The organism is Cellulosilyticum sp. (genome assembly GCF_982396655.1).
The window spans coordinates 57,672-115,342 of record NZ_CEVXFV010000005.1 but is presented as its reverse complement, the minus strand read 5'-3'; the positions used below and the strand labels follow the sequence as shown (position 1 = coordinate 115,342).

The 57,671-nt window shown below is 35.1% G+C and carries 65 protein-coding genes, 1 tRNA gene and 2 pseudogenes (2 of these 68 cut by a window edge); 7 read left to right on the top strand and 61 right to left on the bottom strand.

From position 1 onward, the window contains the following. On the bottom strand, positions 1-1,937 hold the 5' portion of the coding sequence (locus tag AC1VAQ_RS03865; protein ID WP_302598524.1) for an alpha-glucuronidase family glycosyl hydrolase. 91 nt of this gene lie to the left of the window's left edge; the window shows 1,937 of its 2,028 coding nt (coding positions 1-1,937); its start codon is at positions 1,935-1,937; its stop codon lies beyond the left edge, outside the window. A gap of 178 nt (positions 1,938-2,115) precedes the next feature. Between AC1VAQ_RS03865 and AC1VAQ_RS03860 the strand changes: the two genes are divergently transcribed. Then, on the top strand, positions 2,116-2,913 hold the full coding sequence (locus tag AC1VAQ_RS03860) for a helix-turn-helix domain-containing protein (protein ID WP_479903498.1): 798 nt from the start codon (positions 2,116-2,118) through the stop codon (positions 2,911-2,913). 51 nt (positions 2,914-2,964) lie between these two features. On the opposite strand, the gene AC1VAQ_RS03855 is transcribed toward AC1VAQ_RS03860, so the two are convergent. The 13 genes from AC1VAQ_RS03855 to AC1VAQ_RS03795 form a co-directional block, all read right to left on the bottom strand. Then, the gene (locus AC1VAQ_RS03855) at positions 2,965-4,134 is read right to left on the bottom strand and encodes an aminotransferase class I/II-fold pyridoxal phosphate-dependent enzyme (RefSeq protein ID WP_302598522.1); all 1,170 of its coding nucleotides are present in this window, start codon (positions 4,132-4,134) and stop codon (positions 2,965-2,967) included. After that, a complete protein-coding gene (locus AC1VAQ_RS03850) occupies positions 4,131-4,616 on the bottom strand; it encodes an Lrp/AsnC family transcriptional regulator (RefSeq protein WP_302598520.1) in 486 nt (161 codons plus the stop codon). Before AC1VAQ_RS03850 ends, AC1VAQ_RS03855 begins: the two co-directional genes overlap by 4 nt. A gap of 240 nt (positions 4,617-4,856) precedes the next feature. After that, complete coding sequence (spoVAE, locus tag AC1VAQ_RS03845) at positions 4,857-5,225, bottom strand: stage V sporulation protein AE (RefSeq protein ID WP_330697578.1); 369 nt, start codon at positions 5,223-5,225, stop codon at positions 4,857-4,859. A gap of 13 nt (positions 5,226-5,238) precedes the next feature. Next, positions 5,239-6,246 carry a stage V sporulation protein AD gene (gene spoVAD / locus AC1VAQ_RS03840; RefSeq protein ID WP_302598518.1) on the bottom strand — a complete coding sequence of 336 codons (1,008 nt, stop codon included), beginning with the start codon at positions 6,244-6,246 and terminating at the stop codon, positions 5,239-5,241. Between the two features lie 10 nt (positions 6,247-6,256). After that, positions 6,257-6,703, bottom strand: a complete 447-nt coding sequence (spoVAC, locus tag AC1VAQ_RS03835; RefSeq protein WP_302598517.1) for a stage V sporulation protein AC — start codon at positions 6,701-6,703, stop codon at positions 6,257-6,259. 13 nt (positions 6,704-6,716) lie between these two features. Next, positions 6,717-7,157: a stage V sporulation protein AB gene (locus AC1VAQ_RS03830; protein ID WP_302598515.1), complete on the bottom strand. Its 441-nt coding sequence runs from the start codon at positions 7,155-7,157 to the stop codon at positions 6,717-6,719. Then, entirely contained in the window at positions 7,157-7,792 is a 636-nt protein-coding gene (locus AC1VAQ_RS03825; protein ID WP_302598514.1) for a stage V sporulation protein AA, read from the bottom strand. Before AC1VAQ_RS03825 ends, AC1VAQ_RS03830 begins: the two co-directional genes overlap by 1 nt. Further along, on the bottom strand, positions 7,752-7,925 hold the full coding sequence (locus AC1VAQ_RS03820; RefSeq protein ID WP_302598513.1) for a hypothetical protein: 174 nt from the start codon (positions 7,923-7,925) through the stop codon (positions 7,752-7,754). Before AC1VAQ_RS03820 ends, AC1VAQ_RS03825 begins: the two co-directional genes overlap by 41 nt. Before the next feature lie 296 nt (positions 7,926-8,221). Next, positions 8,222-9,673 (bottom strand): coproporphyrinogen dehydrogenase HemZ, encoded by a 1,452-nt coding sequence (gene hemZ / locus AC1VAQ_RS03815; RefSeq protein ID WP_302598512.1) that lies wholly within the window; start codon positions 9,671-9,673, stop codon positions 8,222-8,224. Between the two features lie 27 nt (positions 9,674-9,700). Continuing rightward, positions 9,701-10,339: an MBL fold metallo-hydrolase gene (locus AC1VAQ_RS03810; RefSeq protein WP_302598511.1), complete on the bottom strand. Its 639-nt coding sequence runs from the start codon at positions 10,337-10,339 to the stop codon at positions 9,701-9,703. A gap of 156 nt (positions 10,340-10,495) precedes the next feature. Further along, positions 10,496-10,945 carry a D-aminoacyl-tRNA deacylase gene (gene dtd / locus AC1VAQ_RS03805; protein ID WP_302598509.1) on the bottom strand — a complete coding sequence of 150 codons (450 nt, stop codon included), beginning with the start codon at positions 10,943-10,945 and terminating at the stop codon, positions 10,496-10,498. A gap of 16 nt (positions 10,946-10,961) precedes the next feature. After that, positions 10,962-13,193 (bottom strand): RelA/SpoT family protein, encoded by a 2,232-nt coding sequence (locus tag AC1VAQ_RS03800; RefSeq protein ID WP_302598508.1) that lies wholly within the window; start codon positions 13,191-13,193, stop codon positions 10,962-10,964. Between the two features lie 425 nt (positions 13,194-13,618). Continuing rightward, positions 13,619-14,131: an adenine phosphoribosyltransferase gene (locus AC1VAQ_RS03795; protein WP_302598506.1), complete on the bottom strand. Its 513-nt coding sequence runs from the start codon at positions 14,129-14,131 to the stop codon at positions 13,619-13,621. Positions 14,132-14,462: 331 nt separating this feature from the next. Here AC1VAQ_RS03795 and AC1VAQ_RS03790 point away from each other — a divergent pair, with 331 nt between their 5' ends. Next, entirely contained in the window at positions 14,463-14,834 is a 372-nt protein-coding gene (locus tag AC1VAQ_RS03790; protein WP_302598503.1) for a CvfD/Ygs/GSP13 family RNA-binding post-transcriptional regulator, read from the top strand. 130 nt (positions 14,835-14,964) lie between these two features. Here AC1VAQ_RS03790 and AC1VAQ_RS03785 read toward each other — a convergent pair whose 3' ends face one another. Beyond that, positions 14,965-15,693, bottom strand: a complete 729-nt coding sequence (locus AC1VAQ_RS03785) for a tRNA threonylcarbamoyladenosine dehydratase (protein ID WP_302598501.1) — start codon at positions 15,691-15,693, stop codon at positions 14,965-14,967. Positions 15,694-16,135: 442 nt separating this feature from the next. Here AC1VAQ_RS03785 and AC1VAQ_RS03780 point away from each other — a divergent pair, with 442 nt between their 5' ends. Beyond that, positions 16,136-17,149, top strand: coding sequence for a patatin-like phospholipase family protein (locus AC1VAQ_RS03780; RefSeq protein ID WP_303243870.1), 1,014 nt, complete (start codon positions 16,136-16,138; stop codon positions 17,147-17,149). A gap of 182 nt (positions 17,150-17,331) precedes the next feature. Here AC1VAQ_RS03780 and AC1VAQ_RS03775 read toward each other — a convergent pair whose 3' ends face one another. Continuing rightward, complete coding sequence (locus tag AC1VAQ_RS03775; protein WP_479903497.1) at positions 17,332-20,343, bottom strand: S8 family serine peptidase; 3,012 nt, start codon at positions 20,341-20,343, stop codon at positions 17,332-17,334. 307 nt (positions 20,344-20,650) lie between these two features. Between AC1VAQ_RS03775 and AC1VAQ_RS03770 the strand changes: the two genes are divergently transcribed. Together AC1VAQ_RS03770 and AC1VAQ_RS03765 are read left to right on the top strand one after the other, a co-directional pair. After that, entirely contained in the window at positions 20,651-20,857 is a 207-nt protein-coding gene (locus AC1VAQ_RS03770; RefSeq protein ID WP_302598498.1) for a DUF1858 domain-containing protein, read from the top strand. 204 nt (positions 20,858-21,061) lie between these two features. Next, positions 21,062-21,988 (top strand): ArsR/SmtB family transcription factor, encoded by a 927-nt coding sequence (locus AC1VAQ_RS03765; RefSeq protein ID WP_302598496.1) that lies wholly within the window; start codon positions 21,062-21,064, stop codon positions 21,986-21,988. A 47-nt stretch (positions 21,989-22,035) separates the two neighbouring features. Here AC1VAQ_RS03765 and AC1VAQ_RS03760 read toward each other — a convergent pair whose 3' ends face one another. The 7 genes from AC1VAQ_RS03760 to AC1VAQ_RS03730 all read right to left on the bottom strand — a co-directional run bounded on the left by AC1VAQ_RS03760 (position 22,036) and on the right by AC1VAQ_RS03730 (position 27,599). Further along, on the bottom strand, positions 22,036-22,575 hold the full coding sequence (locus AC1VAQ_RS03760) for a prolyl-tRNA synthetase associated domain-containing protein (RefSeq protein ID WP_302598495.1): 540 nt from the start codon (positions 22,573-22,575) through the stop codon (positions 22,036-22,038). 130 nt (positions 22,576-22,705) lie between these two features. Next, a tRNA-Lys gene (locus AC1VAQ_RS03755) sits at positions 22,706-22,778 on the bottom strand. Between the two features lie 209 nt (positions 22,779-22,987). Then, positions 22,988-23,905 carry a protein translocase subunit SecF gene (secF, locus tag AC1VAQ_RS03750; RefSeq protein ID WP_302598494.1) on the bottom strand — a complete coding sequence of 306 codons (918 nt, stop codon included), beginning with the start codon at positions 23,903-23,905 and terminating at the stop codon, positions 22,988-22,990. Between the two features lie 2 nt (positions 23,906-23,907). Next, on the bottom strand, positions 23,908-25,407 hold the full coding sequence (secD, locus tag AC1VAQ_RS03745) for a protein translocase subunit SecD (RefSeq protein ID WP_479903496.1): 1,500 nt from the start codon (positions 25,405-25,407) through the stop codon (positions 23,908-23,910). 110 nt (positions 25,408-25,517) lie between these two features. After that, positions 25,518-26,867 carry a thioether cross-link-forming SCIFF peptide maturase gene (scfB, locus tag AC1VAQ_RS03740; protein WP_479903495.1) on the bottom strand — a complete coding sequence of 450 codons (1,350 nt, stop codon included), beginning with the start codon at positions 26,865-26,867 and terminating at the stop codon, positions 25,518-25,520. 79 nt (positions 26,868-26,946) lie between these two features. After that, entirely contained in the window at positions 26,947-27,084 is a 138-nt protein-coding gene (gene scfA / locus AC1VAQ_RS03735) for a six-cysteine ranthipeptide SCIFF (protein ID WP_013657560.1), read from the bottom strand. Positions 27,085-27,194: 110 nt separating this feature from the next. Further along, on the bottom strand, positions 27,195-27,599 hold the full coding sequence (locus tag AC1VAQ_RS03730) for a TIGR04086 family membrane protein (RefSeq protein ID WP_479903494.1): 405 nt from the start codon (positions 27,597-27,599) through the stop codon (positions 27,195-27,197). 91 nt (positions 27,600-27,690) lie between these two features. On the opposite strand from AC1VAQ_RS03730, the gene AC1VAQ_RS03725 reads away from it, so the two are divergent. Continuing rightward, positions 27,691-28,551 (top strand): PHP domain-containing protein, encoded by an 861-nt coding sequence (locus AC1VAQ_RS03725; protein WP_479903493.1) that lies wholly within the window; start codon positions 27,691-27,693, stop codon positions 28,549-28,551. Between the two features lie 33 nt (positions 28,552-28,584). Here AC1VAQ_RS03725 and AC1VAQ_RS03720 read toward each other — a convergent pair whose 3' ends face one another. Continuing rightward, positions 28,585-28,950, bottom strand: a complete 366-nt coding sequence (locus tag AC1VAQ_RS03720; protein WP_302598488.1) for a hypothetical protein — start codon at positions 28,948-28,950, stop codon at positions 28,585-28,587. Positions 28,951-29,250: 300 nt separating this feature from the next. On the opposite strand from AC1VAQ_RS03720, the gene AC1VAQ_RS03715 reads away from it, so the two are divergent. After that, positions 29,251-30,807 (top strand): ABC-F family ATP-binding cassette domain-containing protein, encoded by a 1,557-nt coding sequence (locus AC1VAQ_RS03715; protein ID WP_302598487.1) that lies wholly within the window; start codon positions 29,251-29,253, stop codon positions 30,805-30,807. A gap of 403 nt (positions 30,808-31,210) precedes the next feature. Here AC1VAQ_RS03715 and AC1VAQ_RS03710 read toward each other — a convergent pair whose 3' ends face one another. The 37 genes and pseudogenes from AC1VAQ_RS03710 to AC1VAQ_RS03530 all read right to left on the bottom strand — a co-directional run. Next, on the bottom strand, positions 31,211-31,750 hold the full coding sequence (locus AC1VAQ_RS03710; RefSeq protein WP_479903492.1) for a GNAT family N-acetyltransferase: 540 nt from the start codon (positions 31,748-31,750) through the stop codon (positions 31,211-31,213). Next, entirely contained in the window at positions 31,716-32,321 is a 606-nt protein-coding gene (locus AC1VAQ_RS03705) for a GNAT family N-acetyltransferase (RefSeq protein ID WP_479903491.1), read from the bottom strand. Before AC1VAQ_RS03705 ends, AC1VAQ_RS03710 begins: the two co-directional genes overlap by 35 nt. A gap of 29 nt (positions 32,322-32,350) precedes the next feature. Then, the gene (locus AC1VAQ_RS03700; RefSeq protein WP_479903490.1) at positions 32,351-32,821 is read right to left on the bottom strand and encodes a GNAT family N-acetyltransferase; all 471 of its coding nucleotides are present in this window, start codon (positions 32,819-32,821) and stop codon (positions 32,351-32,353) included. A gap of 18 nt (positions 32,822-32,839) precedes the next feature. Further along, positions 32,840-33,706 carry an AAA family ATPase gene (locus AC1VAQ_RS03695; protein ID WP_479903489.1) on the bottom strand — a complete coding sequence of 289 codons (867 nt, stop codon included), beginning with the start codon at positions 33,704-33,706 and terminating at the stop codon, positions 32,840-32,842. 23 nt (positions 33,707-33,729) lie between these two features. Beyond that, positions 33,730-34,425, bottom strand: a complete 696-nt coding sequence (locus AC1VAQ_RS03690; protein WP_479903488.1) for an alpha/beta hydrolase — start codon at positions 34,423-34,425, stop codon at positions 33,730-33,732. Between the two features lie 10 nt (positions 34,426-34,435). Then, positions 34,436-35,224, bottom strand: a complete 789-nt coding sequence (locus AC1VAQ_RS03685; protein ID WP_479903487.1) for an alpha/beta hydrolase — start codon at positions 35,222-35,224, stop codon at positions 34,436-34,438. A gap of 24 nt (positions 35,225-35,248) precedes the next feature. Next, a complete protein-coding gene (locus AC1VAQ_RS03680; protein WP_479903486.1) occupies positions 35,249-35,449 on the bottom strand; it encodes a hypothetical protein in 201 nt (66 codons plus the stop codon). Positions 35,450-35,499: 50 nt separating this feature from the next. Beyond that, a complete protein-coding gene (locus tag AC1VAQ_RS03675) occupies positions 35,500-35,925 on the bottom strand; it encodes a VOC family protein (protein WP_479903485.1) in 426 nt (141 codons plus the stop codon). A 16-nt stretch (positions 35,926-35,941) separates the two neighbouring features. Beyond that, positions 35,942-36,622 (bottom strand): CatB-related O-acetyltransferase, encoded by a 681-nt coding sequence (locus tag AC1VAQ_RS03670; RefSeq protein WP_479903484.1) that lies wholly within the window; start codon positions 36,620-36,622, stop codon positions 35,942-35,944. An 11-nt stretch (positions 36,623-36,633) separates the two neighbouring features. Next, positions 36,634-37,407: a GNAT family N-acetyltransferase gene (locus AC1VAQ_RS03665; RefSeq protein WP_479903483.1), complete on the bottom strand. Its 774-nt coding sequence runs from the start codon at positions 37,405-37,407 to the stop codon at positions 36,634-36,636. A 25-nt stretch (positions 37,408-37,432) separates the two neighbouring features. After that, positions 37,433-37,897 carry a hypothetical protein gene (locus AC1VAQ_RS03660; protein WP_479903482.1) on the bottom strand — a complete coding sequence of 155 codons (465 nt, stop codon included), beginning with the start codon at positions 37,895-37,897 and terminating at the stop codon, positions 37,433-37,435. Between the two features lie 89 nt (positions 37,898-37,986). Next, positions 37,987-38,232 (bottom strand): hypothetical protein, encoded by a 246-nt coding sequence (locus AC1VAQ_RS03655; protein WP_479903481.1) that lies wholly within the window; start codon positions 38,230-38,232, stop codon positions 37,987-37,989. 107 nt (positions 38,233-38,339) lie between these two features. Beyond that, a complete protein-coding gene (locus AC1VAQ_RS03650) occupies positions 38,340-38,717 on the bottom strand; it encodes a hypothetical protein (protein WP_479903480.1) in 378 nt (125 codons plus the stop codon). Between the two features lie 121 nt (positions 38,718-38,838). After that, positions 38,839-39,765 (bottom strand): hypothetical protein, encoded by a 927-nt coding sequence (locus AC1VAQ_RS03645; RefSeq protein WP_479903479.1) that lies wholly within the window; start codon positions 39,763-39,765, stop codon positions 38,839-38,841. 44 nt (positions 39,766-39,809) lie between these two features. Beyond that, on the bottom strand, positions 39,810-40,532 hold the full coding sequence (locus AC1VAQ_RS03640; RefSeq protein ID WP_479903478.1) for an MBL fold metallo-hydrolase: 723 nt from the start codon (positions 40,530-40,532) through the stop codon (positions 39,810-39,812). Between the two features lie 70 nt (positions 40,533-40,602). Then, complete coding sequence (locus AC1VAQ_RS03635) at positions 40,603-41,421, bottom strand: class I SAM-dependent methyltransferase (protein WP_479903477.1); 819 nt, start codon at positions 41,419-41,421, stop codon at positions 40,603-40,605. A gap of 15 nt (positions 41,422-41,436) precedes the next feature. After that, positions 41,437-41,751 (bottom strand): DUF3784 domain-containing protein, encoded by a 315-nt coding sequence (locus AC1VAQ_RS03630; protein WP_479903476.1) that lies wholly within the window; start codon positions 41,749-41,751, stop codon positions 41,437-41,439. Positions 41,752-41,910: 159 nt separating this feature from the next. Beyond that, positions 41,911-42,663: a class I SAM-dependent methyltransferase gene (locus tag AC1VAQ_RS03625; protein WP_479903475.1), complete on the bottom strand. Its 753-nt coding sequence runs from the start codon at positions 42,661-42,663 to the stop codon at positions 41,911-41,913. 61 nt (positions 42,664-42,724) lie between these two features. After that, entirely contained in the window at positions 42,725-43,234 is a 510-nt protein-coding gene (locus AC1VAQ_RS03620) for a hypothetical protein (RefSeq protein WP_479903474.1), read from the bottom strand. Then, positions 43,216-43,446 (bottom strand): annotated as a pseudogene (locus AC1VAQ_RS03615) (hypothetical protein); the annotation flags it as partial. The gene AC1VAQ_RS03620 and the pseudogene AC1VAQ_RS03615, both read right to left, overlap by 19 nt. A gap of 46 nt (positions 43,447-43,492) precedes the next feature. Then, the gene (locus AC1VAQ_RS03610; RefSeq protein ID WP_479903473.1) at positions 43,493-43,999 is read right to left on the bottom strand and encodes a DUF3795 domain-containing protein; all 507 of its coding nucleotides are present in this window, start codon (positions 43,997-43,999) and stop codon (positions 43,493-43,495) included. 18 nt (positions 44,000-44,017) lie between these two features. Further along, complete coding sequence (locus AC1VAQ_RS03605; RefSeq protein ID WP_479903472.1) at positions 44,018-44,464, bottom strand: HIT family protein; 447 nt, start codon at positions 44,462-44,464, stop codon at positions 44,018-44,020. A 1-nt stretch (position 44,465) separates the two neighbouring features. After that, positions 44,466-45,184: pseudogene (locus AC1VAQ_RS03600) on the bottom strand (DUF5131 family protein). 197 nt (positions 45,185-45,381) lie between these two features. After that, on the bottom strand, positions 45,382-45,798 hold the full coding sequence (locus AC1VAQ_RS03595) for a hypothetical protein (RefSeq protein ID WP_479903471.1): 417 nt from the start codon (positions 45,796-45,798) through the stop codon (positions 45,382-45,384). 26 nt (positions 45,799-45,824) lie between these two features. Continuing rightward, entirely contained in the window at positions 45,825-46,187 is a 363-nt protein-coding gene (locus tag AC1VAQ_RS03590; RefSeq protein WP_479903470.1) for a hypothetical protein, read from the bottom strand. 100 nt (positions 46,188-46,287) lie between these two features. Next, the gene (locus tag AC1VAQ_RS03585; RefSeq protein ID WP_479903469.1) at positions 46,288-46,848 is read right to left on the bottom strand and encodes a GNAT family N-acetyltransferase; all 561 of its coding nucleotides are present in this window, start codon (positions 46,846-46,848) and stop codon (positions 46,288-46,290) included. A gap of 134 nt (positions 46,849-46,982) precedes the next feature. Beyond that, complete coding sequence (locus tag AC1VAQ_RS03580) at positions 46,983-48,176, bottom strand: DUF2812 domain-containing protein (protein ID WP_479903468.1); 1,194 nt, start codon at positions 48,174-48,176, stop codon at positions 46,983-46,985. Between the two features lie 59 nt (positions 48,177-48,235). Beyond that, on the bottom strand, positions 48,236-48,937 hold the full coding sequence (locus AC1VAQ_RS03575; RefSeq protein WP_479903467.1) for a flavodoxin family protein: 702 nt from the start codon (positions 48,935-48,937) through the stop codon (positions 48,236-48,238). Between the two features lie 369 nt (positions 48,938-49,306). Further along, on the bottom strand, positions 49,307-51,160 hold the full coding sequence (locus AC1VAQ_RS03570) for an ABC transporter ATP-binding protein (protein WP_479903466.1): 1,854 nt from the start codon (positions 51,158-51,160) through the stop codon (positions 49,307-49,309). Further along, positions 51,153-52,889: an ABC transporter ATP-binding protein gene (locus AC1VAQ_RS03565; RefSeq protein WP_479903465.1), complete on the bottom strand. Its 1,737-nt coding sequence runs from the start codon at positions 52,887-52,889 to the stop codon at positions 51,153-51,155. The genes AC1VAQ_RS03570 and AC1VAQ_RS03565 overlap by 8 nt, the downstream gene beginning before the upstream one ends. Positions 52,890-52,910: 21 nt before the next feature. Beyond that, positions 52,911-53,525: a TetR/AcrR family transcriptional regulator gene (locus AC1VAQ_RS03560; protein ID WP_302600181.1), complete on the bottom strand. Its 615-nt coding sequence runs from the start codon at positions 53,523-53,525 to the stop codon at positions 52,911-52,913. Positions 53,526-53,743: 218 nt separating this feature from the next. Further along, entirely contained in the window at positions 53,744-53,866 is a 123-nt protein-coding gene (locus AC1VAQ_RS03555; RefSeq protein WP_479903464.1) for a hypothetical protein, read from the bottom strand. A 65-nt stretch (positions 53,867-53,931) separates the two neighbouring features. Then, positions 53,932-54,441, bottom strand: coding sequence for a GNAT family N-acetyltransferase (locus AC1VAQ_RS03550; RefSeq protein ID WP_302597904.1), 510 nt, complete (start codon positions 54,439-54,441; stop codon positions 53,932-53,934). 79 nt (positions 54,442-54,520) lie between these two features. Further along, a complete protein-coding gene (gene yidA / locus AC1VAQ_RS03545; protein ID WP_479903463.1) occupies positions 54,521-55,327 on the bottom strand; it encodes a sugar-phosphatase in 807 nt (268 codons plus the stop codon). A gap of 71 nt (positions 55,328-55,398) precedes the next feature. Then, a complete protein-coding gene (locus AC1VAQ_RS03540) occupies positions 55,399-55,923 on the bottom strand; it encodes a hypothetical protein (protein ID WP_302597902.1) in 525 nt (174 codons plus the stop codon). 174 nt (positions 55,924-56,097) lie between these two features. Further along, complete coding sequence (locus tag AC1VAQ_RS03535) at positions 56,098-56,607, bottom strand: MogA/MoaB family molybdenum cofactor biosynthesis protein (RefSeq protein ID WP_302597901.1); 510 nt, start codon at positions 56,605-56,607, stop codon at positions 56,098-56,100. Positions 56,608-56,764: 157 nt separating this feature from the next. After that, positions 56,765-57,671, bottom strand: the final stretch of a protein-coding gene (locus AC1VAQ_RS03530; protein WP_302597900.1) for a glycoside hydrolase family 94 protein. The gene runs 1,529 nt beyond the window's last position; 907 of the gene's 2,436 nt are visible here — the last part of the coding sequence; its start codon lies off the right edge, out of view — the gene reads right to left on this strand; it ends in the stop codon at positions 56,765-56,767.

Below are 57,671 nucleotides of genomic sequence, written 5' to 3'. Positions count from 1 at the left end.
TGTAGCTGGACCTCTAGTCCTTCTTTTACTTTGTTATAAAAGTGATTTTCAACGTGCCCCTCTAGTTGCTGCCATAGCCAAGTAAACTTTTCAACACTTGCTACCCCTTCAAAATGTACATCATAAATATATTGCAAAAGTGTTCGACCATCTTTCAGCTTTTCTTCGTAACCTACATGGTGGAAAAATAGCAGTAATGCTTCTGGGCACATCTCCCTATTATTATAAAGGCTTCTATTAGGCTCAAAGTATTGATTAACATATCCTGTTCCTGTTTCACTTGTGCGATCTACACCGATTCCTTTATAATCTGCATAATGATAAGTTCCCCAAGGCGAATATTCATATCCTTCTATATTAGGCCCATAATGATGCCCTACATTCACCATCCAGCCAATCCCTAAGGGTACTGTATAGTCTTCATAAGCTTTTCTAGATTGAAGTAATATTGTTTTCACATGTTCCTTTATGGCTTTGTCTGTTCCTAGCGTTAGTGTAACCCATTCTTCAGCTATTTCTTCTGTGCTTATCTGATTATTCCAACATAATCTTCCAAAGCCATATAAATTGGCTGCTGCTAATGGATTACCTGTCCAATCCACACTCTCACCAATATTTGAAACGCCAGCTATTCCGCCATGTATGTTGTCATATGTTTTACCACTTACAATATCTCTAATATAAGTTCCTTTTCCCTTGGCATATGTATCAAAATCCAGATACTCTCGCCACATAGTAGGTAAAAAGCAAATATGCTTCTGCTGACCTGTATATTCTTGTGTAATCTGAAATTCCATCATTTGATTTGTTTTTGTTAATGCACCAAATAATGGTGAAAGTGGCTCTCGAATTTGAAAATCCATTGGACCATTTTTAATCTGCAAAATAACATTTTCTTCAAACAACCCATCTAATCCTATGAAATGATCATAAGCAGCTCTTGCTCTATCCGTCTTTCTATCTCGCCAGTCCACATGACAGTTATAAACAAAACAACGCCAAATCACAATTCCATCATAAGGTTTTAATGCCTTAGCCAACATGTTTGCACCTTCTGCATGTGTACGGTTATAGGTAAAAGGACCAGGTCTATTTTCTGAATCTGCCTTAACTAAAAAACCGCCAAAGTTAGGAATCTTTTCGCAGATCCTTTTTGCCACCCCTCCCCAGAATTCCTGTACGTCATGGTCAGCTGGATCCGCTGTATGCAATCCCCCAAGTTCTATAGGTGCAGCAAAATTAATGCTTAGAAATAACTTAATACCATAGTCTGCAAACACTTCTGCCAATCGTGATATACCCTCTAGATATTCACCCTCTATGAATTTAGTCTCACGCTCATGTACATTTACATTATTAACACTCACACTATTGATACCAACAGAAGCCAATAACCTAGCATAATCTCTGCTTCGTCTTAGATCCTTTATAAAATCATTGTCCTTATAAAAGATAGACCTTCCTGCATAGCCTCTTTCAATGCTTCCATCTACATTATCCCAATGATTTATCATACGCAGTTCATTTGAAGGGCTTTCCTTAATACTGAGATTTTGTAAAGATTGATGCTGTTTTATAGAAAAAATCAATTTAAAGACGCCATATAAAATCCCCTTTGCATCACTCCCTACAATCTGCAATTTTTCTGGAGATGCCTGTAATAAATAACCTTCTTTTTCTAAAGTATTTTGATTCAGTCTTATTTCAATAAAGGGGATCTTAGGCATCTCTTCTGCTATTTGCATCTCTAAATTCATATAACGCTTCATAAATTGCTTTAGTTCTTGCAGTGCGGTATGTACCACTTTATCCTTTAATAAGGTGGAATCTTCCACATAAATCTTTTCGCCATATTGCCATTCAAATGCTCCTTTAGGCATTTCATAATCTAACCAAGCTGCATACATTTTTTCTTTACTCATCTCAGCATATGTCATCTTTATCTCCTCCTATTTTTAAACCACCCATATTTTATTAAATATTATTTTATTTTTATTTGTTTTTTAATTATTGTAATTTTATAATGTATTTAATGGAATCACAATGTACAAAACATATAGTATTTGTACTTTTTTATAAAGAAACACTCTATATTCTTACCCTAAGGAGCTTAAGATGAATCCAACAACACAAAATTATGACTACATGTTCGTTGAACTATGTTACTGTATCTTTCGTCAATGCACACCTGAATGGCGCATTGAGGACAGCCTTACAAATTTTATTGACATTACCTACATTTGCAGTGGTGAAGCTTACTACAATATCAATGGCATAGATTATCATGTCAAAAGTGGTGATTTACTTTGTATCCCTAAAAACAGCCGCCGCTTTGCTACTACTAATCCCCAAAACCCTATGTGCTGTTATCCCGTTAACTTTAAACTACATGATTTTAATGGTGACGAGATTACACTTCCGTTTCCGCTAATCTCCCATCTTGGGACAATAGAGTCAATATTACACCTTTACAAAGAACTTAACGTCGCCTGGACTGAACAAAAACCTGGTTATCGTTTGTATGCACATTCAATATTTACTCGGATTTTGCACAAACTACTTTGTTTACTTTATTATCACAATGATCAAACCTTTATTGATCCTCGCATCCAAAAAATCCAAGCTTATATTTCTAGACACTATACAGAAAAACTTACTGTCGATCACTTAGCTGCACTTATTGGACTTAATCCAGTATATTTTGGTATTTTATTTAAAGAAAATATGGGATGCTCTGTAAAAAAATATATTAATCAAATCAAAATCAACCATGCTGAGAATTTACTTTTAAGTGGTGAATTTACAATCACTGATGTTGCCCTAGCTTGTGGCTTTGAAGATGTTTATTACTTTAGTAAACTTTTCAAATCTCTCAAAGGTTATCCACCTTCTCACACTCGTAATCTCTTTTAAGAATATAAATAAAAAAATCATCTAAGCTCCATGCCTAGATGATTTTTTTATTTATATTCTTTTTTTAACAAATCTTGCAATTCGTGTTAAAGCTTCACGAAGTTCTTCAATTGAATATGCATATGAACATCTTATAAATCCTTCCCCAGATGTACCAAAAGCGCTACCTGGTACTACAGCTACCTTCTCTTCTTTTAAAAGTTGTGTACAGAACTGTTCACTTGTAAGCCCTGTTTTTTGAATACTAGGGAATACATAAAAAGCCCCTTCTGGTTCGAAGCAATCAAGACCCATTTTAGCAAAGTGTTCAAGCATGAAACGTCTTCTTTGGTCATAAGACTGTCGCATTTCCTTTACATCTTCATCTCCATTTTTCATCGCTTCAATAGCTGCATATTGACTTGTTGTTGGTGCACACATGATTGCAAACTGATGCATTTTCGTCATAAGCCCAATCAGTGGTTCCGGTCCTAAAGCATATCCTAAACGCCATCCTGTCATAGCAAAGGCTTTTGAAAAGCCGCTAAGAACGATAGTTCTTTCATACATCCCCGGAATACTTGCAATAGAAACATGTTCCTTACCATATGTTAGCTCAGCATAAATTTCATCTGAAATTGTAATGATATTTGTTTCCTTAAGTACAGCTGCAATTTTCTCTAAATCTTCTTTCTCCATAATTGCCCCTGTTGGATTATTTGGGTAAGGCAGAATAAGCACTTTTGTTTTTGGTGTTATGTACGTGTTTAACTCCTCTGGCGTAAGTCTAAATTTATTTTCAGCTTTTGTTGGAATAGCTATCGGTGTTGCACCAGTAAAAATAACGCATGGTGCATAAGCTACATAACAAGGTTCTGGTATAAGTACCTCATCCCCCGGTTCAAGCAATATACGAAGTGCAAGGTCAATCCCTTCACTTCCTCCAACTGTTACTAAACTTTGTTTTACTGGACTATATGTTAAATTAAAGCGTCTTTTCATATACGCACAAATTTCTTTTCTAAGTTCAAGAAGTCCTGCATTAGCAGTATATATTGTTTTTCCTTTTTCTAAGGTATAAATAGCTTCTTCTCGAATGTGCCAAGGTGTATCAAAATCTGGTTCTCCTACACCTAGAGATATAGCATCTCCCATCTCATTTGCAATATCAAAAAACTTTCTAATACCAGAAGGTGGTACTTCTTGAATTCTCTTAACCATTATTTCTTCATAATTTATCATGGTGACACAATCATCCTTTCATCTTTTTTACCATTTTCAAAAATAACGCCATAATCTTTATATTTTTTAAGCACAAAGTGTGTAGATGTACTTAACACGGATTCAAGCGGTGCTAATTTTTGACCTACGAAAAGTGCTACTTGCTTCATTGTTTTTCCTTCAATAATTACGGTAAAATCAAATCCACCAGACATTAAATATACAGCCTTTACTTCCTTAAATTTGTAAATACGTTCTGCCACCTTATCAAAGCCTTCACCACGTTGTGGCGTAACTTTTACTTCAATAAGAGCTGTTACCACGTCATTTTCTTCTAAATGATCCCAGTTGATTAACGTATTATACCCACAAATAACTTGTGCATCTTCTAATTCCTTAATGGCGGCTCGTACATCCTCGGCATTTAATCCAAGCATAACGGCAATTTCTTCCGCGGTATATTTACTGTTTTTCTCTAAGATTTCTAAAATTTGTTTTTTCATAGTAACATCTCCTTCTAACTCATATAGTTTATATTATAATAACTTTAATAGTGATATGCTACTAAAAATTGATTTTTTTAATTATTTTTCCTTTATTTTTTTATATTTTAATAAAACTAAACCAATAATAAACTGCATAAATCTAATCTTTTAAATATAAAAGGAAGGTTGTACAACCTTAAATTTCCTTTGTACAAACCTTCTGTCTATATTGAAACATTCTATTATAGATTTTAATTTTTAAGACTTACTTTTAGGATTTGAGCTCAGTGCCGCTAAATAGCCAAATACAATAGCAGCGGTAATACCTGCTGCCGTATTGCGAATTCCACCCGAGAAGGCGCCCATTAAACCATTGCCGCCGACTTCATCCATAGCTCCCTTCGCTAAAGAATATCCAAATCCTGAAATAGGTACTGTTGCCCCAGCTCCTGCAAATTCTACAATAGGCTTATAAACACCAATTGCAGTTAAAAATGCTCCTGCTAATAAAAAGAGTACCATAATCTGTCCCGTTGTAAGCTTCGTTCGATCTAAGATTATTTGACCTATCACACAAATAAGCCCACCAACCACAAAGCATTTCACATATTCCATAAATATTTCCATTCTTTGTTTCCTCCTACTTCATCTCAATACATACAGCATGTGCAATGCCTGGAATTGTATTACCTTGCTGACTACTACCCGTACTCATAAGGGCGCCTGTTGGCACGAGCAAAATTTTCTTCAGTTTCTTCTTAAGCATTTGTTTGTAGAGATAGCCTGTAAACACAGCTGCACTGCATCCACAGCCACTTCCACCTGCATTCGTTTCTTGCTTCTCATCATCAAAAATCATCTTACCGCAGTCATTAAGGACATGACTTAAATCTACTCCTGATTTCTTTGCAAGTTCATTAGCAATGTCAACCCCCCAGTTTCCTAAATCTCCTGTATAAATCGCATCAAAGTCACTTGGTTTCTGGTTTGTATCCTCTAAGTGAGTAAGTATAGTATCTACAGCCGCTGGTGCCATAGCTGCTCCCATATTAAAGGTATCTGTAATACCTAAATCTACGATTTTGCCTGTTGTAATACCTGTAACACATGGTCCTTCACCTGATCTTGATAGTAATACAAAGCCGCTTCCTGTTACTGTCCAGTGTTGTGCCATTGTGCGCTGCCCCGCATACTCAAGTGGAAAACGAAATTGTTTTTCCGCTGCGCAATAGTGACTACTTGTACCTGCAATGACGATGTCTGCCATCCCTCCTGCAATCATCATACTTGCCAAACTCATAGATTCGCCCATAGTTGAGCAAGCCCCATAAAGCCCAAAGAAAGGAATATTAAAATCCTTTAATCCAAATGTACTTGCTACGACTTGATTTTGTAAATCTCCTGCAAATATATACTGAATATCACTTGGTAATTTACGTGCTCTGTCCAATAAGCCTTGTACCGTTTGTTGAATCATTCTTGCTTCTGCTTTTTCCCAGGAATCTTCACCTAAAAGTTCATCTGGCATTTTATTGTCAAAATACTGCCCAAGTGGTCCTTGCTGTTCTTTAGGCCCTGCACTAGAATAAGCATTGATAATAACCGGAGGCTCTTTAAATAAAATTGTTTGCTTTCCTATACGTCCCATTTTCTTTCTCCTATTTTATAAAGTAATATATAATACCAATAACAACACTGGCAATCGTTCCATAAATAATAACAGGTCCTGCGATGGTAAATAGTTTTGCACCCATACCATAGATAAAACCTTCTTTTTTATATTCCATCGCTGATGCTACCATGGAATTTGCAAATCCTGTAATGGGTATAAGTGCTCCTGCTCCTGCAAACTTTCCAATATTGTCATATACATTAAATGCAGTTAAAATTGCACTAATTAAAATAAGTGTAACTGTTCCTAGTGTGGAAGATTCCTCAAAAGAAAGTCCTAAATACATATAAAGATTAATTAATGCTTGTCCTATGCTACAAATAATTCCGCCTACCAAAAAAGCCTTAACTGAATTGCTCCACACTTTATTTTTAGGCGTATTTTGATCAACTATATTTTGATATTCATCCTTAAATTGATTCATATTTGCCATAACTTCTACTCCTCTAATCTATAAGTTCTACAACTATAGGATATAAATAATAATATAATGCACCTACTAACTTACCTGCTGCGAAAGCATATACTATAAGGGAAATACCCTTCTTGATTTTAATACGCCTATCCAAAATAGGCATTACATCTAATACCTCTGCTAATGCTATAATTAAAACACCCACAAAATTTCCAAATGCAAAACTAAAAATTACAATGAATAGAGATGGTATTTTTATAATAACTGGCCACATCGTTAAAATTGCACCACTTATACTTCCTACTGCAATAGCATTTTCGTATAACTTCGCATGATGCTTTGTTTTTGTGCGGTAACTCATAAGAGGTACAACACCAATAACACTAATGAATGCTACAAGACCACCTGCCAACATACTACCTGCACCAAAGCCAACTAAAATTCTTGGAATAATCGTTAATGTTTCCCTCATTAAGGCTCTCCTCTTCGCTTATCTGTCAGGCTATCAATCTCACTATCTTCCGCATCCTTTTCATACATGGCAATTTCTACTTGCATTGGCGTAGGATCTTCTGTAATCTTACGTTTACCAAAGTGATTAAAGAAAAAGAGGACACCTGTTGCCAATCCTATTGCATAAGGAATCGTAATAAGATTAGGTGTATCGACCTCTCTACCTGTAAAGATACGATTAATAATGATAAATGTCTTCCCTAAAGATGTATCTGTATTATATGTCATAATTGCTACAGTGGCCCCTGCAAATATTATGATTGCTACTGCAATTGCTTTAATCCATTCTAGTATTGAATTTTGCTTACTTATTTTAGGATGATATTCAATCACAACATCTGGATCTCCCACACTTTGTACATCTGCATTGGGATACTGACTCCAAATCTTATTTACAATATCAATAATAGTAATAACAAATTTTCCTTTTTTATGCGTCTCCGGAATTGCATAAATCTGCATATTATCTACAACACCCTTTACTGTAGGTGGTGCGGCTATATCTGCAATATCACCTATTTTCACCTGCTTTTTAGCTTCAATGGTGGTACGCTTATAAGCTCTTACATACACAGTATGTTTTTGCATATCCATAACTGTTTCCCCTCTCAACAAATACACCATTCTTATACTCATTCTTATGACTCATTCCTAAGCAGACATATGTGAGACATCCACTTATAAGTGCTAAGCCTATAAGTGTTATGATAAACACCTTTTTCTTCATCATCATACCTCCCAAATATATTTTATTAATTATTTATAGTTTTACCCTTTATTTCTGAATTATTCCTATTAAACCCACCTCATCACACTTGCCTTCCCCTAACCCCTCTCATTCCTCAAAATAAAGCAGCTAACACTACGTTATCAGCTCACATTCTAAGTTTGGATATATGTGTGCTAAAAATCCAACTTTTCTATGCTACAAAAAAGGGAATGGTTATCATCTTATCTGATGACAACGCATTCCCTCAAAAATCATTTTCTAAAGATGCTTATCTGCTCACTTTACTTTTTAACTTATATATTATTTTCTTGATTATAAAATCCTACACGTTTACGTTCAATCATCTCATCAATACGATTAATATAATCTTCTAAACTTTTTACATTTGCTACACGTTCAATACGTGCAAGATCGCTATAAACAAGTTTTGTAATCGCACCTGCACCAAGCGCAATGATGCTTTGCTTTTCTTCCATAATTTCAATATTATACACACATTCAGTACCTGGTACGGCATAGCCTACATTTTCAAAGTTCCCAAGCATATTTTTTTGACGATACATATAATAGGGTTCAAGTCCTAACTGTGCCATTTTTTCTTCACATAAGCTTAACATCTCCTGAATAACTTCACCTTGGGTTAAAACAATATTGCCTTCCCCTTCTCGTAGTTCTTCTTTTAACCTAGACGCACGTTTAATTGCCATAGTATGCACTGTAATATTTTCTGGACCTAGCTTTCCAAGTTCTTCTAAAGTATATGCTACATCTTCTACCGTTTCTCCTGGAAGGCCTAATATCATATCCATATTAATCTCAGTATGTCCAAGTTCTCTAGCCTCATGGAATACACGCTTAATATCTTCTGTACTATGCGCTCTTCCAATTGCATCTAATGTTTTTTGACGCATACTTTGTGGATTAATAGAAATACGTCCTACACCTTGTTCTTTCATAATACGCAATTTATCTTTTGTAATTGTATCCGGTCTACCTGCTTCAATAGTATATTCATCAATTTGCGATAAATCAAAGCTTTTTGCCACATGCTCTAAAAGACGTTCTAGCTGCACTTCATTTAAACTTGTAGGTGTACCTCCACCAATATAAAGACTGCGGATCTTAGCATCTTTCTTCATATTAGCAACTGCTGTGATTTCTTTACAAAGTGCCTCTAAATACGCATCTACTAAATTACCCTTTGTTTTTAAAGAGTATGCTGTAAATGAGCAGTAAACACAGCGTGTTGGACAAAATGGAATCCCTATATATAAGCTAATTTCATCTGGTTTATTCTTTGCTAAAATTTCACGTTCTGCTTTAGCAACCTTAATCATCATCTCACATTTACTTGGGCTTACAAAATATTCTTCTTGCATATGTTTTGCAATTTCTGCATCACTAAGATGATGTTTAAACTGTTCATGTACAAGTTTGGTAGGTCTAATACCTGTTAAACTCCCCCATGGCATTTTTCTACCTGATACTTCACTTAAAACAGTATATACTGCTTTTTTAAGTGCTTGCTTCATCTGTTTCTTGTTTTTAAGCGCATCATCACTTATAGGCATTTCAAAAGTCGCTTCTGTAATCACCTGAGTTCCCTCTAGTAACTTAGCTGATGCTAATGGTGATTCAAAAGTTACTTCTAAAACATAATCTTTAGTAATATACGGTTCAAATAAGTTAATGACATTGGTAATTTCATATTCTGCTGAATGTCCTATACATTTTAATTCAATCACTTTTTCACTCTCTTTTTCTATCGTATTTTAAAATTCATAGTTAAAATAAGGGTTTGTAGCTTTTTCAATTTTAACAGTTGTTGTATCCCCATGACCCGGGCAAATTAAAGTTTCCTCTGGTAATGTAAAGATTTTCTCACGAATCCCTTGAAGTAATAGTGCGCCATTGCCACCTAAATTGTCACTTCTCCCTACTGCACCTTGGAAAATAATATCCCCCACAAAAGCAACTTCTTCTTTTTCTGCATAATAAGCTACGCCATCTAATGTATGTCCTGGTACATAAATAACACGAAGTTTCATCTCGGGATTTGCCTCAAGTACAATCTCATCACCTTCATTTACATACGCATCTGCTTCTAATGTAAATGGATGCATGTAGAGACCAGATAGGTTCCAATTAGCATCCTCAAGATATTTTTTCCCTTCTGTATGAATAACAACTGGTACATTCAATGCATTCTTTAAAAAAGTAACAGCCGATACATGATCAAAATGCCCATGTGTAAGCAAAATCTTTTCAATCACAATGCCTTCTTGCTGAATATATTTTAAAATGCGTTCGCCTTCTGCACCTGGGTCAATTATAAAGCCATGCTTTGTTGTATCATCTATAAAAAAGTATGTGTGTTCTTGTAACATACCCACTGTCATATTTGCAATCATTCTAAGTCCTCCATTCGTCTTATAATATCAATTTATTATACTATGCGTTTTTGTTTTTTTCTACATAAACTCCCTAGTCTTATTTTTTACAAAAAGAAAGATGCTTAAACTAAAAATGATGATTCACCTTTAATCTAGCATCTTTCTTCTATAAATTTATATAATCTTACTACTATCTAACAACAAAGTTACTGGCCCATCATTTAAAAGACTTACTTTCATATCAGCCTGAAACTGTCCAGTTTCAAAAGGTACTTCCATGCTTTCTAGCTTTTCAATAAAGCGATTATACTTTTTCTCTGCCTCACTGACGCTTCCTGATGCAACAAAGCTAGGTCGCATACCTTTTGTACAGTTACCATACAAAGTGAAGTTTGGTACGATTAGTATTTTACCGCCAATATCCTTTACAGATAAGTTCATCTTACCTTCTGCATCACTAAATATGCGTAGTCCTGTCACTTTATTAATGATATAGTCCATATCTTTTTCTGTATCATCCGCTTTAATGCCTACAAGCACCAAAAGCCCCTCTTCAATCTTTCCAATGCATCGCTCTTCTACAACCACTGATGCACTAGAAACACGCTGTACTACTGCACGCATGATTTTCCCTCCACTTTTAAGAAGACACACGCATAATTTCAAGTACATCACGTACTTGTAATATTTTACGTGTAAGTTCTTCTAGTTGGTAAATATCTGAAATCTCTATTTTTACATTAAATATTGCATTACTCTTTGTTGTTTTTGCATTAAATGATTTAACAGGTAGCTTCATATCTGTTAAAATCTTAGATACATCAACAATGATACCCATGCGATCAAGACAAGTAATTTGGATTTCTGTTACATACGTACGTTTTTCCACTGCTTGTTTTTCTTCAAGCCAACTTGCCTCAATAAGGCGTTCTTTTTCATCCGCTGGCATATTGATAATATTTGTACAATCCTTGCGGTGAATAGATACACCACGTCCTCTCGTAATATAACCAATAATATCATCACCTGGAAGTGGCCCACAGCACTTAGAAAATCTAACTGCAATATCCCCTACTCCTTTTACAATAATACCACTAGAGTGTTTTTTATTACGAGGTACACTGGTTTCTCCTTCAGCATTATAGTTTGGTATCGCTTGCTGAGGCGTTGGTAATTCCTTCTTCACCTTTAACGTTTCATCAATAAGCTTTTGAATGATTTGACGTTCTTTCATATTGCCATAGCCAATAGCTGCACAAATCGCATCCCATGACTTCATACCATATCTACGATAAATCGTTTCTACAACAGCATGATCTGTTAAATAAGAAAGATTGTAGCCACGTTGTTTGGCAGCAATTTCAAGAAGTTCTTTACCTTTAACAATATCTTCATCTTTGTATTGTTTACGGAACCACTGATTAATCTTTGTACGCGCCTGTGTACTTTTAACAATATTAAGCCAATCACGACTTGGGCCTTTTGCATTTTGAGCCGTTAAAATTTCAATACGGTCACCATTTTTAATAACATAATCAAAGGTAACGATTTTACCATTTACTTTGGCGCCAATCATATGATCACCTACACCACTATGAATGCTGTAAGCAAAGTCAATAGGTGTTGAACCTGTTGGCAGTGTTTTAAGCTCACCTTTTGGTGTAAATACATAAACTTGATCTGTATAAATATCAAGGTCACCTTTGAGTGCATTCATAAACTCACGGTTATCGCTCATATCACGTTGCCATTCAAGAATCTCACGAAGCCATGTAAGCTTTTCCTCTGATTTATCACGAATTGTGCCATCTGTGCGGCCCTCTTTATACTTCCAGTGCGCTGCAATACCATATTCTGCTGTACGATGCATTTCCTCTGTACGGATTTGCATTTCAAAAGGTGTACCTTCTGCCCCCATCAGTGTGGTGTGTAATGAACGATACATATTTGGTTTAGGCATTGCAATATAATCTTTAAATCTTCCTGGAATAGGTGTATACATCTCATGAATAACACCAAGTACGCCATAACAGTCCTTAACTGATTTTACAATTGCGCGTACTGCAAACAAGTCATAGATTTGATCAAGTGTCTTATGCTTATTAACAATCTTCTTATAAATACTAAAGAAGTGTTTTGGTCTTCCTTCAATGACCGCATCAATGCCAGCTTCCGCAACTTTGGCTTTGATTTGGCTTACAATCTCTTCAATATAAGCAATACGTTCCATACGTTTACTTGCAATCTGACGTGCTAAATCATAATAAACCTCTGGTTCAATATAGCGAAGTGATAAATCTTCAAGTTCTGCTTTAATTTTACAAATACCAAGTCTATGTGCAATAGGTGCATAAATGTTAAGCGTTTCTTCTGCTTTTTCTTTTTGCTTAGCAGGTGTCATGAACTTAAGTGTTTGCATGTTATGAAGGCGGTCTGCAAGTTTAATAATAACCACGCGAATATCTTGTGCCATAGCAAGGAACATTTTACGATAGTTCTCTGCTTGCATTTCTTCTTTTTGAAGTTCTTTGTTTTGTGTTGTAAACTGCATTTTAGTAAGCTTTGTAACACCATCTACTAAAAGTGCAACTTCCTTATTAAATAAACGTTCAATATCTTCTAATGTATAGTCTGTATCCTCTACCACATCATGTAAAATCCCAGCAACAATGGATTCAATATCCAATTCTAAATCTGCTAGTGTATAGGCAACAGCCAGTGGATGAATAATATAAGGCTCCCCTGACTTTCTAAGTTGTTCACCATGTGCTTTTTTAGCAAGCTGATACGCATCTTCTACCATTTGTAAATTGTCAGAAGGGTGATACGAACGTATTCTTTTTATTAACTTTTCATAAATCTCATCCGGCATCTTAATCCCCCCTTATGTAATAGTCCAAACAATATAATTACCCGTGATCGTATCGTTTCTTTGATAACTATATTATTATTTTTTTTTAATAGTTTATATTATAGACAGTTTATCTTCAAAATTCAATGCCAATATCCATAAACTTCTGATAACCTACATGAGTTTATACAATCCATCTTTTTTCGCAATGATTTTATTCTCTTAAGTTTATATATTAATTATGCCTAATAAGTAGTAAAATATACCTTTATACAAAGAAAGTGGCCCTATGTCCACTTAAAAAAATATGACTATGCCATATTTTTAAAAAATAAGCAAAGCTAAGGCTTTGCTTATTTTTGCTCTTATATAGCTTTAATATATATTTCATATCTCTGTTATAACGTCATCATCATGTCTGAGTGATATGAAATCATATTAAAAGATTAGTATTTTAAAATTGACTCTACGTTATAACCAGAAATTAAATCTCTACCTTTTAAATCTTCAAGTTCAATAAGGAATACGATTTTTACAACTTCTCCGCCAAGTTCTTCGATAAGATCGATCATCGCTTTAGTTGTACCACCTGTTGCTAAAAGGTCATCTACGATAACAACTTTTTGTCCTTTTTGAATGGCATCAATGTGCATTTCAATTGTAGATGTACCATATTCTAAATCGTATGTTTTAGAAATACATTTATATGGTAATTTACCTGGTTTTCTAACAGGTACGAAACCTTTTTTCATTTTATAAGCTGTAGGTACACCGAAGATGAAACCTCTTGATTCTGGTCCTACTACTGTGTCAAACTCTACACCTTCTAATTTTTCACAAATTTGGTCAATAGATTCTACTAATCCTTCACCATTTTGAAGTAATGTTGTAATATCTTTAAAAAGAATTCCTTCTTTTGGGAAATTTTCTACATCACGAATAAGAGAATATAAATTCATTACATTTCCTCCTCAGTTTGTTATCATTAAATTAACTTACTCTAATAATAACTATGCTTTTTTAATCAGATTATTTTTAGCACTATTATTATTAATATTTGCCGATATTGGCATTTTTAACATATCTTTATTATCATTTTTATGGCAAACTACATTATATCATAACCCCCTAATATTAGTAAACGCCTTGATGAAGTTTTTTCTCAAAAAATGTCTTATTTTCATGGATTATTTTCTTTATATTTGGTAAAATATTTTTTTAAATAGCTATACAGTTTTGTTTTAATTATGATATAATGTAGTCGTTATTTATATTAATAGGAGTGTTGTCATGTCGGAAAAATTTCAAGTAGGCCAAATTATTGAAGGAACAGTAACGGGAGTTAAACCTTTTGGTGCCTTTGTTTCACTTGATGGAACAACTCAAGGGCTCGTTCACATATCTCATATTACTCATGGTTATTTAGCAGATATTAATGAAGCTATTAAAGTGGGCGATCAAGTTAAAGTGAAAATTCTCTCTATAGATAGTGAAAAAGGTAAAATTTCTCTTTCTATCAAAGAAACACAAGAAAAGCCTAGAAACAACTCTAGACCTCAGAAAAAAGAAGCCCCTACTGAAGATTTCGAAAGCTTAATGAAAGATTTCCTTAAGTTTTCAAATGATCGTCAAGCGGATATCAACAAGCGATTAAATCGTTAATCGTTTTTACATCACGTGTACAATAGAACCACGCTGAAAATTAGATTTACAATAAAAAGGTGTATAAGCTTTCAGGCAAAAGCTATACACCTTTTTGTCTACCCCTAAGTAAATTTTTTCACTTAGCTTGTTACATCGGCTGATAGCCAAGAAGTGAGCGTACAACTTCTCCTGCAATAATAAGCCCTGAAACAGATGTTACAAAACACATAGAACCTGGTGTTTGTCTTCTTCCCGCACCTGCACCGCCATGTTTTAAACTTTGGTCTGGTTTAATAGGTGTTTCTGTAGAGTACACTACCTTTAATTTTTTTACATTTCTTGCTTTAAGTTCTTTACGCATTACTTTAGCAAGTGGACATACTTTTGTTTTATAAATATCTGTTACAACAAGTTTAGTTGGATCTAATTTATTAGCTGCTCCCATGGCACTGATGATTGGAATATTCATTGCCTTACATCTTACGATAAGGTCAATTTTAGATGTTACCATATCAATAGCATCCACAACATAATCATACTCTGGACTTAAAAGATGTTCAGCTGTCTCGGCTGTATACATCTCTTCATATGCAATGACTTCTGCCTCTGGATTTATCTCTAAAACTCTAGCTTTCATAAGCGCTGCTTTAGATTGTCCCACTGTTTTTGATGTCGCATGAATTTGACGATTGATATTGCTTACACATACCGTATCATGATCAATTAAAACAATCTTACCTACGCCAGCTCTCGCTAAGGCTTCTACTGTATAAGAACCTACACCACCTACGCCAAATACCGCAACTGTACTTGATTTTAACTTATTAAGACCTTCTGTTCCAATAAGCATCTCTGTTCTTGAAAATGCATGTAACATTTCTTTACTCCTTTATTTCATTCATTATCTTTAATATAGACTTGTTTCGTCCTTCGTAAACTAACAAATTTTACAAATATCTTTTTTATACTATATGATTTTTAACCGGTATGCAACCTCTATTTATATAGGTAATTTGTTCCTTTATTCTAATTACTTTGTATCTTGAATATACTTTTATAGACAATCATTATAGAGAAACCAACTAAAAACTATGAATAACTCAATTTTATAAATGTGAAATCTATATAGAGAAAACAACTAAAAACTTGAAATATACATGTACATAAATTGGTTTCTCTCAATGATTTCACATGACTAAAAATCATGAATAACTAAAATTTATAAATGTGAAATCTATATCCATTTACACATATATTACATATAATATAGTACGAGCTCTTTTAATATCTAAAAACAGCTCATTAAGGAAGTGACGATTATGTCTTTATTTCGTATCTTATCCATTGACGGTGGTGGCATTCGCGGTATTATCCCTGCCACACTCCTTACTTACTTAGAATCATGTCTTCAAAAAAACAGTGGTAACAAAAATGCTAGACTTGCGGATTACTTTGATCTCATTGCAGGTACAAGTACTGGTGGTATATTAGCCGCACTTTATTTAACACCTGATGAGACGCATCAGCCACGCTACAGTGCCGCAGAAGCACTTAATTTCTACAAGGAAAATGGTAGCCTTATTTTCCACAAAAGCCTTTGGCATGTTATAAAAAGCCTTAATGGTTTTTTAGGTGCAAGATATCCAGCTACAACGCTTGACGAACTCCTTCAAAAGTTCTTTGGAAGTTTACGCCTTAGTGAACTTTTAAAGCCTTGCCTTATTCCTAGTTTTGACATCAAAAATAATAAAGCTATTTTCTTTAATCAAACAGACCCCACTCAGCAGCATAAGGAAGATTTCTTTGTGCGTCACATCGTTCGTGCTACTACTGCTGCTCCCTCGTACTTTCCTGTTGCCGAAATTACCTCTTGCGAAAACACACCTTTTACCCTTGTGGATGGCGGTGTTTTTGCCAATAACCCTACATTATGTGCCTATATAGAAGCTCATAAAGTCAATAACTCAGCTATTTCCCCTCAAGAAACACTTATACTCTCTCTAGGAACAGGTTCACCACTTAAAACTTTTAATACACGTACTTTAAGATATGGTGGTGTCAGCCAATGGGCTTTCCCACTTCTAGATATATTATTGAGTAGTAATGCTGAAATCGTCCATCATAAAATGAAAGTCTTATTTGACGAAAGAGCCGCCTCTGAAAACTATCTACGTATTCAAACTAATTTCACTAACCTTGGTTATCCTGATCTTCCTCTCGATGCAGCAAAGCCTAATGACATAAATTTACTATGTGCCCTATCTGATCAGTTAACGAACGACTACAAAGAAGACCTTGATGAATTTAGCAAAAAGCTAATTGCTAATTCTTGATATTAGTCCTTTCTCTTAATCATTTCACATACTAAAACATAATAAACAATTAAAACTTCTAGATATTAATTTTCTATGTAAAAGAGGTAGTATATAACACTATTATTAGGGTGCATACTACCTCTTTTAATATTTACTTATCCTTTACGACCTCATAAAGCTCGCACATGTTACTTCACCTATTAACGAATATACATTTTCTTTGGTTTTCGTCTTTTCTTAAGCCATAGAACAATTAGTATAATCAAAACAATAACTACAATTATAATCCCTCCCCCTATAATATAAGGCCTATAATTTGTAGTTCCTATAGTTTCAGGCAAATTTCCTTCAATAGCAATACTTTCTACACTATTCATGAAACGGTAATCTGCTGTACCACCTATACCATAAAGATTATCATTACTTGCTGCACTGGCAACTCCTTCAATGCGTTTATGCCCTAAGCGATACGAACTATTTTCCCAAGTTGCTGTATCTAACGCATATATTAGACCTGAACTTTCGAAAGAAATGCCATCTGTCATAACATAAAGTTTCTTTCCACCACCAAATACTGTATTTTGCCTATCAAGTCCTGCATATGGTAAATCCGTTCCTCGCTCTATCTGCTTACCATCATAGATTTCAGTGCTTACCACAGCACTTCCATTATCCATGCGCCCTCCTGTAATAACCATCTTATCCTCTACGACAGCCACAATAGGTGCATAACGTCCTTCATTAAGGGAGACTACCTTCTCCCATTTCTTATCCTTACTTAACTTCCAAATATCCTGACTAAGTGCCTCTTGTCCGGTATAATCTCCTCTTGGAATGCCGCCAACCATATATACCTCATTATCATAAGCCACCACTGCCGCATATTCACGTGGTTCTGGTACAACTTCATACTCTTGTTTTTCCCATACATCTTCTTTGATACTATAGACGTAATAGTCATTTTTGTTATACTTAGAATCAAATGTTACAAACAAAATCTTATCCTTTAGCCCAGCTGCTCCACTACCAGAAGCATAACTTGCAATATTATCCGTTGCTGGCAAATCTGTAAGCCGACTCCAATAATCTTCCTTGATATTATAAGCTAGCAATGCTTGGCTTGGTTCATTATCTTCTAAGGTACCACCCATAACATAAATCATATCGCCATAAGCTACTGCCACTGCATTTTTAAGGGTCAATGGCATAGGTGCATGATGTGTCCAGTTATAAGCTTTATTATTTATAATCAGAAGCTGTGTACTTGTCTCACCATCTCCACGTGTTAATGCAAACTCCCCATATCCATCAAACCCACCTGTATATTTAGCTGTAATTTCTGTATCTGTCCAAGCGGTTACTTCTAGCTGCTGACCATTCAATGTAAGTACACCTGGATTTATGCCAAAGAACTGCCCCTTAATCTTTATATTCCCATTGTCACCTTGTATCAATTCATTCATGACAGCATATGGATTTTCCACCGCACGCTTCACATTAATTCTCCCATCTGAGGCAACCATTCCTGGCATAGTATGATCAACGCCACCTACAACTCTAGCACGTATTTTCGTTGTATCTTCGTTTGGAAAAAGACGCTTAAGCATAGCTACTTCACCAGTTACTACAGGTGCTGCCGTAGATGTCCCTTGAAGATAAAAATATTTACCTGTTGTTTTACCGACTCCTACATCATCTAAATAAAGTGTGCTCCCTTCAGCTATTCCTGTACAAATTAAGCGTAATTTAGTTGTCCCAGGACTTATTTCAAAGAAATTGCTATTCCAGAAGTTAATACTTTCAATATTTAAACGCCCAATATTCATCCACATATTGTTTTGATAAGCTTCCACATAACATATAGGTGGCATGCCTTCATTCCTTATTGGACATTGACTCCAAAAGTTTAATCCTAAATATAAATTTTCTGCGGCTTCAGGAATGTCTAATGTTATCTCATTGACATATTTTATATTTGTATCCCCTTCAATATACATCTCTTCCATAGGTGAAGGGGTAAGTTGCCACGCCAGCGCATGTGTCCCTTCAAATGCCACTTGGTCAGTAATACTAATATTATTGCCCAGGAACCCTATAATGTTATCTTCAAAATTTAATAGTATCGTATTATCATTAGATAACGTCGGAATATACGCCTCGCGATTATAGCAAGAAAGCATTGATGTTCCTGGCGCTGCTACATCCACTGTATCTTTACCATAACAAGAAAAACTCGCTAGCTGATCATCTGGTGTGGAAGCTGCTACAACGATTGTATATGGTGAATTATAACCTGCTGGAAATGTTTTTTCTATGTCCAGATTAGCACCCGAATTACCAGCTGCACATACAGAAATAATTCCTTTTTCTCCAGCCGACCTAATGATATCTTCTAATGCTTTTGGGTTATCTGTATTTTCCCACGAATTACTGATGGCAACTACATTCACGCCTTGTTTTTGTGCTTCTATTATATATTCATACGCAGCAATAGCTTGACTCATCATACCATTACCCGTTTCATCCATATATTTAAGTGCCATAATCTTTGTACGACGACTTACTCCTGTAATTCCTAGCTCATTATTTGCTTTGGCTGCAATAATTCCTGCACAATGTGTTCCATGTCCTATATTATCCATAGGATCATCATTCTGATCTATAAAGTTATAGCCATGCTTTCCTGGCAATGTGGTTGTATTATCCCATATATTATCTATAAGATCTGGATGCGTGTAATCCACACCAGTATCAATAATAGCTACTACATTCTCCTCCAATTCATCTCCCTTTGCCCATAGACTTTCTATACCTATATCAACTTGTGAACTTCTTTCATAATCAATTTCCTGATTACTTAAATACCACTGATTAGGTGCATATGGATCATTAGGTAAAGCCGCTACATGACAACTACTATTGGCTTCTGCATAAATTACCCCTTCCAACTTATTAAAAGCATTAATAAGCTCCTTTGTACTACACGCCTTCGAAGTATAATGTGCTAAACTATAAATACCTTCTGTATTATTTTCAAAGGTATATGTGCCGTTACACACTGCATTTTTTAAGTGAATTTTAGGCGGCATATTTCCTAGATACTTAACAATAACATCTCCTTCTTCAACTTTTTTTATATTTCCCATAGCATATGGTGCACTTCCACCTAATACCATAAGCAAACTTAAGATCAATGCAATTTGCCTCTTCATTTAATTTCCTCCTACCTGTACAAACCTTTCCTCTGCTAGTATGAATGAAAAGACATAAAAATATTACTAATCTCAAAATTACTTTTGTAGCTATAGCTACTACATTTTGGCATTCTTCTTGTTATACTATAAATTACAGTTATAAAATATATAAAATGATTTCACATTACTAAAACTATGAGTAACCAAATTTTATAAATTTGAAATCTATATGCATTACGCGATGAATAATTTATGCTTAAATGTTAAATGAATACATTATTAAGATTTTCTCTTAATATCATTATAATTTTAAAGGAGAATACAAATGACACAAGTAACTAAAGATATGATTATTGGACAAATTATACAAATCGATAAAGGTATTGCACCAATCTTAATGCAATCAGGTATGCACTGCCTCGGTTGCCCATCTTCTCAAATGGAATCATTAGAAGATGCTTGTGCGGTACATGGTATTAATGTAGATGCACTTATTGAGCAAATTAATAATTATTTAAAATCATTAGCTTAGTTAATAAGTTACTTTTAAAAAGTGACAAGGAGGTGGCGTGAAACTATAAATAGTTTCGCATCACCTGCTTTTTCATTCCTTAACTTACCTTCCCTAACCTACTTTTTAAAGCTTTAAAATATCTATTACCAATCACTCATTTTGTTTGACTAAATTTTTTTATTTATCTATAATATTTAAATAAAACCCTTGTAGGAGGTACTCATGAAACACATCCATTCACTTGAAGAAGGTATTGATGTTTTTAAAGCCCTAGGCTCCGAAGTACGTGTTGAAATCCTAAAAATCTTACATAATAATCCAGACATTAATATGAATGAAATAGCCAGTCAATTAAATATCACAAATGGTGCTCTTACAGCACATATCAAGAAATTAGAAGATACGGGTCTCATAGCTATTTCTAATGATCTTTTCGGTCATGGCAATCAAAAAAACTATACAGTCTGCTTAGACAAACTCCTTGTTGATTTCTTTCCTGATCCTAGCCCTACTAATATTTTCGAAACTTCACTTAAAGTAGGTCAATATAGCGACTTTAATCTTGTACCTACTTGCGGCCTTGCCACAGCCGATCATCTGATTGGTGAAGTCGACGATATTCGTTACTTCGCCCATCCTCAGCATTATGAGGCTGATATTTTATGGTTTACAAAAGGCTATGTGGAATACATTATTCCTAACCTTATTCCTGCCTATCAAAAAATTGATAGCCTCTCTATTTCAGCTGAACTTTCTTCTGAAGCACCTGGTTTTAATGATGTTTGGCCCTCTGATATTTACTTTTATTTAAATGATATTTTTCTAGGCACTTGGACAAGTCCTGGCGATTTTGGCGAAGTAAAAGGACTCTTTACACCGCCTTGGTGGCCTATAGGATGGAATCAATATGGTCTTTTGAAGAATCTGCTCATTAATAAAGAGGGCACTTTCATTGATGGCCTTCGTCTCTCCAATGTCACTATTGAAACATTAAACTTAGATTATAAAAGTAAAATGAAGCTTAAACTAGCTATTCCTGATACTGCCAAACATATTGGCGGACTTACCATTTTTGGCAAAGGCTTTGGTAATTACAATCAAAATATTAATGTTCGCATGAGTTATAGCCCTATTAATCCCTTATGTTAATAAATAATAAAGAGGAGATGCTCAATACATCTCCTCTTTATTATTTTCTAATCTTCTAGGTGTACAAATATAGGCATATGATTTACCGCTTTTAAAAATCTTTCTAACACATCTCTTGTTTTAATCCTTAAACTAGAAGTATTGACACAAGGATGACATCCCATATATTCATATCTTACTAAATCTTCATCAATTAATAGCTGTACCTTATTTGATGTATCATTCATAAGCCCCATCACACTTACTGCTCCTGGGGTAATATCTAAATAAGCTTCCATCTCTTGTGCACCTGCAAATGATAGCCTGGAGCTTTTTATCTGATCAGCAACTTGTCTACTTCTAAATTTTTTATCACCCACAACCATCAGTAAATAATATTGATCTTTTTTGCTATTACATAAAAATAAATTTTTACACACAATAGCCTCTAGTGCTTCATCTACCACATTGCATTGTGCCATAGTCATCAGCGGCTCATGGTCTATCCTCTCAAATGGTATATCAAGCCTCTCTAATAAGTCATAGACTCTAATTTCCTTCTCTAAGCGTCCTATCTTATTTTGAGGTGCCCCTATCATTCGCATCATTTTCCACCTTCCTTACGATTACTTTTTAATTATTATAATCATTTTATACTTTATATCAAGTCCACACAATGCAAAAAGAGCATCAAGCTTCTAACAAGAAACTTGATGCCCTTCTATCTTATAAAATCAATGAGCCATCTGGGACTCGAACCCAGGACCCTCAGATTAAGAGACTGATGCTCTACCAACTAAGCTAATGGCCCAAATCTTATGTGTTAGAAGCTTGTTCGCCTCAACCACAAGAATAATTATACTGACTTCCCCCCTAGTTGTCAACTGAAAATATATTATTTTTTAAAATTAATTTTATGAATTTAAATATTTTAATAAAATACTATCATCTCTTAAAACGTTAGCTGACTGTTCAAGCAAAAAGGTGGTAGCACTTTCATGCCACCACCTTTTTTAATAACTATTTAGCTTCTTTCTTTTTACCTTTACCAAGACGACTTAAGTCAAACCATAATGGACTGGCAACGAAGATTGAAGAATACGTACCTGCTACAACACCTACAATAAGAGGAAGTGCAAATTCTTTTACTGAATCTGTTCCTAAAATGTAGAGTAATACAACCATTACAAGTGTTGTAATAGATGTACAGATTGAACGACCTAAAGTTTGGTTAATACTGCTATTAACAATTTCTTCTGGTACAGCTTGATGCTCTTTGTAACCTTTACGTATTTTATTCTCACGAATACGGTCAAATACGATAATTGTATCATTAATTGAGTAACCTACAATTGTAAGCATCGCTGCAATGAAAGAGTTGTTAAGTGGGATACGGAATAATGCATATACTGTTAGCATTATGAGTACGTCATGTACTAATGCCATAACAGCACTTACACCAAATTTATAATCTTTAAATCTAAATGTAATGTAAATTAAGATTAAGATTACACCTACCACAACAGCTTTAACAGCTCCCCATTTGATTTCATCACTAATAGTTGGTGAGAAGTCTTCATGAGCAAGTGGAATATCTGCTGTTAAATTATACTTTTCTTTAATAGTATTATAAAGTTCAATTCTCTTTGCATTTTCAGTTCTTTGCATTGTAATGATTACGCCCGTTTTGTCAGCAGATGTAATACGTGAATTAGCATCTCCTGTTACTTCAGTTGTAATTTTTGCAAGTTCTGTTTTGAGTTCATTTGTAAGCGGCTGCTCCATGTCAAATTGGATATATGAACCACCTGTAAATTCAATATCTTTTTCAAAGAAGCCTTTACCCTTGGCACCATTAATCCCCATTGCAAGAAGTCCTATTATAATTACTATTAATGATAATGCATAGAATTTCTTTCTATTTTCAATAAATTTCATAACTAGGCCTCCTCACTTTGTTTTTTAACTTTGGCATATAAAGATGGTTTTCTAATATCCATGCCCACGAAGCATTTTAAGATGAATCTTGTAATAACAAGCGCTGTGAACATAGAAATGATAATACCTATACCAAGTGTTGTGGCAAAGCTCTTAATAAGGCCTGTCCCAAATATATAAAGTACACCAGAAGCAATAAGTGTTGTGATGTTACCATCTAAAATCGCACTAAATGCTTTACTAAATCCAGCGTCTACTGCTGAACGTACTGTTTTACCAGAAGCCATTTCTTCTTTAATACGTACGAAAATAATAACGTTGGCATCTACTGCCATACCTACTGAAAGAAGTAAGCCTGCAATACCTGGTAATGTAAGTGTTGCATTCATAAAGCTAAGTACTAATACAACAAGTGCTATATAAAGTGTAAGGGCAATATCTGCTGCTACACCACAAAGTCTGTACATAGCAATCATAAAGATCATGATAAGGATAAGACCAATTGCACCAGCCATTAAACTTGTATTAAGGGCATCAAGTCCAAGTTTTGCTCCGATACCTGTTGATGTAACGGCATCAAGTGCAAATGGAAGAGAACCAGCATTAATCCCATCAGCTAAGTCTTTTGCTTCTTCAGCTGTAAATGTCCCACTAATCATACCTTTTCCATCACTGATAACAGCTTGAATTGTTGGATATGACAACACTGTATTATCTAACATGATAAGCATCATTTCACCTTGATGATTTGTAGTGAAATCTTTGAAGATTTCTGTACCCTCTTCATTCATCTGAACGCTTACACCATATTTATTTGTACCATTTTCAGTGTAGTATTGTGCACTGGCACTAGCAATTTTACTACCATCTAAGATTTCATTACCTTCTTGGTCTAAAAATCTAAGCATACCAGCCGCACCGATTTCATCGATTGCTTTTTGTGGATCGTCTACACCTGGAATTTCAACACGGATACGATTTGTTCCTTCGATAGATGCTTCCGCTTCTGTGTAACCTTTTGCATCTAATCTTTTTTGAATCATTAATTTTGCTGCCGCCATTTCATCTTCTGTTGGGCTGCGGTCTAATTTTGGTTCATATACGATATTAACCCCGCCTTGTAAGTCAAGGCCAAGGTGGATATGTCTATTACCAAAGACTTTTGAAATAAGGGATTCTTTTTCAGCTACCTCAGTGCTAGCTGTATCCTCAGCTGCTGCATTCTCCTCTGTGACAGCTTCAGTGCCACTAGCTGTAGCTTCTGTATCTGTTTCTTCCTTATTTTGTTCTGTCTGATCAGCTATTTGATCTTCTTGTGTATCTGCCCCAGTTTGATCATTTGTACCTTCTGCATTTTTAGTTACATTTTCAGTAACTGTTGTGCTTTCTCCTTTGCTCACAATTGTACATGCAAAGTAAGCCGTTACGCTTAAAATAGCAATGACAACTAAAGTAAGGATTAAGGCAAAAATACTTTTTGCTTTTCTCTTATTGCCTTTCATCACACTTCCTCCTTAATTCCTCTTTTGTTACACTAAATTGATTATATAATTTGTGTACATTCTAGTCAATTAAAAAGCCTCATTATGCAATATTTTGTGACATTTTTAGCTTAAGATAATTCTGCTTTAATCCCAATCGCACATTCTAAACGTTTCTTCTGAAGCTCACAGCCGATTTCATAAACATGATGAATATCACCATGGAAGTTATACGAGTTAGCTGCACAACCACCACTACAGAAGAATTTAGCCCAACAACTTCTACATTCATCTTTGCTATAAACATTACATTTCTCAAATTTTGAGCGCATTTCAGTGTTTGTAACACCTACATTTACATCACCCATTTTAAATTCTGGAATACCAACAAATTGGTGACATGGGTAAAGATCCCCTTCTGGTGTTACTGCTAAATATTCTGTTCCTGATCCACAACCTGCGAGACGTTTATGTACGCATGGACCTCCCTCTAAATCAACCATGAAGTGGAAGAAGTTAAAGCCATCACCTTGTCTTGTTTGTTTCACAATATATTTTGCAAGCTTTTCATATTCCTTGCAAAGTGTATCAATATCACCTGGTTTAATTGCATAATCCATTTCATTTGGTGCAACTACTGGTTCTACAGATACTTCTTTGAAGCCTTGAGCTGTCATATCTTTTACGTCTTCTGCAAAGTCAAGGTTATGATGTGTAAATGTCCCACGAATGTAGTATTGTTTATTACCACGTTTTTCAACTAACTTTTTGAACTTAGGTAAAATCACATCGTAGCTACCTTTACCATTTGCAGTTGGACGCATATGATCGTGAACTTCTTTACGACCATCTAAACTAAGTACAACATTGTGCATGTTTTCATTGAGATAGTCAATAATCTCATCATTTAATAATACACCATTAGTTGTCATTGTAAATCTGAAGTTTTTACCAGTCTCTTTTTCTCTTTGTCTTGCATACTCTACAGTATCTTTAACCATTTGCCAGTTCATAAGTGGCTCTCCACCAAAGAAGTCAATCTCAATATTTTTACGGTGTTTAGAGTTTTCAATGATAAAGTCGATTGCTTTTTTACCTACTTCAAGGCTCATAAGTTCACGGTGGCCGTGGTACTCTCCTTCTCCAGCGAAGCAGTATTTACATTTTAAGTTACAGTCATGTGCCACATGAAGACAAAGTGCCTTAACAACTGGTTCTCTTTTTAAGAACGCTGGTACCATTTCTTCATATTGGTCTGGTGTGTAAAGCATTTCTTCTTCTTTTAATGTTAAGAGCTCATCAATAGCTTCTTCTAAAGCAGCATGATCAAATTGGCCACTGTATTTTGTCATTACTTCATCTTTACTTAATGTTTCTAAATCTTCAACGATAGCATATGCTACGTCATCTACAAGATGGATACTTCCACTGTGGATATCCATGACAATATTTGAGTCTTCGAATCTAAACTTATGGATCATTTATTTATCCTTCCTTTTTCAAAAATAAAAGCTTTCAAAAATAAAAGCAGCGACCAAAGGCCACTGCTTCATGCAAAAATTATTTTTCGCAGGCTTGGTTTCCTACAGTACAAGATGTTTTACATGCTGATTGACAAGATGTTTGACATTCACCACATCCACCTTTTTTTGCACTGTTTGGTAAGTTTTTAGTGTTTAATGTTTTAATATGTTTCATGATGATATCTCCTTTCCAAATCACAAATCTTGTTTATTATACCATAGGTTATTACTTTTTAAAACAAAAGTTTTTACCGATGGATATAATCTTGCAAATAAATAATTTTACTACTTTTGGTAATTAACAGAAACCATTCCAGCTACACTACTACTGATTAAAACCAGAAATGCTAAAAGAAATATTACACCAGGTGCCACACTATTTAACCTGTTAATAAGCGTACCTAAGATAAGAAAAATAATAAAATAAAGTGACCCACCTATAGCACCCCATTTATATCCATTTCTCGTATCTACTGTGGCTGTATCATAACCTGCTAAAAAGGCTGATACAATAATGCCTATTATAACAATAACGCTTTCTACATTTGGTGAGGCATTGGTGTATGTAAGAATAATTGAGCCTAATAAAACAAAAATAGCCGTCACAACATAGGCCATAATATTTGCCTTTATCATGGTCATGACTGCGGCAGGCATATCCACTTCTTTTTTAGATTTACGTTGTGCCATCCTTCTCCCTCCTTCCCCCACCTAACTATTAAGATTTTATGCCTCCCCTTGAGGAAATATGATAAAATACTGTTATAAAGGAGGAAATAATATGAAGCTAATAGATTTACATGTTCATTCCAATTGTTCGGACGGCACCCTTTCTCCAGAAGAAGTCGTACTTTACGCAAAATCAAAAGGATTAAGCGCCATCGCTCTAACAGATCATGATACAGTTATGGGCATTGATTGTGCTATCCAAAAAGGATTAGAAATTGGGCTCACAGTTGTTCCAGGTATTGAATTTTCTGCAGACTATATTGGCAAGGAAGTGCATATACTCGGCTACTATATTAACTATAAACAAAAAGAACTTCTAGAAAAATTAGATAGACTTGTAGAAAGCCGTAAAAAACGTAATCTCCTCATACTAGATAAATTAGATGCACTTAATATGCCTCTTACCTTTGCAGACCTAGGAGAAGGATGGTATCCTGGCACCGTTTTAACAAGAGCACACTTTGCAGCTGCACTTTTAAGAAAAGGTTATGTTGCCACAAGAGACGAGGCTTTTGCAAAATACATCGGGGCAGATAAACCTGCTTATGTTCCTCGTGAGCACTTTACAGCTATAGAATGTATAGAAATGATTCACCAAGCTGGTGGCCTTGCTGTGCTTGCTCATCCTAAGCTCTATGGATATAGCAATAGTGAAGTAACTCAAATCCTAAAAGATTTAAAATCAAAAGGATTAGACGGCGTAGAATGTGTTTACTCAACTCACAGTAAGGATGAAGTAGCACATCTTTTACAGGTTTGCTCCAACCTTAAATTGCTCCCAACAGGAGGCAGTGATTTCCACGGCGACAATAAACCTAACTTAGATATAGGAACAGGCTATGGTAACTTACAAATTTCATTTGAGCTTCTCGAAGCCTTAAAAAAACAACTTGCCCTTATTAATCCAAAATAAAATGGAGGCACCTTTTATGAGGTTGCCTCCATTTTATAATTCTATAAGTGGCTTAAGTGCGTCTTGTCTTTTGTAGACATTACAAAGTGCATCAAAAGCAAGTGTTTTATATTTACCATTATCATTAATCCAAGTTCTTGCTTCATCCATTGCACAAACTTCATCATATACTTCTTTTGTATGATTCTCTTTTACATCACTCGCAATTTGTTTTAAAGCATTATAATCTCGGAAAATATTTATCTTAGCTTCTTGTTTTAAGGAATGGATCATCTTGTCTAAACAGTTATCTTCCATTTCATCCAATAACTCTTTGAAAGCTTTTTGACTTTCATATCTTTTTATAAACTCATTTCGAAGTCCTTCTGCTAACTGCTTATCGCGTTCTTTTCCTTTCATAGCTATTCTCTCTTTCTCTCATTTTTATAACTTAGGTTACTTATTAAGTGTACTCCATTTTGTCCAATTTTTAAATACCCTATTTCTAGTTTTTACTTTATTGGTAATTTTTTACTTCCTGAAAGGTATCTTCTCAGCATATTTGACAATGATAAACACTATACTTTTTTGTCTTTTTCTATTATTATATTAAGGTATTCGGTTTAATGCCCACTTTAACAAAATTTAAAGACGGCAAATGACAAATCACTTTGCATATGCTTTAAACTTGGGTTTGATTTTATATAAAAGGAGATTAAAATGAGCATATTAAACGTAAAAAATGTAACACATGGCTTCGGCTCACGTAGTATTTTAGAAGATGTATCATTTAGATTATTAAAAGGTGAACACGTTGCCCTCGTTGGTGCCAACGGTGAAGGTAAATCAACCTTTTTAAATATTATTACAGGTAAACTTATGCCAGATGAAGGAACTGTTCAATGGTCTAACCGTGTGACAGTAGGTTATCTTGATCAACATTCAGCACTTACTCCAGGTACAACAATTCGTGATAATTTAAGACTTGCTTTCAACCATCTTTTCGACCTTGAAAAAGAAATGATGGAAATCTACGAAAAAGTTGCTGAAGTAGATGAAGATGAAATGAACAAAATGATGGAAGATGCTGCTGAGATTCAAACTATCTTAGATCATAGTGGTTTCTATACATTAGATGCAAAAATCGAAGAAGTTGCACAAGGACTTGGTCTTGGTGATATCGGCCTTGAAAGAAAAGTAGATGAACTTAGTGGTGGTCAAAGAACTAAAGTTCTTCTTACAAAACTTTTACTTGAAAACCCTACTATCCTTATCTTGGATGAGCCGACTAACTACTTAGACGTTGAACATATTGAATGGCTTACTCGTTACTTACAAAACTACGAAAATGCCTTCATTCTCGTATCTCACGATATTCCATTCCTTAACTCAGTATGTAACCTTATTTACCACGTAGAAAATTGTCAGCTTACACGTTATGTTGGAAGCTATGATGAATTCAAACGTGTTTATGAACTCAAAAAACGTCAACAAGAACAGGCTTATGAACGTCAACAAAAAGAAATTGAGAAACTTGAAGACTTCATTGCACGTAATAAAGCGCGTGTTGCTACAACAGGAATGGCACGAAGCCGTCAAAAACAACTTGATAAAATGGAAATTATCGAGAAACAACATGAAAAGCCAAAACCAATTTTCAACTTTAAACCATACAAAGCACCTAGCCGTTTCTTAATTGAAGCTGAAGACCTTGTAATCGGTTATGATACACCACTTACTCAGCCACTCAACTTCAAATTAGAACGTAATCAAAAAGTTGCTATTTGTGGGGTAAATGGTTTAGGTAAATCAACATTACTTAAAACCTTACTGGGTGTCATTAAACCTATCTCTGGGAAAGTTATCTTCGGTGAAAACGTTAAATATGGTTACTTCGAACAAGAAGATAGCCGCGATAACAACACTGTAGCCCTTGACTATATTTGGAACCTCTATCCATCTATGGCAAACAATGAAGTACGTACAGCACTTGCAAAATGCGGTCTTACAACAGACCATATCACAAGTCCAATGAAAGTTCTCTCAGGGGGAGAAAATGCTAAAGTACGTCTTTGCAAAATTCTTATGGAAGAACACAACTTACTTGTACTTGACGAACCTACAAATCACTTAGACCCAGAAGCTAAAGATGAGCTTGAAAAAGCTATCCGCGAATTCAAAGGAACTGTAGTGATTGTATGTCACGAACCATACTTCTATGAAAGCTTTGTAACTGATGTATGGAATGTAGAGGATTGGACAACAAAAGTTATTTAATTTTAAGGCTAATTAAATAGGGCCGAAAAAAGATGGGGTGGTCGCCAGCTACTATCTCCGTATTTCTAACAACCTCTAAGCTCGTATACTAAATGAACGTCAATAACTCGCTTCGCTCAAACAATTGCCTAAAAACCATTTAGTATACTTCGCTAAGAGGTTGTACGAAATACTGCGAATGTAGCCAGCGACCACCCCATCTTTTTTCTTTTCTCTTATTTAATAGAAAGTTTCATCTGCTGATTTAGTTAACTTTTTTGCTTGTACAGATGTTACTTACTTAAGGGGACAAATGTAACTTCCGAAGTCACCCCTCTTTTTTCTTTATTCCTATTTAATAGAAAATTCCATACTCCTATTCAGTTAACTTTTTCTGCTTGTAAAATCTTTGCGTATTTCTTTTTTATTGGCGATATTTGCGGTAGTAGAAGTAACTGTCGCTTTCCATGTTGGGTTGTTTGTGGCTTATTGGGGTTCTTTTTTCAAAGAGCTCAAAGCCTGCTTTTTGTGCTACTTTGCAGGAGGCAGTATTGGCTATATCTATTGTCAGTATGAGGTAAGGCAGGTCAGAAATTGCCATGCACCAATCAAATAATGCCATTAATGCTTCTGTTGCATAGCCTTGACCTTGATAGTCTTCGTCGATGAAATAGGCCATTTCAACTTCATTTACAGTATCCTCCAATCCCATTCCTACAGCTCCAATTAATAAATCACTGTCAGGTAGTGCAATAGCGTACCTTTTATTTTCATAAACATCTGTAGAATCTTTCTGACTTTGATGCCAATCTATATACCCATGAAAAGATTCCGGTGATGGACTATTCTGAGACCAATCTTTCATAAATCTTACAACATTTTTTTGCCATACAATTTTATATAATTGAGCTTCATCCTTTCTTTCCAAATCACGAATTATAAGTCTTTGTGTTTTTATATTCATCGTATTCCCCCATCATTTTGAATTTAGAACTATACTCGTTCTTTTTTAAAGAACATATAATCAGATTACATCTAACATGTGTCATCAGATTCACTCTTCTATCTCTTAATTCTCCATCTTGCACGAAATTTAATTTGGCTAATAATTTGCCTGAAGCAGTATTTTCTTTATTGTATTTGGCTTCTAGCATATATAGTTTTTGATCATTTAACATATAATCAACAACAGCATCGACGGCTTCTAAGGCATAGCCTTTTCTTTGGTATTTTGTACCTAGCAGATATGAAATTTCTCCTATATTTAAATCCTTATAGGGTACATCTACACAAATAGATCCTATTGGCTGCTTACTTATTTTTTCTTCAATTAACCAAATAAATGCTTCATTTTTATAGGCACTTATAAAACCATCTATTAGAACTCCCATCTCCTCTTTGCTTTTCATAGGATACATGGGCAGATAACGTCCTAATTCTCTATCCCGTCCATAACCCATATAGCATTTTTCAGTATCTTGCTTTTCAAACTTTCTTAAAATCAAGCGTTTGGTCTCTATCTTTATATCTTTCATGGTCCCCCCTATTTAAAAGATATTTATTATTATAGCTGGGGTATTATCTTTTCATATTCAAAAAGATAAAAGCCGCCTTTATCTTCCTTGGGTGCTGTTTCACCTATTTTCTTATAGCCCATCTTTTCATAAAAATGATGATTTCGATAGTTTTTAAAAGGCGTATGCAGCCTCCAGCTTTTGGCCCCAGGAAATTCATTTTCTATAAAGGTGATGGCTTTTGCGCCTATCCCCATATTTTGATGGGCTTTATCGATATAGATGCCCCCTAGCCAAAAGTTTTCACCACCTAAGTCACAGCAGGTAATGCCGCCTATAATTACACCATCTAATACAATTTTGTAAGTTGGATAATGTATGATATTTTCTCTTTCCTTTTCAATATCATCATAGCCACTTGGTCCAAATCCATATTGATTGACATCATCAGAAAAGGCATCTATTTTAGCTTTCATATATTCATCAAGGTCAGTCTCTGTTGCTCTAAGAAATTCCAGCACGTTGCACCTCCTTATCATTTACTCATTTTCTTTAAACTCTTGTTCATGTTTTTTGAAGAAATCATAATAGGCACGGACGTTAGGCAGTTGTGTCCATCTTTTCATAATGACTGGCGTTTCATCTAAATCATAAATCTTGGCGCCTTTTAAAGATAAAATAAAAGGAGAATGAGTAGCGATAATAAATTGGCAGCCAAAGAATCTTGCCCCATCTTCTAAAAAGCTTAGGAATTCTTGCTGCTTTTCTGGAGATAGGCTGTTTTCTGGTTCATCCAGCAAATAAAGCCCATTATCTTTTATTTTATCTGCAAAATAAATGAAGGCGCTTTCTCCATTGGAATGCTCTCTTACATTTCCCATTAGATTGTTTCTTACATATTTTGATTGTGTTTTGCGCCTTGCCATATTGACCTTTTTAAGCTGTTCATAATCTTCTAATGAAGACATTTGAAATTTAGCATACTTGGCATCTAAGTATTCCTCAAAAAGTGCTTCTCTTTTTTCATGAATACCCTCATTAATATTTCTAAGATTAAGCATAAAATCAAAGACATCATCACTTGTAATAATGCAGCTCTCACGTGTGACAGCCTCTTTTAACTTATAGGTACATAGGTTTGTGTAATCCTCAAAAAAGTTAGTCCTGTTAAAAAGGGTATCCCGAGTTAATTGCAATTTTTCTGCTATTACATTTAATGCTGTCGTCTTTCCAGAGCCATTTCCACCATATAAAATAGTAATGGGTTCAAACGTTAAAGTGCCCACTTCATTCTTAGCTAATATTTGAAAAGGATAAAAGGAGTCATAACACGTTCTTCTTTCACCCATTAGGAAGCTATATTCTTCTTCCGCACTTGGAAACTTAAATTGTTCTAAATAAATCATTTAAACCTTCCCTACTCTCTTTACTAGGCTTGTTCCTTGATCCAACAGTTAAGTACTTCCACTTGCTCTGGTGTATGGAACCAATGTTCGCCATCTTTCATAACCTGCAGCTGAACATTATATGTACGGCAAAAGTCATCTACGATGCTTCTTTCTGTAAGGTGATCCTTATCTGCATACAAAATAGCTATTGGTGAGTTCCAATGCTTTATAGGATGGTCTTTTGCATAGGTTAAGTACCTACAAGATAATGTTTCTCCAAACGATGTTTTTATTTCTTGCTTTTCTTTTAACTCAGCTTCTGATACCGCTGCCCACCTCATCATATTTTCGATAAGATGCTTCATATCTAAAATAGGTGAAACAAAGAGACATTTTTCAAAGGTTTCTGCCTCATATGCCTGCATACTAAACCAGGCACCTATGCTGCTTGCCATAAGCCTTACGGTCTGCCATCTTTGTTTGATATAGGCCATGATGCTTTGCAGCTGCGGAACTACTATCCATGGATAAAATCCATTCTGCTCTTGTTTTCTTTCTCCATGTTCCGGCAAATCTATGCTTAAAACCTGCCAGCCCTTATCACAAGCAATGTTAGCAAAGCCTTCTGCTTCTTCCTTGCAGCCACATTTTCCATGAACATATAAGTAAATTTTATCAGAGTGATCACCCCATAAAATAGCGGGTATACCTTCTATTTTAAAAATATCTTTCTGCATAACTGCCTCCTTAATTTTCATTTCTTAAAATATCATTTATATAATCTACGATCTTCTCTGTCACTAAATAGTTCTCATGACTTACATCCTCAAATATCTCTAGGTTTGTATTGACAAAACAGTCTGCCACCTTTTGCTGCAGCTTAGCATCTAAGGTTCCATCTGCCTTTGAGCCTATTATGTATACAGGGCAATTTATAGCTTTTGCATAGCTTTTCAAGCTTATATTATTAGATAAAAATATTTTCATAGGTCCCCAGAAAATGGGTATGATTTTATTGTATAAGTCAGATAAGTCCCGGTAAGCTGATAAAAGAATAAGCTTATCACAGGTTCTAACGCTAGCTAAATATGCTGCCATCCCTGTGCCATAGCTATGTCCCATAACAATAAACTTACACTGTGGATATTCTGCCTTGGCCCAATCATAAAAATCAGCTGTACTTTGCTGCATTGTTTTTAGATTCATCTTTCCTAGGCTTGCCTGCGTCCCATAATAATCAACTGCTATAAATGGGCAGTTATATTTTCCTGCAAACTTTGCCACACTGTTATATGCAATATAATTAGAGCCTCCAAAGAATAAAATCACTTCATCAGCTTTTGCATCCAGATGATAACCATATCCTGATAACTTCTCTGTCATTTGAATAGGCTCCGGCACATAGGCAACTTCTTTCATATGTTTTGCATTTTTGTAAAATGAATAACTGATTGTCTGCATCATTAAGTTGGCTCCAAAGCCAATAATCAAAAGCCACATAACCACTTTTAAAATCATCCTGCATACTTGCACCATTTCCCCCCCCTATCTTAATGAATCTTATTTGCTATGATATCCCTTTGCATTTATAAAAGAGATTGCACAAAGTTCTTCCTTACTCAAGGTATTTGGGAATTCTAGAATCTGCTTCCTTAATTCTTCCCGCAAATGCAGCAAGGTCTCCATCATCATAGCAAATGTCTCTTTTTTCCCTATCTGCACTTGCATCATTTTATTGAGCTGCGACCATTCCTTATCCATCTGTATGCTCCCTTCATTTGACCTATCATTAACTTCATTTCCACATAAAATTAGCGTTCAGTCTGCTCAGTCATCAGTCCCCATCTGAAACCAAACTTATCTACAAAAACCACGCGGCATGAGCTATACGTCGTACGTGCTAACGGGTAGATTGTTGTACTTCCTTCTTTTAAAATATCATAGGCCTCTTGAACCTCTTCTTTAGTATTAAAGGTTACCGTAATAAAAGTGGCATAACTTGTTACAAAAGGAACATCTATATTGTCACACATCATAATCCTTTGACTGCCAATCAAAAGTTCCGCATGATAAATATAGTTTTCCTGCTCCTTTGTTAGCTGCCAATGACTGTCTTCTTTTTTGCCTTCTTTATATCTCAGTAGACATGAAACTTTTCCTTTAAAAGCCTTTTCATATAATCTAAGTGCCTCTTCACAGCGCCCTGCAAAATTTAAAGTTGGTGTTAATATTGGCATAGGCTTATACTCCTTTTTAGTTAACTTGCTGTTTAATTTCAGAAAGTTTATATACAATCTCTTGTGTTAATTCACTTTCAAATACATTAAAGTTGTCGCGTATGACCTCTATAGGAAAGTCCCACCAAGCAATTTCCAGCATTTTTTCAATAATTTCTTCAGGACATCTCATTCTTATAATTCTTCCTGGATTGCCTACTACAACGGCATAAGGTGGCACATCTTTTGTAACAACTGTTCCAGCTCCGATAATTGCACCGCTGCCTATGGTTACACCTCTTAGAATATTAACGCCTGCTCCAACCCATATATTATTTTCTAAGTTGCATTCTTCTTTTACCGATTGCCAATTGCTATTGCCGCCCATTCCCCACTTTGGATATACCAAAAAGCTATGCGTCGTCACCTTATTCATATCATGAGTATTTCCGCCAATGCTCACGTTCCATGAAATTGAATTGAATCTTCCTAGCTTAGCATTACGAATTGTAGTGTTTTGACCTGTATAACAATATCTTCCCAACTGTGAATATAAAATAGAATTGCTGCGTCCTAACTGTACCTTTCTTCCTAACTTACTATGTAAAACCTGGGTATAAGACTCTACTGCAACCTCCTCATCCAGGCTGCTTTCCATAATTTCTGCCTCCGTTGCAATCTGACAGCTTAAAGGTACTTTTGAAAATTCATCTATCATATTATCTTCTCCTAGCTTTGTTCCCCTCTAAAGCTTGCACGTCCAGCTTCTTTAGTAAATATTTTTCTAAAACCAGACTCCTCACATAATCTTTCAGAAGTCTTATGGGCTGGCCATTGATAACAGGTTGCTATGTCATGATCTCTGCAGTAATCAGTTACTACTGACATAATCGCACGTGCACAGCCTTCTTTTCTGTATGCCTTATCTACAAGGATATAATCATATCTGCATATTCCTTCAGCTATATGGCAGTACCATATTCCTACTGGCTTTCCTTCATGATAAGCTACAAATCCCCTACCATTTTCACTCATGAAAATTTGCTTTGCCACTTGAATTTCCCAAGGTTCTTCTGCTGCCAAAAATACCTCTTCAAAGCGTTTGTCCCATTCTTTTTCAAGTTTTACCTCAAAATCAGGATTTGCCACTATTTTATTTTCTGCAGTCAGTGTCATATATTCCAAAGGTCCCTCTACCCACACATTATAATTATTGCGATTAAAGATTGCTTCATTTTCCATGAAATAATGTTCATCCATAGTGGCCTGATAAATACTTGGCTGGATCCCTTTTTGTTTATAAAAACTTGTAATATCTTCTAATACTTCATCTAAATTCTCTACCTGATCTTTAAAAATCAAAGCATGATTGCTGTCATAAGATTGTTTATTATCTTCATTAAAAAATAAGATGCCATAACTTCTCTTTTCACTATTTGTAAATAATCTTGGAAACATATCTTCTTCTTTCATGATGCGTTTATATAACTCACTATTTTTCATAGGTTTCTCCCCTAAATTAGATAACTTATTCATTTATATAAAAGTTTCGGTATGAAATAATATTATGAACAATACCAAATACAACCATTACACCTGTTGCAATATAATTGTGCAGCCATATTGAGGCAAATATAAAATAAAGCACTGGGAAGACTGCTAAAGGCATTGGCACACCTAAAAATTTAGTACCTAAAAGCTTAACATCTCTGCCGCCCATATAATATCTGATCCAGACAATATGATATAGCACCAAAAATATTATGCTGATATATAAAGAAACACTTGTATAATCTACCTTTGAATTGCTTACTAAGATGCAGATTGCCATAACATAGGCAATTCGCGTACCTTGTTCTATGGCTTCTAACACAGGCATTTTTAAAGATATTGGCTCCTTAGTTTGTTTTGGCGGAAAAATAACATAAAATATATTAATTACCATGGGCAGTAAGAAAATAATTAATCCTTCCACTGAAAATCCTTTTTTCATTCCATAAGGTGAAGCCGTAATATATTGTGCTACTCTTTCTTCCCAAACGTGATGACCTTGTTCATCTATACGTTCTTTAGCCGCACGTTCTATAGCTGCTCTAGGCTCTGGGCTAAGATAAATAATAATGGGCTCAAGTTTTTGAACAGCCTGAACAAGTTCCTGGGTATATGCTGTGATGCTTGTTTCAGTACCACCTCGAAATAACAGTAATTCATTGATACTGTTTTGAAGGAGTGCACATTCAAAAATATTAATGCCTGTAGCTTCTTCTCCAAATTTCTGCCAGCGGCTTTTATGTATTTCGCAGAAGACTTCTTTGCTTCTACGTCCATCATAAATTTCCTTTTGCTCAAAATAATGAAAAAGCTGCTGGCTAAGTCCTTTAACCTTTGTAATTTCACAACATGCTCATAGGCACACCAAATGCTTTCGTAGGTCGCTATGGAATAAGCCATTCCTTAGCCTTCTCAAAATCATCAATACAGGCTGCTAAAAAAGGCAGTTTTTGCCGTTTGATATACCTTTTCATCCTTAAGTTGAGTCCTACAAGCACCACCTTGCGAAGAGGTGTCTTCAGGCTACTAAGCTGCTCCAGTATCAATTTCAGAACTGCTTCATTCACCTTGGTTTCATCAAGATTAACTGCCATAAAAGAACTAGTAAAAGGCTTTTTAATTTGAATCATATCTTCATTGAATTTTTGTAGCATGAGTTGTATTTCACTACCCATAGCATCTAAATGTTCTACCCAGATTTCTCCGCCATGAAAAGAAAGTGAGAATGACTTTTTCTTTAATCCTGCTTCACATCCTCTCATATATTCCTCCTAATTATTGATAATATTCACACATTCTAGTTCTACTCAATAATCCATCAACTCATAGCCTATTTTTCGTCTGCTTAATAAATTCCAGTCTATATCTTACAGCTATGTTTATTTAAACTTGATCGAAGTTCCTTAAAAAAAGCATTTTTTCTATAACGCCATACCCCTTCCACCAATTCTCACTTACCGCAAATTCCTTACTATACTTTTCCATATTGTCAAACCATGTCCAAGTGATTCCCCATACATCATTTTCAGGTTTTGTATCTATCAAATACTGAAGTTCTTTCTGTACAATTTCTCTATTTCCTTTATAAAATAAACTGTTAAGACTTTTTATATAACGTGATGGTCTTGCAACATAATATTGCCACTTACTCGTATCTGGTTCGATCGCCTTTTGAATTTTATGTGCTAATAAATCCATGAGTAAATCGGTATCATAAGCTGATATCTTTAAGTCTTTGATTACTTCAATCAAAGTCATATATTCCTCAAGCCCCATATCCCCATAGGCTTCATCTGACATAAAGGCTGTCATTAATTTTGCTGTAAGCTGTTCTGCCTTCTTATAGAGTTTACTTTCCTTATCGCCAAACCTTAGTATAAAGGCTACAAATCCTGCTGTTACGCCAAAGTATTCTTTTTCGTTTTCTGTTTCACTATAATTCCACCAAGGCGCATGAGGGTAGTCATCATTACTGGGTACTGTAAAGCGCCAGCCATACTCCTGCAAATCTTTTTCCGTATTTAAGTACTTCCAGATTCCTTGATACACAGGATGTCTCATATCCCAGAAATCAATAAGTCTTAGTATTTTAAGGGCATGCTGCGTTGTAATAGGTGTTGAATTTGGATTCCAATTATCCGCCTCCAGAGCATGGCCAAAACCACCATCTTCATTTTGATAACTCATCAAAGCTTCTAGTACAATTTTCTTGTCCCCATCTTCAAAAAAGTACTGCCATAAACCTAAATCAATAGGTCTTGCATTTTGATACATCCATTTTCTAACTGATTCATATAATTTTTCTCTCATTCTTATCTCCACCTATTTCATATTTTTACAAAACACTATCTAACCTATTTCAGCTTCTCTAGTTCAGCTTTTAAATAACTTAATGCCCCTTCCCTTGTATCAGGCTTATCATGACCTAATAAATAGTAATCAAAATCAAACTGTTCAATATATTGAATAAGCCTTGATAACTTTGTTTTATCATACTTGCCACCATTCTCGTAATGGTCTTCTGAATCTGCATCGCCTACTGCAAGTGCTCTTTCTTCAGGGAAATATAAAAACAAGCTATCCCTAGAATGTGTGGCATCCTGCTGCTCAATCTGACAAGTCACTCCACCTAAATCAATTGTCAGCCTATCTTCTACTTCTAGATTTGCAGTTACTACCTTTATTTCATTAAGGTCTTTATATACTTTTTGAATACATGCATTACAAAAAGCTATGTCCTCACCCGTTTTTTCACGTGCTTCCATATCCTCTATTGTCCACTTCCATGTTTTTACCTGTCTTAACTTTTGATTTGTCTTTGCAGAAGCTATTGTTTGTCCTTCTACAGCATGCAAACCAAAAGTGTGGTCCCAGTGCCAATGTGTAAGTACTGTATAACTAGGCTTAGGAAGGTCCTCTTCCTCTATTGCCTTATAAGAGGCTTCAACATGTGCTTTAGAACTTCCTGCATCAATTGCTAAACTATACTGATCCCCATAAATATAATACAAATATGGTCTGTCTGTTTCTTCTTCTCCTGACATATAATAAATACGTTTTGTAAGCCTCTTAAGCATCTATATTCCTCTTTTCTGCCAAAACTCCTTAACTTTATAAGTTTTTTATTTTCTCACATCATGCTATCATTTATTTTTTTGCAACAACTAAAAAATGTGGACTCATTCCCATTATCTCTGTCTCATGCTCTGTTAGATGAATAATATCCAGTAAACTTTTTCTAGACTGCTCACTCTCCCATTTTTCATCCAAGCAAGGTGTATACCAAATGCATCCTTCTACTGCATGTTCATTGATTATAGAAAATCCAGCTTCTTTCATTTCACCTGCCATACTTTCAGGCGTAGAAAAATAAGCTTGTGCAATCAAGTAAGGATACTCCTTAGGCCTATTATGATTTCCTGTAACGACTTCCTCTTGAAACATATTTCTAAAAGCTACCTCATCAATAAGATTATTTTTTGTACCATATGTAGAAAGTGCCCAAATCATTGAACTATACTTTGAAATACCCGCCGCAATTAACAACCCCCCATTTTCTAAAACCCTATAGGCTTCTTTTAAAGCCTGCTGCCTATCTTCTTTATTTTGCAAGTGATAAAGGGGCCCCATCATCAACACAACATCTGCACTATGACTTGGTTTATTCAAATGTCTTGCATCCCCTACCTCTGCATTAAAACTGCATTCATGCATCATATTCTGTTTAGCAAAAGCTACAGCATAGTCCGCAAGTTCTATAAGATGTACATTATTCTCCCGCCTTGCTAGCCAAGAAGCATATATTCCTATGCCGCCGCCAATATCATATATCGTATTACCGCTAGCTATATACTGGGATAAAATCTCCTTCGTTCTATAAAATTCTATTTTTCCCAATCCTTTTTCTAATCGTCCTACTTCAGCCCCAGCATTATAAAAGTTATATACCTCATTTGACTCTCCCACTAAAATCCCCTCCTATTACTTAACCTTATATTTTTCAAAACCCTTGCTTGACGTCATATGAACATTTTTGAAAAATACAATAAGCCAAATTATAAAAACTACAATGGCCATATACTGTGAAATTAAACAGGAAAGTACCGCACCCATACCCATAATAATCATCCACAATAGCATTACATTCCTCTGGTCCTTGCTCATTCTTTTCGTATCATATCGTCTCTGCTGTTCTTTAGACATGGTATTAAATCCGCTTATAAAGCTTGCGCCTTCTCCCTTAATGTTGCAAATACTAAAGTGTATACGCCAAATATAACCGTTAATGCACTGCATGCATAAAAACCAATATTCATCTAACGCTCACCTCTTGTATCACTTTATTTAAATTCATACCTTCTTCAAGGTGCCTAGGTCATTATGGAATAAGCCACTCCTTGTCCCTCTCAAAGTCATCAATACACACCACCACAAAAGGTTGCTTCTGCTGGCTAACTATTTACAATCAGACTTTCTTAACTGCCAAAATAAAAACATAGGGATTCTCTCCAGCCATTTAATCCTTATAGATTGCTCCGCTTGCTTTTGTGTAGGAAACGGTTCATTTAAATCTTCTATAGTTAACCCCGCACTTACAAATACTTTTACATAATCTTGCAGCGTTCGGTGTCGCCATATCACCTTCTTATCAATTCCCCTAGATACAGGCTTTTCCCACTCCTCGGGATAAAAATAATTTTCGACAACCACCTTTTTATCCTTATCTTCTCCTTGCCACTGAATGTGTTTTCCATTAAAGCAAGGATGTAGTACGCTTGCAAATAGTTTTCCTGAAGGCTTTAGCACTCTTACAATTTCTTTAACTGTCCCCACAAGGTCCTCACAATCCATTAACATCATTGAACAAAGCACAATATCAAAGGAATGACCTTCTATGTTATATAAATCATTGCTATTACGTATATGATGTACAATGTTTAATCCTTCTTCCTGTGCCTTTGCCTTTGCATAATTAATAAAAAACTCAGAGCAGTCAATGGCTACTACATTTGCATTTCGCCTTGCTAATTCACGTGCATAACCGCCTTCACCACAACCAAGATCTAAGATGCTTTTCCCTGAAACATCACCTAATTGTTCTAGTGTATATGGCATAATAAAATGTATTCTAAAGTCATTTGTCTGTGCCAATTCACACCATCCTTCACCCACCTGATTCCAGCTCTTTGTAGAACTATCCTCTTGCATCACTTTCCCCTCCTTATACTACTTATCTATACTGTCTATCTATCCTAACCTATCCCTCTTGTTATTTAGAATGTACATTATTGATATAGGTTATATATATATGGCAAACTCCAAATAAACTTGCAAAAACAATCAATAAATAATGCTGTAAGGTGATTCCACTTAATAAGAAAATTGCTGTAGGTATAATTGCCAACATCAATGCTGCCATCAGTGATTGACGTTTAAAATAAACTCCCCAGAAAATCCAATAGCTTAAAATAAGCACCAGATTACCAAATGTATATAGGAGCATACTATTGACTGATGAAAAGCCAAACTCTAAAATTCCAATATTAAAGACCATTAAAAACATCGTGCCATATCTGCCTACTTGCTCTAAAATGTTGATAATCTTATCGGTACATAGATTTTTGCCATCCTTATTTTTTATTGCATAAATAATATTAGGAACCATTAATAATATAATAATGAGTAAACCAAAAAGATTAATCCACTGTATATTATTAAGCGGGCTTGCTACGTAAATACTTGTAGGACCATCTGCCCCACCTATAATTGTTGTATGCATATTTCCTCCTTGTAATCTTTATACTTTTCCAAGTAACTTTGTCTATGAATCACATATGTGTGAACCTCTTCTGCATTTTTATAATCTTTATAAGCTACCTCTTTGAATCCAAGTTTCATTAGAATCTTTACTGTTGCCACATTCTCCTTATGTGCCGTTGCAATATATTGCTCATGTATCAAATGCTTAAATAAATAATCCATCACCACCCTAGCTGCCTCAAATCCCTATCATTTGCCCCTAACATCATATAACCTTTTATACATTTTCTCTTTCTGGGCTGTCCTCTATAATTTTCCAATGCCTCTTGGCAAATGCATTCACATTTTCATTACCACACTTGATACATTCCTTAGCATATACAGAATTATATGAGCCACACTTATCACAGGTAAAATCTTCCTTCATTTTATGAGTCCACTCTATCAACGTATGACTTTTAGCAAACTCTAGCGACTCACAAACTTCCACGCGATGTGGTAAAGAATCTTTAAATGCCAAAATTCTCTCACATGGATATGCTGTACACTCACTGCACCAATTTAACTTTTTTTCCCTAATGCACTTTTTAATCTCACATTGGGCGCAATATGAACTTGTTTTATCAGATCGACATCCTTTGCAATACATTTCTTTTGCTGTCATTCCTGCCTTAGCAGCCCGCCGCTCTAATGCTTCTCCCCCTGCACAACTGGCAATATATACAGAACAAGCCTTACATGCGAGTCCACAATAACCTGCTACCCCTAATATTTCTTCATCCATTCTTTTACCTCCTAATTCCTATAACAACTTATCTAACTCTAAATTTAATTGCTGTTTCATCTCGTTTAATGATTCCTCTGATAGTACATACTTCTCATCATATAATTCTTCCTCTGCCAATTGCCAGATAGGCCCTGGATTTGGTGTATCTTTTACTTTCCTAGGCAATATATGCCAATGCATATGTACCCCCTCTCCTTGACCTAATAATTCATAATTCAGCTTATCTGGCTTAAATGCATGATAAACGGCTTCTGCCACTAATGACATTTCATATAAGAATTGTTTTCTAAAAGCTTCTTCTAAAAAATGTAGCTCCGTTGTATGTGTCTTACATAGGAATACTGTATATCCTTTAAATCTTTGATAATCCCCTAAAACAACATACCCTGTCTCTAATTCCCTTATAAAATATTTATTCCTATCCTCTTTTATTTGCTGTATTCTGTCACAAACTAAGCACATATTAACGCTCCCCTACTAAATTTATATTAGCTTTTCTTGCTTGTGCACATAAATCTCTTACATTTAATACATAACTTTTGCCATCTTTAATAAAATGTGTCCCACATTGTCTAAATTCAAAAGCGGTGCCTGTTTCTAAACACTGCTGTCTAATAGATAACACCCAGTCATAGTCTAATGGCCTTGCATAGCGATCAGATTCCCCCCCTACTACTACCAGTTCAATATTTTTAAGATATGGCTGAATATAAATTTCTTCTATTAAAGGCTGACAAATAATATTCTTATGCTTTATAGGTAACGTATTAAAAATTTCCAGCCTATAATCCGCATTCTTTTGATTTTCAATCGTACGCCTACGGTAACATTATCATATCCTTCCCCCCAATCGCTTGGCACACACTCTAAAAAACGTTCAATGCGCTTGGTTAAAAAGAGAAAATGCAAGTCACTGCGTTCTTTTATAATTTCCCAGCACCTTCCACGCCATACATCGGCATCTTTGATAAGAAAATCAGTAGAAAAGCAAAGGTATACCATCTGCCCCGCCTTAATCTTATACTCACCGTTTTTCTTCTTTGCTACAGGTGCTTCCAACTGAGTACTTTTTACTATCTCATTGGTATCAATACCCCTTTTTGCATCTCCTTTATGAATATAGCAAAATTTACAGCCCTCACTATATTTATGACATCCTCGCCACGGATTCCACATCACCATGTACTTTTACCTCCTTTTATGTCATTATTGTATTTCTTAGCTTACTTACTTAGCTTTATTTATTATCTCTAATGCAATCTTATCATCCTATCCATTAATTGCCTATATATTTTAAATAATTTTATTTTTACAACTTTATTCACTCTAATCTTCTCTCTATACAAAAAATACAGAGATGCTATTCACCTCTGTATCTTTTATTCTACCTTTTCCTTATCTAGTAACCTTTGAATATACGCCTCATCAATTTCCCCTTCAATGACCTTATAAAAGAAAGGATCTTTTCGTACATAATCTGAAGTATTGATTATAAACTCATGCCAACCGTTAGCTTTTGTACCATCTTTTAAATAAATGCTCATTCTTAAAGAATATCCTACTCTAAATAAAGACACTTTTTCTCTCTTTAATACAACACTATTTAAATTATTGATAATATGTGTAATATCTGCCTCATCTGTAATCTCAGTAGACTTCCCTGTATTCCCATCAAATACTTTAATCTTTCCTATATCATCAGGATTTAATTTTACTATCTTAAAGGGTCTTATAAAACTTATCAGGCTTATAATAACTATTAGAGTTAAACTTCCTATCACAAACTTTTTCTGCATTTCTTTTCTCCTAAATTTTAGGCTTATTATATATTTTTACGTACTACTATATGTAAATGTTCTGTGGCATCTCTGTATTGTGGCAACTCGCATACTTCCTTTGCCATTTGAAGTAAGTTCTTATACACTAGCTGATCTTCTTCAAATAATGTCTTCATTCTAAGATGCATACCTGATAAAAAACTCTCTGCCCCTGCATAGGTAATCACCTCAAGACCTGAACGCCTTACTTCATCTAATGCTGCTGGAGGAGTTGTGAAATAGACATGCGTAAAGCTTTCACCTGGTACAAATTTTCTAGGCTCTAATAGTCTGTACATATATTCCATCTTTCTGTATTCATTACTAAACTCTGTAACGCCTGCTTTTAAAATATGCTCCCATTTCATGATTTGTATTATAGTAGTTTTTTACTTCTTCAATTTCACTTGTCATATAATGCCCCCTTATTATCTAATGTCTCACTTCATATCATCTCTTATATTTTCTTCACTTACATTTTCTATAGTCTTCTTTAAGCAACCCATAATATGCCACATCACAGATTCCTGTATTATTAATATCCGATTGTCTTCTCGTACCTTCATATGTAAAACCGCATTTAAGCATCACCTTGCCTGAATTAGGATTATTCACATCATGTCTTGCACTTATACGATTAACATCTACTTCTTCAAAGAAAAACTTAACGACTGCTACAAGTGCTTCTGACACAATTCCCTGATGCCAGTATTTCCTGGAAATACAATAGCCGACTTCTACAGAATTCACCGCTTCATTAACATTCATACCACCTATGCTACCTATGGCCTGCCCTATTTCTTTAAGTTCAATGCACCATTCATACTTATCAGAAGATGTATAACCATCTACCCAATTTGTTAATAACCCTTTAGTATCTTCTACACTATGATGTGCAGGCCAAGTTAAAAATTTAGTCACTTCATCATCATTTGCCCAATTTTTAAACATATCTGCCGCATCACTTACTCTAAATCTACGAAGTATTAAACGCTTTGTTTCTATGGTTTGTGTGCCTATATTTTTCATCTGAACCCCTCCTAAAATTTAGATAAATTTCTCCCATTATACTTTTAAGTCTAAAAATTGTCAACATTTTATATTTTAAATTCTAATAAATAAAAAAATCTAAATGTAAATATCACTTACATTTAGATTTTTTATTAAAAGACCTTCATAAGATCATATATTTCTTTTATATATTGCCTTATATCCTGTTCACCTTCATAGCATGTATACATCACTTTCTTCTCAAGACGCAGAAATACCATTTGCCTTTGTCCTACCTGTACATAAATAGCTTCATCAAATCCTGTATCTTCTAACTTGTGATATGTAACCTCAGAATCATAAAATTTAACCTTATTGTGTATTAAATCCTTAAGTAAGGAGGCAGTCATTCCTTTAAACCTTAATTCATAGAACTCAGTTTCTATCCAAGGTATATATTCACCATTATTCCAAGTCTTTCCTGGAATTTTCCCACTTTGCTCTATTTCATAAATTCTTGATGCTAGTCCTGTTCTTTTATAAGCAATAGAATCATCATAGTCCTTATTGTGATAAATATGGTGGGTGATTTCAAAATTTACATCTTGCTCTATTTCCTGAAGTGTTACGATAGGCAGTTTGTCATGATATGTACTTACCTGTCTCTCCCACCCCCCTATAAAACCATTAATTAAGAAGATAACTGTTATAATAAGTAGAAAAGTGCTTATTCCTTCTTCTATATACGTCTTAACATACGTTTTATGAGCTATTTTAGATTCTAGCTGATCACGCTGAAGTGGCCCTAACCTTAACATATAAATCAGCTCTTTTAGCTTCAGCCTCGTTCTAATATTGTTTTCTGAAGACATAATAGTTGTGAACATCGCAACAATCACATACCACCACGTATCATACTGTACCGCTGATAACATCTCCGTTTCATCTAATATTATATTAAAAAATAACAGCATGAGATATATCAAAGTACTAATCCCATTTAGCCATAAAATGCCCTTTAAATTATGCTGAACCATTTCATAACGTTTTATAACTTCCGCGGGGTCTTCCTCTATTTCTATAGGATTTCCTCCAGCACATCGGTAGACATTAAAGACTTTTCCTATAGTGCAAACATAAGTCCAGCCACTATTTTGATAATTTTCAAGCTGATGCTCCGCTGGTTTACTAGCCTCTATAAATGGTGCCAAACGATAAGCCATTCTCTGTGGTACAGCTTTTTCAAAGTGTCCCAGTCTCCGTATCTTCTTTAATAAATAGCCCTTAGCCGCCATATCACTTAAATAATTTTCCATTTCCACTATACTCATCGCATCCACTGGTATAAGCGTTATTTTATTCTTCATAAATTTAATCCTTCATCTTTTATTTTCCGAATAATAAATCCATTACACAAAAAGGGAGATTAAATCCACCCTTTCTTCTTCCAATATATTTTATCTGCCTGTGTATCTGGGTAATTCTTAATAGCTCCCTTCATGACATGACGAATGATTTTGCCGGCTAAATTTCCACAAAGCTTATCTCTCTTTTTAGTCGCCTTATAAAATACTTCTGCCTTCTTACTAAGCTGATCTGTCAATTTCACTTGCCTTTCCTTTGGCATGTCATTCCAATTAGCTTCCCATAAACTTAACTTACATTTATAAATACGCTTTACGCCCCAAAAAAGCAAGTTTCTGCTAATCGTACTGATTGCTCTTCCTGAGCCTGCACCTGCTTGCGTCGAAACTACAAGTGCTATCTTATCAAACATTTCTACATTAGGGCGATGCACAATATAAGTACATGCAAAATGGTCAAACAACGCCTTAAGCTGAGCTGTTTCTGCTAGCGCATATGAAGGTCCCCCTATAATAATCCCATCTGCTTCCAATAAGGCTTTTAAAATAGGATGCGTATACTGCTTATGGGGACAGTTTTCACCTGCACGCTCTCCTGTTCCCAAGCACGCCATACATCCCGTACAAAAATAAGGTAAATCCTTCGGTAAATAAAAGTCCACATACTCCATCTGTCCCATTGTATTTAACTTACGCTTTATAATATCAATAGTCTTATCTGTATTTCCCTTACGACTACTTCCATGAATTACACATATCCTCATTTCTTCCCCTCCCCTATTACTCATTCCCCCTCAATTATACCACAATTTATTAGAAATTTTTAAATAATTCACTCTACAAATAAAAGGTATGCTCCCAAATTATTGATTCATTCGGAAGCATACCTTCTTAATATCTAATTTACTTTATATCTTTAAACCTAGTCGTTTTTCCATCCCCTTAAGTAAGGTTTTACCCAAAGGTACCTCGCCTACCGCCGCTCAAAATCTCGCCGGGTGTGGATAAGTGGCATACACTCATCTTAGCTTGACTTCGACCAAAGGGAGGGAAATGGAAAATGAGTGTATGCCACTTATCCATGCCCTCATAACCTCACTAGCGGCGGTCAACACCTTTGCGTACTTTTAACCTTACGCAACTTCAAATTGACTATTGTAAAGGTTGGCATAGAAATTGCCTTTTGCAATAAGCTCTTCATGTGTCCCTTGTTCAATAATATCGCCATCTTTCATTACTAAGATGAGATCTGCATTACGAATAGTTGAAAGGCGGTGAGCAATCACGAAACTTGTTCTGCCCTTCATAAGGTTTTCCATAGCTTTTTGAATAAGTACTTCTGTACGTGTATCTACGGAACTTGTAGCTTCATCTAAAATAAGGATTTTAGGATCTCTTAAAATAGCACGTGCTATTGTTAAAAGCTGCTTTTGACCTTGTGAAACATTACTTGCCTCTTCATTAAGAATCATATTGTAGCCATCTGGAAGAGTATGCACGAATTCATCTACGTGAGCTGCTTTGGCCGCTGCAATAATTTCCTCCTCTGTAGCATCCTGTCTGCTGTAACGAATATTATCCATAATGCTAGCATTATAAAGCCATGTATCTTGAAGTACCATACCGAATAATTTACGGAGGTCTTCTCTTGTAAAGTCACAAATATCATGCCCATCTACTTTAATGCTTCCCGCATTTAGTTCATAGAAACGCATTAAAAGTTTCACAATTGTTGTTTTACCAGCACCAGTAGGTCCTACAATAGCAACCGTTTGACCTGGTTTGATATCTGCTGTAAAGTTATTAATAATTGTTTTAGTATCCGTATAACCAAAGTGTACATTTTCAAAACTTACAGCACCTTGTGGGTTTTCTAAGGAAACTGGCGTTTTTGTTTCTGCCACTTCTTCATCCTCATCTAGGAACTCAAAAACACGTTCCGCAGCTGCTGCTGTTGATTGCAGTGTATTTGAAATATTAGCAAGCTGTCCCATAGGTTGTGTAAAACTTCTCATATATTGAATGAAAGCTTGAATATCCCCGACTTCAATGGCATTTTTAACTGCAAGGAAACCACCTAAAATACATACAATCACATAACCAAGGTTCCCTACAAATCCCATAAGTGGCATCATCATACCTGATAAGAACTGAGATTTCCATGAAGATTCATAAAGTGTTTCGTTATATTTATTAAAGGTTTCAAGCGCATCTTCTTCACCATTAAAAGCCTTTACAACGATATGTCCACTATACATTTCTTCAATATGACCATTTAAATGACCTAAATATTCTTGTTGTGCCTTAAAGTACTTTTGTGAACGCTTTACAACGCCCATAACAACAACTAATGAAAGTGGAATAACAATAATGGCTACAAGTGTCATCAGTGGACTAATGCTCAGCATCATTACAAGCACACCAAGTACTGTCACAATAGATGTAATGATTTGTGTTAAACTTTGACCTAAAGTTTGACTTACCACATCCACGTCATTTGTAATACGCGAAAGGACTTCACCATGTGTTTTTGTGTCAAAGTATTTAATTGGCATACGGTTGATTTTCTCTGAAATTTCTTTTCTTAGGTTATACGTTACTTTTTGAGAAACACCCGACATAATCCATGATTGAATATAAGCAAATACTGCTGAAATAATATAGATGACTAAAAGTAAGCCAATAATCTTACCAATGAAGTCATAATCAATTGCCATAGTACCAGTTTTCACATATCCCATAACACCTTCAAAAAGTTTCGTTGTAGCTTTCCCGAGTATTTTAGGACCTACAATAGAAAAAACAGTTGAGGCAATGGCAAATATAGCCACGATACTAATCCCTATTTTAAATTGACCTAAATAGCTCATAAGCTTTTGCATAGTACCTTTAAAGTCTTTTGCTTTTTCTCCAGGTCCCATACCTCTCATTGGGCCATGTCCACCCATAGAGCCTTTCCTTTGTGGAGGGCGATTATTATTACTCATTGTCTAGTTCCTCCCTTGATAATTGTGATAATGCAATTTCCTTATAAACGCTGCAGTTTTGAAGAAGTTCATGGTGTGTCCCCTTCCCTACAATGCGTCCGCCATCTAAAACAATAATTTGCTCTGCATGCATAATTGAACTAATACGCTGTGCAACAACTAACATTGTTGTATCTGCCATCTTTTCCTTAAGCGCCTTTCTAAGTGCTGCATCTGTTTTAAAGTCTAAAGCAGAGAAACTATCATCCAAAATACAAATCGGTGCTTTTTTAGCAAGTGCACGGCCAATTGATAAACGTTGTTTTTGACCACCCGATACATTGCTTCCGCCTTGTGCAATTGGTGCTTTAATGCCTTCTGGTTTAGCTAAAATAAACTCTTTAGATTGAGCGATTTCAATAACTTCTTCAATTTCTAAATCTGTTGCTTCTTTACGGCCATATTTCAGGTTGCTTTCTATATCTCCTGAGAATAAAACAGCCTTTTGAGGCACATAGCCTATTTGTTCATGTAAGTTATGTTGACTAATGTCTCTTACATCAATGCCATCAATTGTAATAGCACCTTTTGTCACATCATAAAATCTTGGAATTAAGTTAATCAGTGTGGATTTTCCGCTTCCTGTAGAACCTATAAAAGCTGTTGTCTCTCCTGGTTTTGCTGTAAAGCTGATATCATGAAGCACAGCATCTTCAGCACCTGGATAAGAGAATTCTACATTTTTAAATTCTACTATTCCTTCTACTTTATTATTAAATTTCTTTTCTTCTTTAGGGTCACGAATGGCAACTTCTGTTTCTAATACTTCTGCCACACGGTCTCCTGAAACAGAAGCTCTAGGAATCATAATGAACATCATTGAAATCATTAAGAAACTCATAATAATTTGCATTGCATATTGGATAAATGCCATCATATCCCCTACTTGCATATTTAAGTTACCTACTTCCTTGGCACCAATCCATACAATCAGTACTGTTGTAAGGTTCATAATAAGCATCATAGCAGGCATTAAAAATGACATGAGACGATTTACAAATAAATTGACACCTGTAAGTGTTTTGTTTGTCTCATCAAAACGTGCTTCTTCGAAACCTTGTGTATTAAATGCACGAATAACAAGCATCCCTGATAAATTCTCTCGTGTTACTAAGTTTAATTTATCAATAAGCTTTTGCACACGTTTGAAACGTGGTAATGCTAAGCTAAAGATTACTGCAATAATGCCTATTAAAATAATAACTGCTAAAGCAATAATCCATGACATTGATACATTCTTTGATAATGCTTTAAAGATTCCACCTACACCCATAATTGGTGCATAAAAGACCATACGAAGCATCATAATAAGTACCGTTTGAACTTGTGTAATATCATTTGTTGTTCTTGTAATTAATGAAGCAGATTGGAATTTATCAAATTCAACACTTGAGAAACTCTCAACTTTTTCAAATACATCTCTTCTAAGTGCCATAGCTACCTTTGCTGCAATATGTGATGCAAAAAGGCCTACCACAATGGCACAAACTGCACTTCCTAAAGAAATAAGAAGCATCATCCCTCCTGTTTTAATAATATAGGTGGTATCACCTACGCTAATCCCTTGATTCACAATTTTAGACATATAATCTGGTAATGCTAACTCGCACATTGCTTGTGAAAATAAAAGTACAATAATGGCAAATATATGTCCTATATAAGGCTTTAAATACTTAATCAGCTTAATCATGCTAAACCCCCTCTAGTTCGTCTAATTTTTAGAAATGCCTCTTTTTATAACTTCCATTTGAAATGTATAGGCCTTAAGACATCTATCCTTCTCTACATTTCCTTTTAAATAAGCTGCCATTGAGCCAAAAATAATCCCTTTAAGCATTCTTAAAAAGTATTTCATCTCTTCTTCATCAGAAATACGAAGCTGCGTTAAATCCATATTCTCAACTAATATTCTCATACTTCCTGCAAAAGGATGTTTGACGCAATGGGGTATCATCTTATCTTGCATTTTTTCATTCATACTCAAAAATATATTTTTGCAAAGTTTTTTCACCCTCGGATCATCTAATCCCTCAATATTTTGCTTGAACCAAATTTCACTAGCTGTAAAAACATCACCTTTTTCATCTTGGAGTATTTTAATAAGTCGTTCAAAAAAGTCTTTACCTGCTTCTTCAACAAGATATAAAAATAAATCATCCTTATCTTCAAAATACTGATAAAAACTTCCTCTTGGAATCCCCGCTCGCTTAATAATATTTGCAATAGAAGCCTCCTGTAAAGTAACCTCCGAAAATTCCTGTCTCGCCGCCTCTAAAATCAATGCTCTTTTTTCACTTGGTAAATTAAAAAAAGTTTGCTTTGGCATACAATCTTCCTTTCCTACACATCACATTCAGAGTTCATTTTTCATTTATGACACACTGTCATATGACGCTTTGTCACTTTTCAATTATATATGACACTGTGTCACATTGCAACCCTAATTTTATCTTCCCCTATTTCTAAACCAAAATTCTCCTCGCATATCCCTTAAAAGTACGCCCTTTCGCCTAAACCATTTACCTAAATTTTCTTCTCCTCTTCTCATACCAAAAACATTTGTTCTTTCCCCTCAGCTGATATCTCCACAAAGTACAGACCTGCGGCTTTTTTAGAAAACTTGTCAGGTGTACGTAAGTTTAAAATATATCTCTTAAACTTATCCATGCCGCAACCGCCCCACAAAAAAAGGCCGCAGCACCTTTGTGCTACGACCATCTATTTCTATTTATTTATAACTTCTTAATCATCATCAGACCTTGATTATCATCAATTTCTAATTGCTCATGAATACGTGCATGCTCTATATAGAAAATCCCTTTGCCATCTGGCTGATAGCCTCTCTTGGCATAAAGTTTTTGTGCTGGTTCATAAGGATCTGCAAGACCGACACCTACACCGCAATATTCACTGCGTTGCAACGCACGTCTTTCTAGCTCATCCATTAATTTCATTGCAATGCCTCTACTTTTAAATGCATCAAGTACTTCTATATCTGTAATTTCTGGTATGCCTTCTTCTTCGAAGCCTTCATACTCGCTTTCCCACAAAATAGTAGCATATCCTGCAATCTGACCTTTACAATAAGCAACAACAGTATCTCTCTTTCCTATACGGCCTGCTTCTAAATAGGATGTATAAAGCTGAGTGGTCCCATGGACCTTACCGGCGAAAGCTTCCTCTAAATTCTTACAATCTGCTTCGTCCATTTCTCTCAGTATAATATCCCCTTCTATATCCATTTGGTTCCTCCGTTAATTTTTTATTTAATAGGTTATCTTCCCTATTATACGCCTCACAATATACATATGCAAGTGACTCTTATTTCATGGCAACAAATTTCTCAATTACCTGTGCCACACCATCTTCTTCATTTGAACCTGTAATGTAATCGGCTGCTGCCTTCACTTCTTCAAAGGCATTACCCATAGCTACTCCAAGTCCTGCATACTCAATCATATCAAGGTCATTACCTGCATCACCAATACAAATAATTTCTTCTCTTTTGATACCAAGGTGCTCACCTAATGCTTTCACACCTATGGCCTTGCCAGAATTCTTATTTAAAAATTCTAAGAAATAAGGTGCACTTCTTACAACTGTATACTTTTCATAAACTTCCTCTGGTAACTGCTTAATTGCTTCTTCTAAAACCTCCGCTGGGTCAACAAGCATTACTTTAACGATATCTTCATCTAAAGGAATCTCACTATAGTCTATCTCATGGACAGCAATGCCATTAATACGTCCTTCAAGCTGTGAGTATTCACTCATTTTAGGTGTGATACAGCCGTCTTTTGAAAAAGCATGAATATTTATATTTAATTTTTGTGCAATGTCATAAAGATACATTAAATCTGTTCCCTTTAAAACACTTTTTGCAATTACTTCTTTTGTGCCTACATTTTGTACGACACTACCATTATAGCTTAGTACATAATCTTCCTCTGTGCAAAGTCCTAATTCTTCCAAATAGCGATTCAGCCCTTCAATAGGTCTTCCTGATGCTAAAACAACTTTAACCCCTTGTTCATGGGCCATTTGAATGGCAGCTTTTGTTCTATCTGAAACTGTTTTATCTTCACGTAATAAAGTACCATCCATATCTACTGCTACTAACTTATACATTTTAATTTACACTCCTTATGTATTACATTTATTCTATTATACCAAATATAATGCTGTATTCTACATATTTTTCATCCTCTGGTGCAAATTACCTTACTTTTTAAGAATTGCTCTACGTCTTTACGCTTCTTAAGTGGTACGACATAATCACTTTTTCGTGTTACAATGCCTCTCCCTTTATAATTCACCCTTAGTATTAATTTCTCTGGTCTTTCATACCAAGTAAAATTTACTACTTTTTCAAAACCTATAAGTTCTAATTGCCTGCTACTTCTTAAACCATCTTTTGTCATACACCATCTATAATGTGAAATATATTCCATTGCATAATAAATCAATAAATAACCTGCTACTAAATAAAGCATGATGCGCTCATCAAAATTTTTTGTAACCGCTCCCCAAATGACCACTAGCACGAAACCAATTAAAATCACACCCCCTGCATATCGCAAAATAACTTCCATACGACTTTCATCCAAACCGGATTTGATTATTTTCTCTTTTTCTAATAACTCATATGTTTTTTTAGCCCTATGCTGCGTACTTAATAAAGCAACTAGCCACACAATTAAAATAAGTCCAATACCAAGTTCCATCTTCCTTGCCTCCTATATTCTATTTCAAAGTCATTTAATGATATAGATTCTCTGTCTTCTAATATGCTTGAAATCTTATGTCTCTCTACAATCTATATATAGTATATATTAAAAATATTGTGAAATACACAAAAAAAGATTCTATATAAATAGAATCTTTTGCAAGACATTACTTTAATCTAATTCATTAATTGTTCTAAGCCCTTCATAAATGGGGTCAATAATACTTTGGAAGGAACGACTTACATCTTTTACATCTTCTAATAAATTAATAATCAAGGTATTTCTACGTATCCCTGCCACCCCTCTTGAAAGCATCGCCTTCGGGTTATATTGAAGCTGATAATATCTTAAGGCTTCGCTAATACCAGGTACTTCTTTATCTAGCACCCCTTGTGTTGCCTCTGGTGTCACATCTCTTTTTCTAAATCCTACTCCCCCTGTCGTAATAACAAGATCGACTTTAATTTCATCACAAAGCATTACAAGTGCCTCTTGAATACGATCTAATTCATCTGGAATAACTATATAATATTTAATATCGAAGCCACGCCCCCTTAACATATAGTCTAATATTTTACCACTTTCATCTGCTTTTTCTCCGCTTGCACTACTATCACTAACTGTTAAAATACCAGCTGTAAAAATCTTGCGCTCTTTTTGTTTTTCTTTGTTCTTCTTCATTTAAAAGGCCTCCTCAATTAATCGCTATTACTTTTTTATATTTATAGTGAACGCTATACAAAAAGGCGAGAAAGCATTACCTAAGGTAATGTTTTCTCGCCTTTGAGATCATTGTTTATTTTAGAATATTATCATTATTCTATCCCCTTGTCAAGTTCTATCCTAAAATCGCTTCAACTGTATGTGTTTCACCATCTTTGAAATCTGGGATAATATTTCCTTCAACAACCTTACCATCTACAATTAAGCTACTTACACCGCAACTTACATGTGATGGATTCTTAATGCTAATCTCATATTTAGCACCTTTGAATTCTCTAGTTACTTTATAACCATCCCAATCTTTTGGAATACATGGATCTACTTTTAAGCCTGTATAATCAGGTTTGATACCTAAAATCCATTGAGAAATTGTAATGAAGTTCCAAGCAGCTGTTCCTGTGAGCCATGAGTTTTTAGCTTCACCATGTCTTACAGCATCCTTACCAGCTACCATTTGTGAATAAACATATGGTTCTGTTTTATGAATATCACTGATTTCTTCAAGGTACGCTGGTGCAATCTTTCTATAAACCTCAAAAGCACGATCTCCATGACCTAGTACTGTCTCAGCGCACGCAATCCATGGATTGTTATGACAGAATATACCGGCATTTTCTTTGTAACCTGCTGGGTAAGTTGAGATTTCACCCATTTCTACATAGTATTTTGTAAAGGCTGGATTATTAAGCACAATACCATATTCAGTATCAAGTCTTTCTTCTACTGATTTAAGTGCTCTTTCAGCTTCACCTGTTTGTGCGCCAATACCTGCCATTACGCAGAAACCTTGTGGCTCAATGAAGATTTTACCTTCTTCATTTTCATCACTACCAATTTTATTACCATAGAAGTCATAAGCGCGAAGGAACCATGCACCATCATAACCATATTTAAGTGTATTTCTTTCCATTTCATCTACATTAGCTTGTGCCCGAGTTGCTTCTTCATCCTTGCCAAGTTGTTTGCAAAGTGCTACATATTCTTTACCAATCATAACGTACATACCTGCAATAAATACAGAT

Bases quoted from the DNA above. Each gene is read 5' to 3' on its own strand.
- AC1VAQ_RS03860 (WP_479903498.1), top strand. From the start codon at position 2,116: ATGAATCCAACAACACAAAATTATGACTACATGTTCGTTGAACTATGT.
- AC1VAQ_RS03855 (WP_302598522.1), bottom strand. From the start codon at position 4,134: ATGATAAATTATGAAGAAATAATGGTTAAGAGAATTCAAGAAGTACCA.
- AC1VAQ_RS03850 (WP_302598520.1), bottom strand. From the start codon at position 4,616: ATGAAAAAACAAATTTTAGAAATCTTAGAGAAAAACAGTAAATATACC.
- spoVAE (WP_330697578.1), bottom strand. From the start codon at position 5,225: ATGGAAATATTTATGGAATATGTGAAATGCTTTGTGGTTGGTGGGCTT.
- spoVAD (WP_302598518.1), bottom strand. From the start codon at position 6,246: ATGGGACGTATAGGAAAGCAAACAATTTTATTTAAAGAGCCTCCGGTT.
- spoVAC (WP_302598517.1), bottom strand. From the start codon at position 6,703: ATGGCAAATATGAATCAATTTAAGGATGAATATCAAAATATAGTTGAT.
- AC1VAQ_RS03830 (WP_302598515.1), bottom strand. From the start codon at position 7,157: ATGAGGGAAACATTAACGATTATTCCAAGAATTTTAGTTGGCTTTGGT.
- AC1VAQ_RS03825 (WP_302598514.1), bottom strand. From the start codon at position 7,792: ATGGATATGCAAAAACATACTGTGTATGTAAGAGCTTATAAGCGTACC.
- AC1VAQ_RS03820 (WP_302598513.1), bottom strand. From the start codon at position 7,925: ATGAAGAAAAAGGTGTTTATCATAACACTTATAGGCTTAGCACTTATA.
- AC1VAQ_RS03810 (WP_302598511.1), bottom strand. From the start codon at position 10,339: ATGATTGCAAATATGACAGTGGGTATGTTACAAGAACACACATACTTT.
- dtd (WP_302598509.1), bottom strand. From the start codon at position 10,945: ATGCGTGCAGTAGTACAGCGTGTTTCTAGTGCATCAGTGGTTGTAGAA.
- AC1VAQ_RS03800 (WP_302598508.1), bottom strand. From the start codon at position 13,193: ATGCCGGATGAGATTTATGAAAAGTTAATAAAAAGAATACGTTCGTAT.
- AC1VAQ_RS03795 (WP_302598506.1), bottom strand. From the start codon at position 14,131: ATGAATTTATATTCTCTTATTCGTGATGTAGAAAATTTCCCAAAAGAA.
- AC1VAQ_RS03790 (WP_302598503.1), top strand. From the start codon at position 14,463: ATGTCGGAAAAATTTCAAGTAGGCCAAATTATTGAAGGAACAGTAACG.
- AC1VAQ_RS03785 (WP_302598501.1), bottom strand. From the start codon at position 15,693: ATGTTACATGCATTTTCAAGAACAGAGATGCTTATTGGAACAGAAGGT.
- AC1VAQ_RS03780 (WP_303243870.1), top strand. From the start codon at position 16,136: ATGTCTTTATTTCGTATCTTATCCATTGACGGTGGTGGCATTCGCGGT.
- AC1VAQ_RS03775 (WP_479903497.1), bottom strand. From the start codon at position 20,343: ATGAAGAGGCAAATTGCATTGATCTTAAGTTTGCTTATGGTATTAGGT.
- AC1VAQ_RS03770 (WP_302598498.1), top strand. From the start codon at position 20,651: ATGACACAAGTAACTAAAGATATGATTATTGGACAAATTATACAAATC.
- AC1VAQ_RS03765 (WP_302598496.1), top strand. From the start codon at position 21,062: ATGAAACACATCCATTCACTTGAAGAAGGTATTGATGTTTTTAAAGCC.
- AC1VAQ_RS03760 (WP_302598495.1), bottom strand. From the start codon at position 22,575: ATGATGCGAATGATAGGGGCACCTCAAAATAAGATAGGACGCTTAGAG.
- secF (WP_302598494.1), bottom strand. From the start codon at position 23,905: ATGAAATTTATTGAAAATAGAAAGAAATTCTATGCATTATCATTAATA.
- secD (WP_479903496.1), bottom strand. From the start codon at position 25,407: ATGAAAGGCAATAAGAGAAAAGCAAAAAGTATTTTTGCCTTAATCCTT.
- scfB (WP_479903495.1), bottom strand. From the start codon at position 26,867: ATGATCCATAAGTTTAGATTCGAAGACTCAAATATTGTCATGGATATC.
- scfA (WP_013657560.1), bottom strand. From the start codon at position 27,084: ATGAAACATATTAAAACATTAAACACTAAAAACTTACCAAACAGTGCA.
- AC1VAQ_RS03730 (WP_479903494.1), bottom strand. From the start codon at position 27,599: ATGGCACAACGTAAATCTAAAAAAGAAGTGGATATGCCTGCCGCAGTC.
- AC1VAQ_RS03725 (WP_479903493.1), top strand. From the start codon at position 27,691: ATGAAGCTAATAGATTTACATGTTCATTCCAATTGTTCGGACGGCACC.
- AC1VAQ_RS03720 (WP_302598488.1), bottom strand. From the start codon at position 28,950: ATGAAAGGAAAAGAACGCGATAAGCAGTTAGCAGAAGGACTTCGAAAT.
- AC1VAQ_RS03715 (WP_302598487.1), top strand. From the start codon at position 29,251: ATGAGCATATTAAACGTAAAAAATGTAACACATGGCTTCGGCTCACGT.
- AC1VAQ_RS03710 (WP_479903492.1), bottom strand. From the start codon at position 31,750: ATGAATATAAAAACACAAAGACTTATAATTCGTGATTTGGAAAGAAAG.
- AC1VAQ_RS03705 (WP_479903491.1), bottom strand. From the start codon at position 32,321: ATGAAAGATATAAAGATAGAGACCAAACGCTTGATTTTAAGAAAGTTT.
- AC1VAQ_RS03695 (WP_479903489.1), bottom strand. From the start codon at position 33,706: ATGATTTATTTAGAACAATTTAAGTTTCCAAGTGCGGAAGAAGAATAT.
- AC1VAQ_RS03690 (WP_479903488.1), bottom strand. From the start codon at position 34,425: ATGCAGAAAGATATTTTTAAAATAGAAGGTATACCCGCTATTTTATGG.
- AC1VAQ_RS03685 (WP_479903487.1), bottom strand. From the start codon at position 35,224: ATGGTGCAAGTATGCAGGATGATTTTAAAAGTGGTTATGTGGCTTTTG.
- AC1VAQ_RS03680 (WP_479903486.1), bottom strand. From the start codon at position 35,449: ATGGATAAGGAATGGTCGCAGCTCAATAAAATGATGCAAGTGCAGATA.
- AC1VAQ_RS03675 (WP_479903485.1), bottom strand. From the start codon at position 35,925: ATGCCAATATTAACACCAACTTTAAATTTTGCAGGGCGCTGTGAAGAG.
- AC1VAQ_RS03670 (WP_479903484.1), bottom strand. From the start codon at position 36,622: ATGATAGATGAATTTTCAAAAGTACCTTTAAGCTGTCAGATTGCAACG.
- AC1VAQ_RS03665 (WP_479903483.1), bottom strand. From the start codon at position 37,407: ATGAAAAATAGTGAGTTATATAAACGCATCATGAAAGAAGAAGATATG.
- AC1VAQ_RS03660 (WP_479903482.1), bottom strand. From the start codon at position 37,897: ATGAAAAAAGGATTTTCAGTGGAAGGATTAATTATTTTCTTACTGCCC.
- AC1VAQ_RS03655 (WP_479903481.1), bottom strand. From the start codon at position 38,232: ATGGACGTAGAAGCAAAGAAGTCTTCTGCGAAATACATAAAAGCCGCT.
- AC1VAQ_RS03650 (WP_479903480.1), bottom strand. From the start codon at position 38,717: ATGAGAGGATGTGAAGCAGGATTAAAGAAAAAGTCATTCTCACTTTCT.
- AC1VAQ_RS03645 (WP_479903479.1), bottom strand. From the start codon at position 39,765: ATGAGAGAAAAATTATATGAATCAGTTAGAAAATGGATGTATCAAAAT.
- AC1VAQ_RS03640 (WP_479903478.1), bottom strand. From the start codon at position 40,532: ATGCTTAAGAGGCTTACAAAACGTATTTATTATATGTCAGGAGAAGAA.
- AC1VAQ_RS03630 (WP_479903476.1), bottom strand. From the start codon at position 41,751: ATGCAGTGCATTAACGGTTATATTTGGCGTATACACTTTAGTATTTGC.
- AC1VAQ_RS03625 (WP_479903475.1), bottom strand. From the start codon at position 42,663: ATGCAAGAGGATAGTTCTACAAAGAGCTGGAATCAGGTGGGTGAAGGA.
- AC1VAQ_RS03620 (WP_479903474.1), bottom strand. From the start codon at position 43,234: ATGCATACAACAATTATAGGTGGGGCAGATGGTCCTACAAGTATTTAC.
- AC1VAQ_RS03610 (WP_479903473.1), bottom strand. From the start codon at position 43,999: ATGGATGAAGAAATATTAGGGGTAGCAGGTTATTGTGGACTCGCATGT.
- AC1VAQ_RS03605 (WP_479903472.1), bottom strand. From the start codon at position 44,464: ATGTGCTTAGTTTGTGACAGAATACAGCAAATAAAAGAGGATAGGAAT.
- AC1VAQ_RS03595 (WP_479903471.1), bottom strand. From the start codon at position 45,798: ATGCAGAAAAAGTTTGTGATAGGAAGTTTAACTCTAATAGTTATTATA.
- AC1VAQ_RS03590 (WP_479903470.1), bottom strand. From the start codon at position 46,187: ATGAAATGGGAGCATATTTTAAAAGCAGGCGTTACAGAGTTTAGTAAT.
- AC1VAQ_RS03585 (WP_479903469.1), bottom strand. From the start codon at position 46,848: ATGAAAAATATAGGCACACAAACCATAGAAACAAAGCGTTTAATACTT.
- AC1VAQ_RS03580 (WP_479903468.1), bottom strand. From the start codon at position 48,176: ATGAAGAATAAAATAACGCTTATACCAGTGGATGCGATGAGTATAGTG.
- AC1VAQ_RS03575 (WP_479903467.1), bottom strand. From the start codon at position 48,937: ATGAGGATATGTGTAATTCATGGAAGTAGTCGTAAGGGAAATACAGAT.
- AC1VAQ_RS03570 (WP_479903466.1), bottom strand. From the start codon at position 51,160: ATGAGTAATAATAATCGCCCTCCACAAAGGAAAGGCTCTATGGGTGGA.
- AC1VAQ_RS03565 (WP_479903465.1), bottom strand. From the start codon at position 52,889: ATGATTAAGCTGATTAAGTATTTAAAGCCTTATATAGGACATATATTT.
- AC1VAQ_RS03560 (WP_302600181.1), bottom strand. From the start codon at position 53,525: ATGCCAAAGCAAACTTTTTTTAATTTACCAAGTGAAAAAAGAGCATTG.
- AC1VAQ_RS03555 (WP_479903464.1), bottom strand. From the start codon at position 53,866: ATGGATAAGTTTAAGAGATATATTTTAAACTTACGTACACCTGACAAG.
- AC1VAQ_RS03550 (WP_302597904.1), bottom strand. From the start codon at position 54,441: ATGGATATAGAAGGGGATATTATACTGAGAGAAATGGACGAAGCAGAT.
- yidA (WP_479903463.1), bottom strand. From the start codon at position 55,327: ATGTATAAGTTAGTAGCAGTAGATATGGATGGTACTTTATTACGTGAA.
- AC1VAQ_RS03540 (WP_302597902.1), bottom strand. From the start codon at position 55,923: ATGGAACTTGGTATTGGACTTATTTTAATTGTGTGGCTAGTTGCTTTA.
- AC1VAQ_RS03535 (WP_302597901.1), bottom strand. From the start codon at position 56,607: ATGAAGAAGAACAAAGAAAAACAAAAAGAGCGCAAGATTTTTACAGCT.